Genomic DNA, 52,329 nt, shown 5'->3' on the forward strand with positions numbered 1-52,329 from the left:
CGCACATGAGGCATTAAAGAAAAAGTGCGACGAGATACTGGCAGAAGCCAGGGATACAGGAATCCTTGAGGATTATTATATTACCAACTGTGGAGATGACATTGACCTCATAATGACCCACAGGAACGGTGAAGAAAATGAGGAGGTTCACCAGACAGCATGGAACGCCTTCAGGGAAGCCACAGAGGTGGCCAGAAGCTTAAAACTTTACGGTGCAGGGCAGGACCTCCTCTCAGACACCTTCTCAGGAAACATCAAGGGTATGGGCCCTGGGTGCGCTGAAATGGAATTTAAGGAGAGACCAAGCGATCCTGTTATAATTTTCTGCTGCGACAAGACAGAACCTGGAGCCTTTAACCTTCCCCTCTTCAGAATGTTTGCAGACCCATTCAATACTGCGGGCCTTGTTATTGATCCAACACTTCACAACGGCTACGAATTCGAGGTCTTTGATGTTGTCGAACACAAGAAAGTTACAATGGCATGCCCTGACGAGATGTACGACCTCCTTGCCCTCTTGGGTTCAATCAGCCGCTACGTGATAAAGAAGATACACAGAAGGGACGACGGTGAAATAGCAGCCTCTGTGAGCACAGAAAGACTGAACCTCATGGCAGGTAAGTACATAGGAAAGGATGACCCGGTCGCAATCGTAAGGGCACAGTCAGGATTCCCTGCAGCAGGGGAAGTCGTTGAGCCCTTTGCATTCCCGCACCTTGTGGGTGGCTGGATGAGGGGATCACACAACGGGCCACTGATGCCCGTTGCCCAGAGGGATGCAACACCCGTCAGGTTCGACGGACCTCCAAGGGTCATAGGGCTGGGATTCCAGATCGCAGACTGCAAACTCGTGGGTCCAATTGACATGTTTGATGACCCTGCATTTGACCGCTCAAGGCAGCTCGCATCTGAAATTGCAGAGTACATGAGAAGACACGGGCCATTCGAACCCCACAGACTCCCATCAGATGAAATGGAGTACACATCCCTGCCGGGCGTACTTGAAAAACTCGGAGACAGATTTGAGGACATGGATTAATGGGGCTTCCACCCACATTTTATTTTTTTCTGAACACTGGATTCTGCCAGGCGTTGATCCTGTACTTCTAAATGATTGGTCTATCCTGTCATTATCCCTTCTTTGGTTTCTTCTTGTTGATTCTTCTCAGTATCTCATGGGGAATGTCAATCACCATCTCCACAGAGTCAATCACAGCACCGTCAGCTGTTGCCACCACACCCCCACTTTCCTTAAGCCTTCTGTCAACGCATGATGAGAGAATAGCACGTCCCTCCAGTCCATGGGAATTCATGAGTTCCTCGACGATCTGCCTCAGTCTGCCACTGTGGCTGACGTTCCTGTCAAAGTAGAAAAACACCTCTTTAACACCTGAATCTGATAGGAAATCCATTATGGCATTCAGGGCCCTCAGGGTTACTTCACCCATCCTGTAACTCCCTGAAACACTCATTACATCCCGCAGAAACCCATCCTGGGCAATGAAGAACCCTTCACCCCCAAGAACGCTTTCTGTACCTATGAGTACATTGTAGCCATCAATGTGGACAGTGGAACCCCTGAGGGAATCTGGACTTACCAGCCGGGAGAGTCTCCTCTTTCTGGTTTCATCTGAGAAGACGTACCTTGCAAGGTAATTTCTTTCCCTCTTCCCGAGAAGATAGTGGTTTGCAACGAAATTAAGCGCAACGCGTTTACGGTAACCCCTGTTGAGGAGGTACTTCAGGTCCTCAACGGCCATTTTAAGGGTCATCAGCCTCTTCTCTTGGCTATTATTATGAGGGCACGGTCAGAAGCATCCTCGGCCCTGTCGGAAATGTTCCCGATCTTCCGGGTGATTTCCTTCATGTCCATGAATTTTATGACACCCATCTCCTTCTCCCTGTAGGCGGAGTAGAGGTCAGTTATGATCTTCCTCTCAATTGCATCCACATCATCCTCAAGGCCCTCAATTTCATGGACCTTCCTCATGGCCTCCCCGAGGTCCCTTTCAAGGAGTTCCACGCACTCCTTAAGGGCGTGAACCGTCTTTCCTGTGACATCCATCATCCTCTGGAAGTCCTCCCTGAACCCTGAGGGAAAGGAAACCCTTCCAAGGGATATAGTGAATGCGGTTGATTCAATGACGTCAGCGACCTTGTCTATGCTCTCAACGAGCATTATACGGTCCTCCCTGTCGAATGGTAGGAAGGCCCCCTCATAGAATTCAAGTTCCATTTTCCTTCTTATCTCATCGGCCTCATGCTCACTAACCGCTATCTCCCTTGCGAGTCTGGATACACTTCTGCAGTCGCCACTGTAAAATGCCTCCATCAGCTCCTCCAGCTTAAGGTAGCATTCCATGACCTTATCAAGGTGCCTGCGCCCATACTTCTCAACTTTACCCTCTTTTATGAAAAATTTCATTTTATCTCCATCATATAATTCCGTGAAGCATTCTTAGGCCATCCAGAAGGCCGTGGGCGTAGGTTATGCACCCGAAGGATGTGATGTAATCCCCCTTCTTTAGGTAGTAGATGGAGTCGTCCCTGTAGTTCAGGGCCCTCTCAATGATGGCCCTCTCCTCCCCTTTGAATTCTATGGATTCCATTTCCATTAAATTTTTCTCAAGAAGATCAAGGTCCTTTTCTATGCGCTCCCGGCATTCCATTTAAAACACCTCATAAATATCTAATCAGGGAATTCCCGAGACCCTATGTTTTCATCTGCCTCCGGACGTACATCATCCTCTGAATCACCGTGAAGTAACCTGCAATTACGAGAATTATCATGGCAGCGTTCATATACCATAAGCCAAGGAAGTATCCGGCAAGGGATCCTCCAATGAGTATTATGAGCCGCTCAGCCCTTTCAGCAACACCCACAGTGCATTCAAGGCCCTCGGACTCGGCCCTTGCCCTCACATAACTGACCATGAGGCTGGAGTGGAGGGCCAGCATACCTGTGAGAAGCCCTGTGAACCCCCCTGCCGTTATACCAATGATGATTATGCCATCTGAGAGCCTGTCAAGGGTTGAATCCAGGAAACCACCAAATCTGGTGGGGCTGAACCTCCTCCTTGCAACAGCCCCATCAAGGACGTCTATGAATCCGCTTAATGCAAGAAGCAGGGCGCCGTTAATAATATTCCCGGTGGCATAGGATGCGGCCGAGGCACATGCAACCAGGAAACCAGTGAATGTTATATAATCTGCAGGTATTGCGATCTTCTCTGCGATAGGGTCTATGAACCTTCTGAGTGCCGGTCTGAACTGATTCAACATGAACTCATTTATATTGATTACAGATATATAAATTGGTCATGGATCTGGTGGTTCAATGATAATCCGGAAAATCAGAAGAGAAAACCCATCACAAAATGCGATTGATGAGGCTATATCTGTTATGGAGAGGGGCGGGGCAGTGATATACCCCACAGATACCATCTATGGCCTCGGTGTCAATTCACTTGACAGGGAGTCAGTGAGGAAGCTCTTCAGGATAAAGGGAAGGACCCCTGATAAACCTGTATCCATATGTGTCTCAGGGGTGTCTGAGATACCGAGGTTCTCAAAACCATCAGAGCATGCCATGGAGATAATCAGGAGGATATTGCCGGGCCCCTACACGGTTTTACTTGAGAAGAAGGATCTGGTGCCGGATATTCTCACAGGGGGATCATCAAAGGTGGGTGTAAGGGTCCCTGATGATGAGGTATGCAGAAGGATATCAGCAAAGTTTCCGGTGACAGCCACAAGCGCCAATATATCAGGTAGGCAACCATCAGCTAACCCCCATGATATAATTGGGGATCTGGAGGTTGACCTCATGCTTGATGCAGGCGAATGTGATAGCACTGAACCATCCACGGTTGTTGATCTTACAGTTGAACCACCAGCTGTTCTCAGGATAGGTAGGGGGGACCCTGAAGTTATCCACAGGATTTTCAGGTGTATAAGATGAGGACCCTTATGGAGCTCGGTGAAAACGGGAGGCTCCCCACTGGTTCATCCATTGACTCCATACTGGGAGGAGGTGTTGAGAGGGGAACCATCACACAGTTCTATGGGCCCCCAGCTTCTGGCAAAACCAACATCGCAATTAAACTTGCAGTTGAAACTTCAAAGAGAGATAGAAAGACAGTTTTTATAGATACTGAGGGTGGAATTTCTGTTGAAAGAATCAGACAGGTTTCAGGACCTTCATTCCAAAGGGTTGCAGATAATATAATAGTTTTTGAACCCTCAAGCTTCACAGAGCAGGGTGAAGCCATTCAAAGAACACTGAATGTCCTCAAAAACCATGGTGATTCAGTTGACCTCGTTGTACTTGATTCCGCGGTGGCCCTATACCGTCTAAAGGAGGGTAACGGATCTAATTTCAATGTTGATCTTGGAAGACAGCTTTTCCTTCTTCTGCAGATGGCCAGAAGATTTGACCTTGCGGTGGTTATAACCAACCAGATATATTCCCTGAGGGGAGATGATGGTGTGGAGAGGGTGAGTCCCGTTGGCGGGACCCTCCTGAGGTACTGGTCCAAAACAATTGTTGAACTTGAAATGGGTGATAGACCAGGTGAAAGGGTTGCTATACTCAGAAGGCACAGAAACAGGCCCGAAGGTTTAAGGACCAGTTTCAGGATAGTTCCTGAGGGTATTGTCTGAGCTTGAGGGATTTTAATTTTTTCAGGATGGCTCTTCTATTATTCATTCTGGCCGGGCGCCGCAGGTTAGTTTGCGTCCTTGAAGTAGTATGGGTGTTCTGAATTTTATTACAGAATCGCTGATGCTGAACAAAGTTTATTAAGTGGTTTGTTTAATATGATATAGAACACGGTAATAGTGTGGCCTATGGTTGAGGTTCAGCCTCGGGTAGATAAGAGAAGCCTTCTTCTCTTTCATTAGGATACTCTGGTGCTGATGTGATAAAATGATTTCTCCTAAAAAATATGCTAAAGCCGCAAAAGTGCCGTCAAACGGCTTTAAAACTTCAAATGAGTTTTTTAACTACGTCTTCAAGGACAAAGAAATGATATGGATGGGTCAGAACACCAACCATCTTCATGATCACTCTGAAATAGCGGAAGCCATGATTGATTGCATAAATGAGGGTAGTTACTGTAAGTATCCTCCTCCTGAGGGGTTCCCTGAACTCAAGGAACTTGTACTGAAGGATCTGGGACTGGGGGATGGCTTTGAGGCCCTCATAACCGCCGGGGGTACAGAGTCCCTGTATCTCTGTATGAATGATATTCTCAACCCTGAGGACAATGCCATAACATGTGATCCAGGGTACCTGATAATTGACAACTTTGCAAGCAGATTCGCATGTAGTGTCAAATCGGTCCCCATATACAGCAGTGAATGTGGGTATAAACTGACACCCGACCTTGTGCTTGAGAATATGGACAGCAACACCCGCCTGATTTCACTCATTGACCCCCTGAATCCACTGGGCTCATCATATACACTGGATGAGATAAAGGCATTTGCAGACATTGCAGTGGATCATGATGTTTACCTTCTGCACGATATAACCTACAGGGACTTTGCACAGGAACACCACCTTGCAGCTGATTACGCCCCTGACCATACACTTACGGTGTACAGCTTTTCCAAGATATGCGGGATGGCAGGTCTCAGGATAGGTGCAATTGTTGCAACTGAGGATATTGTTGAGTCAGTGAAGAGCATCGTTATAAATGACCTGGGTACAAATGTTGTATCCCAGGCAGGTGCAATTGCAGCCCTCAAATCAAAGGACAGGTGGGTTGACAGGATACGGGATGTGACCTTCAGGAACCAGAAAATCATAAGGGACGCTGTTGAAGAGGTTGAAGGGGCATTTCTCCCGGTTTACCCATCAAATGGAAACATGATGGCCATAGATATACATGAAACCGGTGTGAACCCAGTTGACCTTACAGACTACCTTCTTAAGAGGAAGATCTTTGTAAGGCAGGGTGCATACACCAGCAAGATATTCGGGGACAGGTACATACGTCTCAGCTTCTCCATACCAACTGAGCAGGTCGAGATATTCGCTGAGAACTTTGTGGATGTGATGGAGTTCCTGAGGCCATCATAATTTCACAATTTTCAGTTTTTTTATCGATTCTTTTTTGATTTAATCTGGCAGATAATCTGCTAACTGTAATTTTTATCCTTTAGGATCGGTTTTTGAGCTTTGATTTTGGCAAATAATTCGCTCTTCTCTTTTCAGTTTAGATTAACTCAGAGTAGGGCATATAAGAGGTTTTTTGCATTGGAAAATAAAAGAATGGAAGGTACTGGTTGACATCTATTATGGCAGGTTTTAAAAGAAGGTTGAATGAAAAGGGTGAATCATCTACTATTCTGTTTTCAGGTAATAGTATTCCCCCATCTCCTTCTGCTGCCTGTCAAGGAAACTTCCAGGCTTGTTGACACGCGGCCTTTTTGTTTCCTTATCCCTCCTGAAGGTTATCCCTGTTTCACTGAGGAATGTGTTCATAGCTTCCCTGAGTTCGGTGGGGCTTCCAGCGCGTCCCTCAACTCCAGGTTTCCCACTGAAGACCATGGCCCTGTCGGATATGTAGTCAATGAAGATTATGTCATGGTCAATTATCATGGCAGACGCATTTCTGCTTTCAATTATCCTTCTTATGGCCTTGGCTGCAAGCAGACGCTGTTCAACGTCAAGGAATGCTGTTGGTTCGTCCAGAACATAAAGTTCTGCATCCCTGGAGAGAGCAACTGCGACTGCAAGGCGCTGCAGCTCACCACCACTCAGCTCATTAACTGCCTTGTCAAGTATCTCCTCAAGATTGAATGGCCTCATTATCTCGCTTTTGAATAGGTTTGATCCATATGAAGGGGCGTTTGAATACAGAAATTCCTCCACGGTACCGGCATAATCCGATGAAAGGTACTGGGGCTTGTAGGATATCTTTATTTTCCTCTTAACCTTTCCCTCATCCGGTTTTTCAACACCTGCAAGGATCCTTGCAAAGGTTGTTTTACCTATACCGTTTGGCCCGAAGGCAGTAATAACCTCGTTGAGGTATACTGTGCCCTCTTCAACCTGAAGATTGAATGCTGGATGGGACTTTATCATCTTTGAGTACTCCACGAGGACCTCACCCTCTTCCTCGGCCCTTGGGGGTTTCACCTTGAATTCTATTTCATGATCGCGGAATCTCACGTTTTCCTCCCTGAGGAAACCCCTGATGTAGGTGTTGATCCCCACCCGGACACCGCGGCGGTTGGATACAACCCCGTATCCACCTGGCTTACCGTATAGTATGTGGACGTAGTCTGACATCGCATCAAGGGCGGCCATGTCGTGTTCTATCACCATAACGGATTTTCCTGCCTCTGCAAGGGACCTTATGACCCTTATTGCATTGAGTCTCTGCCTCACATCCAGCCATGAGGTGGGCTCATCAAAGTAATAGAAATCGGCTTCACGTAGAGCTGCAGCTGCGATTGCCACGCTCTGGAGTTCACCTCCGCTGAGGTTTGATATCTCACGACCCATTATCTCCCCAATCTCGAGGGTCTCAACTACTTCATCTGTTCTTTTTGACTCTATACTCAGAAGCAGATCCTCAACCTTTCCCTTAACGTACTTCGGGATCTTATCCACCATCTGGGGTTTGTGCACAACGGTTACCTTTCCTTCACTGAGGTTCTGGAAGTAATTCTGCAGCTGGGATCCCCTGAAGTGGTTTATAATTTCATCCCACCCTGGTGGGTCCTGGAAGTTGCCAAGGTTTGGCCTGAGTTCCCCTGACAGTATCCTTATGATTGTTGACTTTCCGATACCGTTTGGACCTATCAGCCCAATCACATCCCCCTCTGTCACGGTGGGAAGGCCGAAGAGTTCAAACATGTTCTGCCCGTACCTGTGAACCGGGTCTTCAAGGGCTTCAGGAAGATTTATAACACTTATGGCCTTGAATGGACACCTTTTTGTACATATACCACAACCGGAACACAGTTCCTCAGATATGAGGGGTTTCTTTGTTTTCTCATCAATTGTTATGGTGTCCTCATCCATTCTAACTCCAGGACAGTACTCTATGCAGACGTAGTTGCATTTCTTTGGCTGGCATCTATCATGATCGAGTATTGAGATTCTGGTCAATTCTATCACCATTGGTATGAGGATGAAAATTCAGTTTCGGTTGATTATGGTGTGGGTGGTAAATAAATTCATTCTCAGAAATTCAGGCCCCTTTGAATTATTGTTGCTGGGGGAATAAATAGTCAACACTCCAGAGGATACTGAAGCATGACACTTAAAATTCAGTCATCTCCAAACCCACCGGCCATAGACCTGACTGGGATACTGAAGTATGATGTTTAAAATAAAAATAGAAATGGCCATTTATAGTTTTTTAACGGCCAGTTCTATGTCTGATGCTTTAACAGTTTTTCTGCCGGCGTGTTTTGCTAGTTTAACAGCTTCTGCTGCTATTTCTTCGCCTTTGTCTTCCAGAATTTTTGCAAGTGTTTCCCTTGCGTCGTCGCTTATTCTCTGGGCACCGGCATTTTTTATTATTCTCCCAACTGGTGCTATGGGTAATTCGGCCATAATATCACCTCAATTCTATATTTAACCAAATACTATTTAAATTTATCGATTTTTCGGCACTATTTTCCATCCATATCATGATTCTATACTTCCCAGCCTTGCAGATTGTCACTGTAACACTGGCACCAACCTTCTGGTTGGGAGGGGCACCTCCAGTTGAGGTGTGCATGAGATGGGCACTGATGACTTTTCATTTTTTTTGCGCTGGAAACAGTTATTAGTATCAACCAATATAGACCCGGATGGTGGGAAAATGAAACAGGTCATAATAGTGAGGTCTGATCTGAAGATGGGAAAAGGTAAAATAGCAGCCCAGGCCTGTCATGCTTCTATTGGTTCATTCAAAAAAACAGATCCTGATAAAATCAGAAGATGGGAAATTGATGGTTCAAAGAAGGTTATAGTTTCAGTTAAGAGCCTTGATGAGCTTCTGGAGATATATGAATCTGTGAAGGATTCGGGGATCTCATACTATCTGGTGAGGGACGCCGGTCATACCCAGATACCTGCAGGCACCATCACATGTCTGGGCATAGGCCCGGACGACGATGAGAAGATAGATAAAATAACAGGTGACCTCAAACTTCTCTGAGGCTGAAATATGGTGATATTATGGACTGGGTTGTTAAGATAGGGGGTAGTCTATTTCCTGAACATGCTGCAGAACTCCTTAAAAGCCTTGAAGGAACAGGGGTTGCTGTTGTGTGTGGTGGTGGGGATTTTGCAGATAGAGTGAGGTACTATGACAGGGTTTCGGGATTTTCTGAAAGCGCGACCCATGATTCGGCCATACTATGCATGGATATTACTGGAAGGCTGCTTTCTGACCTATGTGAATCTGCTGTTCCGGTGAGGACACTTGGGGAGTGCAGGGAGGTAGCCGGGAGTGGTCTGACACCTGTGATCCTGCCATCTGAACTCCTGCGTTTTTCTGATCCTGTGGAACACTCATGGAGGGTGACCTCGGATTCCCTCTCACTCATAATAGCACACATGCTTGGGGCGAAACTTTTAATAGCAACAGATGTAGATGGTATATATACTGAGAGGCCACCTGCCAGAGATGCTAAACTTATAAATGAGATAAGTGCTAAAAACTTACTATCTTTTGGTGAGACATCAGTGGACGAAGCACTACCTGAACTTCTCATTAAAATGAAAACTGATTGTTATGTTGCAAACGGGAAGTTTCCCGAGAGGGTGCTGTCCATTTTAAGGGCAGGTGCTTCAGAAGTTATATGTACAGTTATAAGAGGTGATTAGATGACAAAGATGGAATGCACATCCTGTAAGCAGGAGATACCTCTGGTTGAAACCTATGTGAAATTTGAATGCCCCATGTGTGGCGAGATGATCTACAGGTGCCAGAAGTGCAGGACCTTCGGACACACCTACAGGTGCAGCTGTGGATTCGAGGGACCATAGGAAAAATATATAAATTAGTATTACTCAAGATTCTGTGTGGAGGTATTTCATGGGAGATGTAGTAGCTACCATAAAGGTTATGCCTGAAAGTCCAGAGGTTGACCTTGAGGCACTCAAGAAGGAAATTGAATCAAGGATACCCGAGGGTACTGAGCTTCACAAAATAGATGAGGAGCCCATAGCATTTGGCCTCGTTGCACTAAATGTGATGGTTGTTGTGGGCGATGCCGAGGGTGGAACCGAAGCCGCTGAGGAGAGCCTCGCGGGTATTGATGGTGTCAGCAATATAGAGGTAACCGATGTGAGAAGGTTAATGTAGCTCCCCTTTCAGGGTGATTGGGATAACAGATATCCTTTTTGCCTGCTTTCTTGGGATCATCACTGGCATATTAACGGGTCTGATTCCAGGCATCCATGTTAATACTGTGGGAGCATTCATTTTCGCATCATCAACCCACCTTCATGTATCTGAGGAATTCCTCGCTGTTTTTTTATTATCACTTTCAGTGGCACACGCCCTTCTTGAGTTCATACCATCAGCGCTTCTTGGGGTGCCCGATGAAGGAACAGCCATCTCTGTCCTCCCCTCTCACCGGATGGTGCTTGAAGGTAAGGCCGGGGAGGCCATAAGGGCGGCCACGGTTGGTGGTGTTGGAGGGATTCTCATCACAATAATCCTCCTACCATCGCTCTTCCTGATTTTACCACCACTGTACAATTTTCTCAGACCCCATATATGGTTGATTCTGATTCTGGTATCTGTTTACATGATAATAAAACTCAGCAGAAATTTCGAGGCCGTTATCTGGGCTTCGGCGCTTTTTCTCTTCTCAGGTGCGATGGGGTGGCTCATGTTTCAGACGCCCATATCACCGGGTCTTGGGCTCATGACACTTTTTACAGGTTTTTTTGGACTCAGCACCCTCTTTTACAGTTTAAATTCAGAATCAGATATTCCTGAACAGAGCAGGGTTCAGTTCACAGAGTTCAACATGAACACCCTGAGGTCGGTATCTGCAGGTGGTCTGGCATCTGTTTTACTGGGGTTTCTCCCGGGATTTGGACCGGCCCAGGGCGGGATGATAGCAGCCTCCCTCACAGGTTCAGGTGGTGAGGATGCACCTGAGGATTTCATCATGGCAATTTCAGGTCTGAACACATCAGACGCACTCTTCTCGCTCCTCACACTATACCTCATAGGGAACCCCAGAAGCGGCATTGCGGTCTACATTTCAGAAATTGTTCAGGATGTCAGCATGGCCCATCTCATGCTCTTCATATCAGCGTCTCTCCTCGCGGTCTCTGCCGCTGCAGTAGCCTCCATAAAACTGGGCGATCATCTTGCATGCGGCCTCTCAGGTATCAACTATAGAAGGGTATCGGCCTGTGTAATGCTCTTTATGGTGGCATCCATCTTCTTTTTTGCCATCATGGAGGGCGCAAGCCTCCCGTTCATTGCAGTGGCGCTCCTGACATCCACTGCCTTTGGGGTAATCCCCCACTGTGCAGGTATAAGCAAGTCCCATCTCATGGGGGTCCTTGTGCTTCCTGCGGTGGTTATTTACATGGGAATTTAAGTTTCAATTATCTAAGAATATCAGTTAAAATGAGTCTTCAACACAGGGATCAGTTAATTCTGAAGGTCCAGCATCCAGTTCACTGAATCAGCAGGATCCTCTCTGCCAGTTTTCCTGCAGCCTCAATGAACTCCTTTACTTCCACACCTGGGAATGGATCCACAATACATAGCTCAAATTTTTCATTCAGGATTTCAGGCAGTTCTCTGATGTCCTCAGAGCATATTTTGAACCTTTCCTTCCTGAAGCCATTGATCTGAAGGTTAAGGCGCGTCATCTCACACGCATCCCTCCAGATGTCATTGAAGACAACCCTATCTGCACCTGCCATCAGTGCAAATATTCCAAGGGTGCCCGGGCCGCAGGTGGCGTCCAGAACAGTCTCTGGACGAATTGATAGGATTTCCCTGGCAGCTGCTTCTATTTTCTGGTTTTTTGCACCTGCAAATTCTATGTGAAGCCTGCTCTGCCTCCGGTATATGGACATTGAACCTGCAGGAGTCTCTATGATGTCACACCTCATATCACAGCCTGCAAGAAGATCATAAACATGGGGGGTCATTGATGAATCCATAACCCCTGGTGTCACTGAGGGATCGCCCCTTATGACACCCTTAACCTCAGGCACATCAGTTATTATCATCTCCGCAGTTTTCCCAGTGATGGCAGGTGTTAGAAGAACAAGCGAATCCTCTGGCAGGAAGGGGGCCGATTTGAGGGGAAATGCAGGAGTTATGAGCGGAACACCGGCGTCCCTCAACCTGGCATTTTTTGGGATGACCCCATTCTCTATAAGGATCATGGATACCTGTGCCATTACAGAATCAAGGTGCCTTCTGCCACATTCACATTCTTCAAGTGCCGATTCAGTCACCTGTTCCATTATGGGTCTGAACTTCCTGAAACCGGGGTTTATACAGCCCTCACATGGGTCATAATACCCTTCCAGTGCATGCCTGTTATGGGCGCAAAGAACCTCCCCGCAGATAGGACACCTCGCTGACATACACTTAAATATTGTCCTCCACATATTAAAAGATGAGTAACATGAGGGACAAGAGGAAGGAGATTCTGAGGGAGATTCTCGGAGAATTCGCAGCGGATGAGGAAGCGACTCCAAGGGAAGAAAAAAGGGAAAGGCCTGCGGAATCGGAATTCAAGGTTGAAAAGGTGCTTGAAAAGCCATCACCGAAGCCCGCCCCCCGTGGTCCCGATATAAAGGATGTTGAAATCATTGAGGGCGACCTCATACCCAAATACAAGGTGTCCCTTCCAAAGTTCTCTGAGAAGGAAAGGGAACTCCTCAACGAGATCCGTGAAAAACTTGTTGAGGTTGCGGTATCCAAGGGTGAGGATTTCAGGATAGACGAATCCACCTTCATGTCGGAGGTCAAGGAATTTCTCAAGATGAAGGGGGTTCGCAATGTTGATAAGCTCGCCAAGCAGATATCCCAGGAGATGCTGGGTTACGGCGAACTTGACCCACTCATCAAGGATGATGACCTCGAGGAGATAATGGTGATCGGTGTCAACAAACCCGTCTTTGTCTACCACCGGAAGATGGGCATGATGATAACCAACGTGGTCTTCAAGAACGATGACGATATAAAGGCCATCATTGACCTCATTGCGAGGCAGGTGAACAGGCGTATAGACCAGCAGACACCCATACTGGATGCAAGGCTGCCTGACGGCTCAAGGATCAATGCAACAATACCTCCCGTATCTCCAGATGGGTCAACACTCACCATACGAAAATTCAGGAAGGACCCATTCACCGTTGTTGACCTCATCAACTTCAAGACCATGTCCTCCCATCTTGCGGCCTTCCTCTGGGTCTGCACGGATGGACTCGGGGTGAAACCATGCAACGCCATAGTTGCAGGGGGTACTGGTTCAGGTAAAACAACAACCCTCAACACGATATCGGCCTTTGTACCCCCAACCGAGCGTATCATAACAATTGAGGATACACTGGAACTTCAGCTGCCCCACACCCACGTCCTGAGGATGGAGACAAGGCCCCCCAACATAGAGGGTAAGGGTGAACTGGACATGGACACCCTGGTTAAGAACTCCCTCCGTCAGAGACCCGACAGGGTGATCGTCGGAGAGGTCAGGGGTGGAGAGGCAATAACACTCTTCACAGCCCTCAACACAGGGCACAGTGGTTTTGGAACGCTTCACGCAAACACAGCCAGGGAAACAATAACCCGTCTCATAAACCCTCCCATGAACGTGCCAAGGATAATGATACCCGCCCTTGACTTTATAATCATGCAGAACAGGATGTACCGCCCCGAAGGGGGTTCCATAAGGAGGATAACAGAGGTTGCCGAGGTCGTGGGCATGGAGGAGGGTAATGTTCAGCTCAACAGGGTCTTTGAATGGAACAGTGTAACCGATAAGGTAGAGTATGTTGGAATAGCCAGCCAGACCCTGAGGGAGATAGCTGAACTCAGGGCCATAAGCATAAATGAGATAGAGGAGGAGATCGAAAGGAGAAGACTCGTCCTTGAATACCTGGCCGATGAGAACATAAGGTCCATAGATGAGGTGGGACACTACATAAATGAGTACTACAGGGACCCGGATGCTGTCCTTGACAGCATACTCTGAGGCTGATACAATGGTCTCAATCAGGGATATATTCGATAAACTCGGGGGACTCACCCTCACATCCACGAAGAAGGTGGGTGAGGGCGTTCAGAAGCCCGTTAAAAAGATAGGTGAGATAAAGCCAAAGGCACCACCAATTGGAAAAACCGGGGGAATCCTGAAGAGGGAATCTAAGAAACCAAAACCAGGTTTTCTATCAAGAAGGGGGTCATCTAGGGTTATAAGCAGGATGAAGATGACCCCTGAAGAGATAGAGGTATTCAAGGGACTTATAGAGGCAGATAAGAGACTTGAAGAGAGTGGAGAGGACAGTGCAACCCGTGAAAGCTTTCAGAGGGCGTCCCTTGAGGAGATCCTGAAGGAGGAGGAGAAGGAGCAGCTCGACCCCAAGCTCATAATGATACTTGGTGGGGGCTCGGGGGCGGTGCTCCTTGTTGTGATGGTCGTCCTGGGCTTCGGGATCGAGATAGGTCTTGCAATGATGCTTGCTGTCCTCTTCATGGCCATAATCATCATATTTCTTCCGAACCTTCAGAAGGGCAAACGTTCAAGTGAGGCTTCCAGGGAGCTGCCCTTTGCACTTCGTCAGATGGCCACAGAACTCAAATCCGGCCTTGGACTTCATGATAGTATGCGTTCGGTTGCAATGTCCGGGTACGGGGCCCTTTCTGAGGAGTTTGCAAGGACACTTGAGGAGATCAAGTATGGTGAGACCACTGAGAGTGCCCTTATTGAGATGAGTAACCGTATAGAATCCGATGGTCTCAAGAGGGCTGTCTACCAGATAACAAGGACCCTCAACAGTGGTGGGGATCTCTCCAAGACACTCAATGTTATTGCAGATGATATTGCATATGAGATGAGGATGAAGCTCAAGGATTATTCGCAGAAGCTCAACTCCTTCACCATGATCTACATGTTCCTTGCGATTCTGGGACCCGTCATATTCCTTGTCATGCTCCTTGCAGCGTCCACTGTTATGGGGTCAGTTCTACCACCCATAGCCATTATACTGATATACCTCTTCCTCTTCCCGATGCTGGTGGGGTTCATGGCCTTCATGATCAAGAGGCTGGAGCCGAAACTTTAGATGTAGCGTGATAAGCCAGCAGTCACATCTCCCTAAGCACATGTAGAAGTTCATGGTACTTCTCATCCCCGAGAATGTGCATGAGTTTATGCTGTCTTTTTTCACCCAGAAAGTGAAGCAGCCTGTGGTATGCATCTGCACCTAGAAGGTGCAGAAGTTCATGGTATGCTTCCTCCACAGTTAGTTTAACATCAACATCAAAGCCCGACATTCTGAGGCGGTTCATGAGTTCAGCGGTCCTGGGAAGTCTTAAACTGGCTCTTCTTATTATTTCAGGTTCTCCAAAGATTTCACAGGGTGTTCCCTCGGCTATGAGTTCGCCGCTGTTTAGAACAAAGATCCTTTCAGCGAACTGGCTGAGGATTTCAACGTCGTGGGAGGATATTATAACTGTGATGCCCTCACTGCTCAGTTCAAGGAGTATCTCGATTATCCCATCGGCGGTTTCAGGGTCCAGACCTGTTGTGGGCTCGTCAAGGACCATTATTTCAGGTTTCATTGCAAGAATCCCTGCAATGGCCACCCTCTTCTTCTCACCGCCGCTCAGATGGTGGGGCGCCCTTTCTTCGTAGCCGGACATACCCACCCTTTCAAGTGACTTCCTGACCCTTTCCTCGACCTCATCTTCACTGAGTCCAAGGTTCATGGGGCCAAAGGCAACATCATCCCTCACAGTTGGGGAGAAGAGCTGATCATCGGGGTTCTGGAAAACTATACCCACCTTCTGCCTTATCCTGATAAGTTCAGATTTGCTGTAATTGATTTTCTCTCCATCGATTATTATTTCTCCGGCTGATGGCCTGAGTATTCCGTTGAGGTGCAGAAAGAGTGTTGACTTACCGGCCCCGTTGGGACCTATGACGGCAACCCGTTCACCCCTCCCTATTTCCATGTTAATGTTTCTAAGGGCTGTGGTGCCATCCGGGTAGGTGTAGCTGAGGTTCTTCACCTGAATCATTTCATCACCGGAAGCGACGTCTGGATGACGTGAAGAACCGCAAGTATCATGATATTCGCAGCCACAAACAGCACTTCCCTTCTTCCTATCTTGGAGGCTGCTGTGTACATCCTGCTTTCTGGTGTGTAACCGCGGCTAAGCATGCTGAGATACACCCTTTCCCCCTGTTCATATGCCCGAAGGAACATCATGGCAATGGTTTCACCCACCTTCCTCAGCCTCCACCGGTAGGGCACGTTTTTGTTCCAGATATCAAAGCAGCGGGTTTTCTGGGCATTCCTTATTCTTTCAAGTTCATCATAGAAGAAGAAGAGGTACCTGACTGTGAGGTTTAAGAGCATCGCAAAGTCGGAGGGGACACCGATTCTCCTTGCTGAGCCAACAAGTTCCTGCATTGACGTTGTTGAGGAGAGAAGTATCACCGCGGTCACACTCACAGTCACCTTTCCGAGAAGCAGTGCCCCGAAGATGATTCCCTGAAGGGTTATGTCAAATCCAAACGGCCCTGTCCAGATCACGTCCCCGGGCCTTATGAATGGCTGGAAGAGTGCTATGAATCCACCGAATGGGAGTATGAGAATGAGCCTTTTAATGGCATAGGATGGTGATACATTTGAGAGGAAGATCAATAAGATAAGGTAAATCTCCATGAGGATGAGTGTTGCAATACTCTGCGTGGCAACCGCAAAGACGATTATGATAAATGTTATTATGAGCTTGACACGCCCATCAAGGCTGTGTATTGAACTCTCCTTAAGGCTTTCCCTCTCTATGTTTATGAGGTCTTCCATTCAGCTTCCCCGCAAATTTAATGAGGGGTTATTTCCCCTCATCAACTTCTGTTTCCCTTCTACGGAGCAGTACTCCAACGCCATAGGCGAGGCCCAGCACAATGGCAGTGCCCAGCACCATTGCTATGGAACCACCAACCTTGCTCTCACCAAATATAGGGAGGGTGTAGTCTGGCATCGGCGATTCAACCACAGGTTCAGTTTCAGGGTTGGGCATCACCTTCTCGGCTGTGCTCTCAAGTCCATCAGGGTTTTCTGATGCAAGGAATGGTGCCAGAATTGCTATTATGAGGGCAATCAGGATGCCCCCTGCCATGAATTTTTTATCCCGGGCATTCATTTTGATGCAACCCCCTTCTTCTCACCCCATTCACTGAACTTGAAGAGATCGGGGCGGCTGTTTTCAATTGCAAGGACAACAACCACTGTTATTGCAGCTTCGATGAGACCTATGACCGCGTGGTAGAGCCCCATCATCCACAGTCCCTCCACAAGCGGGAAGGTACCCGCTATCCACATCTCTATGGCGCAGGCAATGGCGGCAAGGAATATTGAGGCCCATGATGCCACGGCGACCGCAGGAATTTCACCGGCTGATCTGAGTGCCCTGAACAGGTAGTAACCTGTGAATCCTCCAATTATACCCATGTTGAAGATATTCGCACCAAGCGCAGTTAGACCACCATCACCGAATATGAGTCCCTGAAGTATCAGTACAATTGAGAGTAAAAGGACAGCTGCCCATGGACTTGCAAAGACTATTGCAACGAGGGCCGCTCCAACCATGTGACCGCTGGTACCCCAGGGTATCGGTATGTTCATTGCCTGTATTGCGAATATTCCAGCTGCAAGAACTGCAAACAGGGGTATCTGTCTTTCTTTAAGGTCCCTTCTGGCCCACTGCATGCTGAAGTAGAGGGCTATAAGGGCTATGACCCAGTACACGACGTACTGTGGGAATGGTATGAAACCATCTGGAATATGCAAGATTCTTCGCCTCCTTATTATTTATATTAATTCCGTCATTATATCAAGGCCTTATATAATATAAAGATTGGTGTGGGTATTACAATCTCTCTGTTTAATTTATATTGTGGTAATAACACACCTGGATTTTCTGGTCTCATAAAACGGCTTTTAAATTGAGAGGACATTTTCTTGAGTATGGCGTGAAACTGAGCTCATAGCAGCTTTAATCATCGAGATCAGCTTTATTAAAAATGTCCCTGTTTTTATGTGCCACGGCCAAATACACAAAATTTATATATTGATTTCATAAAATGAAAACCATCATTATAAATCATTAATAATTGTCAGTCTACATTTAGTAATACTGGTGATGGATGTGGCACCCGAATCAAAAAAAGCCAAGAACCTTAAAGGGGATTTCTGGGACCTTAAAAATATCCAGATATCCATAGGAGAAATTATAACTGAGGAAAAACCTCAGGAGGAAGAGGCCAGGGGTCCAAAACCCCGTCCCCATGTTACCGACCTCAGGTCATGGGACATGAAGCTCCTTGAAAGATACGAACCATTCTATGCACCTTTCTGTGACATGTGCTGCCTCTGCACCTACGGTAAATGCGACCTCCTCGGTAAGAAGGGCGCATGTGGTATAGACGCAGCCACCCAGCAGGCACGCATAGTACTTCTCGCATGTCTCATAGGGACCGCCGCCCACGCGGGACACGCAAGGCACCTTGTGGACCACCTCATAGAGAAACTGGGAGAGGACTATGAAATAGACCTGGGCATGAATGTGGATATAGAGGCACCCATAACAAGGACCGTTATGGGAAGGAGGCCGCGGACCCTGGGCGACCTCAGGGAGGTTATGGACTACGCCGAGGAACAGATGTCACACCTCCTCTCAGCCTGCCACACGGGACAGGAGGGTGACAGCAGGGACTTTGAATCAAAGGCATTCCACGCTGGACTCATGGATGACCTCACGAGGGAGGTTGCGGATATCGCCCAGATAGTTGCCCTGGACCTCCCGAAGGGTGATGAGGACGCGCCACTCGTTGAACTGGGATTCGGTACGATAGACAACACCAAACCCGTGATACTCTGCATAGGCCACAACGTTCTCCCTGGGGCAGATATAGTGGACTACGTCACCGAAAGGGAACTCGAAGACGAAATTGAGGTATGCGGTATATGCTGCGCAGCAATAGATGTTACAAGGTACAGTGAGGCTGCCAAGGTCGTCGGGCCCCTCTCAAAACAGCTCAGATTCATAAGAAGTGGTGTGGCCGATGTGATAGTGGTGGACGAGCAGTGCGTGAGGACAGACGTGCTGGAGGAGGCCCTCAAAAACAGGTCAGCGGTGATTGCAACAACAGATAAGATGTGCCTGGGACTTCCTGATCTGACAGATGAGGACCCCGATAAAATCGTGAATGACCTCATAAACGGTAACATAGAGGGGGCACTGATCCTCGACCCCAATAAGGTTGGTGAGGTGGCAGTTAAAACTGCAATGAAACTGGCACCACTCAGGAAATCCCTCAAAAAATTGCCAGAGGTTGATGAGATAATTAAGATGGCATCAGAGTGCACAGATTGCGGCTGGTGCCAGAGGGTCTGCCCCAACAGCCTCCCTGTCATGGATGCAGTTAAGAGCGCAGCTGAGGGTGATCTGAGCAAACTTGAGGAGATGGCACTTGAGGAGCTCTGCTACACATGTGGACGCTGCGAACAGGAGTGTGAAAGGGACATACCCATAGTATCCATGGTGACAAAGGCCGGTGAAAGGCGCGTAAAGGACGAAAAATACAAGATAAGGGCTGGCCGTGGCCCTGCCCAGGATGTGGAGATAAGGAGGGTCGGCGCACCCATAGTCCTCGGGGACATACCCGGTGTCATAGCCTTTGTGGGATGCTCAAACTACCCTGAGGGTGGAAAGGATGTTGCCCTCATGGCAAAGGAGTTCCTTGAGAGGAACTACATCGTGGTCACAACGGGATGCGGTGCAATGTCCATAGGGGAATACAGGGACGAGGATGGAAAGACACTCTATGAAAAATACGGCGGGCAGTTCGATGCAAAGGGACTTGTTAACATGGGCTCCTGCGTATCAAACGCCCATATATCAGGTGCTGCCATAAAGATAGCCAACATATTCGCACAGAAACCACTTGAGGGGAACTTTGAGGAGATAGCGGATTACATACTTAACCGTGTAGGTGCATGTGGTGTCGCATGGGGTGCCTACTCCCAGAAGGCGGCGGCCATAGCAACCGGTGTGAACAGGTGGGGAATACCCGTCGTCCTGGGACCCCACGGATCTAAGTACCGCAGACTGTTCCTTGGAAGGGCAGATGACCAAGAGAAGTGGAAACTGAACGACCTCAGAACAGGTGAGGTCATTGATGGGGAGCCAGCTCCAGAACACCTTCTCTACGCAGCAGAGAACCGGGAGGAGGCAACGGTGATGGTGGCCAAACTCTGCATAAGGCCAACAGATACACCCAAGGGTCGTCAGATGAAACTCAGCAACTACATAGACCTCCACAAGAAATACTTCGGCACAATTCCAGATGACATCGACAGGTTCATAAGGACAGAGAAGGACATCCCCATAGTCTACAAGAGGGATATCATGAAGATACTGGAGGAGAAGAACTGGAAGCCAAGGAAGCTTCCAAAGGAACCCTCACTTCTTGAGAGGTGATCGGTGTGAATGACCGTATAATACCATGGCAGCCAACTGTTATAGCAGGGCCTAAACAGGCAATGCTCGTAACACCAGAAACCGCAGTTATGATGATAAAAAAGGCCAAGAGGCCACTTATGGTTGTGGGGCCCCTTGCAAAGCGCCAGCCAGTACTTGAACACACAGTTAAAATCATCAGGCACTGGGACCTGCCTGTGGTCTCCACTGCCGATACCTACAGGGTGCTGAAGGATGCGGGTGTGGAATCAGAACCCCACGGGATAGTGGAGATAACCAACCTTCTGAAGGACCCAGACTGGGAGGGTCTCAGGGGTGAGGGCCAGCACGACCTCGTCATATTCATAGGGTGCATCTATTACATAGCATCCCAGGGCCTATCAACACTCAAGCACTTCGCACCACATATAAGGACACTCACAATATGCAAGACATTCCACTCAAATGCAGATGCATCATTCCCCAACATGGATGATGATGAATGGTTCAGGTACCTTGAGAAGATGTATACTGACTGATGATAATGGAGGAATTCAATGTTTGAAGACATACCCGTTGATGTAAGTCCCATGCACGAGGGGGAGCGGATAAGATCAGCAAACATGTTCGTTGAACTTGCCGGGCCCAAATCCATCGGAGCCGAACTGGTCCAGGTTAAGGATAGCGTTGAGGATGGAAAGGTGGAGGTCATAGGGCCCGAGATAAGTGAGATGGAACAGGGCCAGATCTATCCATTCGCCATAAACGTGGAGATAGCAGGAAGCGAACTCGAGGAGGAACTTGAAAGCGTTATAGAGCGGAGGCTCCATGAGCTCTGCAACTACGTCCAGGGTTTCATGCACCTCAACCAGAGGGACCAGATCTGGTGCCGTGTAAGCACAGAGGCAAGGGACGCAGGATTCATGCTGGAACACCTTGGAAAGGCACTATCGGTCCTCTTCAGGGAGGAGTTCCCCATAATCGAATCCATATCAGTGACAATCATGACCGATGAGGGCGCTGTTAAAGAATTCCTTGAAACAGCCAGGGAAAAGTATGAGATAAGGGATTCAAGGGCAAGGGAACTCTCAGACGAGGACGTTGACGTATTCTACGGATGCCTCATGTGCCAGTCCTTCGCCCCAACACATGTATGTGTGGTCACACCAGACCGGACAGCCCTATGTGGTGCCATTAACTGGTTCGACTGCCGCGCAGCCTACAAGATGGACCCCGACGGCCCAATATTTGAAATTCAAAAGGGGGATGTCCTTGATCCGGAGAGGGGAGAATATGAGAATGTTAACGCTGCGGTGGCAGAGAACTCACAGGGTACAACAGAGAGGGTTTACCTCCACAGTGTGTTCGGGTATCCACACACATCATGTGGCTGCTTCGAGGCAGTTGCATTCTACATACCAGAACTGGACGGCATAGGCATCGTGAACAGGGACTTCAGGGGCGAAACACCCCTTGGAATACCATTCTCTGCAATGGCAGGGCAGTGCTCAGGCGGAAAACAGGTTGAAGGTTTCTCAGGTCTCAGCCTTGAGTACATGCGCTCACCCAAATTCCTGCAGGCAGATGGGGGATACTCAAGGATAATCTGGATGCCAAAGGAACTCAAGGAATCTGTCATTGACTTCATCCCTGAAGACCTGAGGGATAAGATAGCCACAGAGGAGGATGCGACATCAATAAAGGAACTCAGAAAGTTCCTTAAGGAGAAGGGGCACCCCGTCCTTGAAAGGGCACCCACAGAAGTTGAGGAAGCTGAAGTCGTTGAGGAAGAGGAAACCCACGCTGAGGGGGCCCCCATCACTGAGGGAATACCTGTAATGGCGTCCCCAGAGATCAGCCTTCCAGCAGCGGGTGGATTCAGGATAATCCTCAAGAATGCAAAGATCTACGCTGAGAAGGTAATAATAAAGCGTAAATAATCAACTGAGTGGTCATGTGATAATAGCAGTAAGCGGCAAGGGCGGAACAGGAAAGACCATGGTTTCAGCGTCACTTGTGAGGATACTCGCAGCTACCGGTGCGGATGTCCTCGCAATAGACGCTGACCCTGATTCAAACCTTCCAGAGGCCCTCGGGGTTTCCGTAAGCGGGACGGTTGGTGAGGTGAGGGAACAGCTTAAGAGGGACACAGCAGCGGGCAGAATCCCCCCATCAGCCAACAAGTGGGATATACTTGACTACAGGATAATGGAGTCGATAACCGAGACAGATGACTTCGATCTGCTCGTCATGGGTCGCCCGGAGGGGAGCGGATGCTACTGTGCAGTTAACACCATGTTGAGGCGGATAATCGAGAATATAGCAGAGAACTACGACTACATAGTGATAGATACCGAGGCGGGCCTTGAGCACCTCAGCAGGAGGACAACCCAGAACGTTGACGTTATGATGGTTGTAACCGACCCCTCAAAGAGGGGGATTCTAACAGCAAGAAGGATACTTGAACTATCAAGGGAACTTGAGATAAAATTCAGGAAGGTATTCCTGGTTCTTAACAGGGTCCGTGAGGGTGACCTTGAGAAACTTGAAATAGACGAGGACCTTGAGGTCATAGGCGTTATACCCGAGGATCCCCTTGTTTCCAGGTATGACATGGAGGGCAGGTCGCTATATGAGCTGCCTGAAGACTCAGCAGCATTCAGGGCCATAAAAAAGGTTGCCGGGAAAATTTTAAGTCTATAGAGGTGTGCTTATGGATAAATTAACGGAACTTCTGAAATTACTTCAGAACACGGAATCCATCGAAATAAATGAGTTCAGGATGGATGTTGACGAACTTGAACTCTACCTGATGCCTGTGGTTCAGCAGGCCATCCAGAAAACAGTTGAGGTTAGGGAGGCAGTTGAGGCACTCCCTGAGGAGGAATTTGAACCACCGGTAAGGACATACCCCGGTGAGGTTGCCCAGGTGAAACTGGGCGAGGGTACAAGGAAACCTGTTTACCTTGGCGGTCAGAAGGCCCTCTACAGATTTGAGGAACCCCAGCCAAACCCACCGGTGGTTACATTCGATGTCTTTGACATACCCATGCCGGGTCTCCCAAGGCCGATAAGGGAGCACTTCAGCGACGTCATGGAGGACCCTGGTGACTGGGCCAGGAAGGCGGTAAAGGAGTATGGTGCCAACATGGTCACAATACACCTCATCGGAACAGGACCCAAGGTAATGGACAAGTCACCAAGGGAGGCTGCAAATGACATTGAGGAGGTCCTCCAGGCCGTTGATGTCCCCCTGGTAATCGGGGGATCAGGGGACCCGGAAAAGGATCCGCTGGTTCTTGAAAAGGCTGCCGAGGCCGCCGAGGGCGAAAGGTGTCTCCTGGCATCAGCAAACCTGGACCTTGACTACAGAAAGGTTGCAAGGGCAGCCCTTGACCACAACCATGCGGTCCTATCATGGGCAATAACAGACGTCAACATGCAGAAAACCCTCAACCGTTACCTCATGAAGGAGGGCCTTAGTAGAGAGGACATAGTGATGGACCCAACAACCTGTGCACTGGGTTACGGTATAGAATTTTCAATAGATGTCATCACAAGGACAAGGCTCGCGGCCCTCAAGGGTGATGCAGACCTTCAGATGCCAATGTCCTCTGGAACAACCAACGCGTGGGGTTCAAGGGAGGCCTGGATGAAGAAGGATGAATGGGGACCCACAGACTACAGGGGCCCTCTATGGGAGATAGTAACCGGACTTACAATGATGCTCTCAGGTGTGGATATATTCATGATGCTCCACCCAACATCTGTGAGGCTTCTGCGGGAGATAGGGGAAACCTTCACAAGGGAATACATGACGACCGAAACACCTGATCTCCGGGAATGGATAACTGAACTTGAATATTGAGGAGGGGTTTAAATTGCAGGTAACTGCCATGGATGTATACCGATTACTTCCAAAAACAAACTGTGGTAAATGTGACGAGTCATCATGCATGGCCTTCGCCACAAAACTCATAGAAAAGGAACTCACACTGGATGACTGCCCGCAGCTCAGTGGGGATGAAAGACAGAAGCTCGAGGACCTCCTTGCGCCGGCTGTGAGGGAAATCACCTTCGGCCCAGAAAAAAACCCTGTGGTGGTTGGGGGTGATGAGGTCCTCTACAGGTTTGAACTCACATACTACAACCCCACAGCCCTCGTGGTTGATCTTCCAGATGACCTGCCATCAGAGGAGATCATGAAGAGGGCCAGTGATATCATGAATCTGAAATTCGAGCGTACCGGTGAGGAACTGACCCTGGATGCCATAGCGCTCAGAAACAAATCAGGAAGCCCTGAAAAATTTGCAGAGGCAGCAGGGGCCCTGGCTGAACTCAACTTCCCTGTTGTTCTATGCACATTCGATCCAGAGGCAATGAGGGCTGCCCTCGAGGTCCTGGGGGATCAGAGGCCCCTCATGTATGCGGCTACAAAGGACAACCTCCAGGAGATGGCTGATCTTTCCATTTCATACGGCTGCCCCCTGGTGCTCTTCTCACCGGGGGACCTTGAGGAGATGAAGAACCTCACAAGAAGACTGCGGGCAATGGGCCTTACTGAAATTATCCTGGACCCCGGAACATTCACAGGTGAGGGGATAGGTGACACCATAGACAACTTTGTCATGATAAGGCGCCTTGCAGTTGAGGAAAGGGATGAGGACTTCCGCTTCCCCATCATGGGCATACCAGCACTCTCAAGGCTTTCAGGAGTGGATCCGGTTGAGGATAACATAAAGGAGGCCACTGTTGCAGCCACACTCATGAACCGTTATGCCGACATTCTTATACTCGGCGGAACAGATATCTGGGAGCTTATGCCCATACTCACCCTCAGGCAGGGCCTCTACACTGATCCAAGGAAGCCACAGACTGTTGATCCAGGAATATATGAGTTTGGAGACGTTGATGAGAACTCCCCTGTGATACTCACAACCAACTTCTCACTTACCTACTACACAGTGGAGGGTGACCTCAAGGCAGGTGATGTCACGGCATATCTCCTTGTGCTTGACACAGAGGGAAGGGCTGTGGATGTCTCACTGGCCGGAGGACAGCTCACAGGAACCGCGGTGGCTGACCTTATAAAGGATACTGGTATAGAGGATAGGGTGAAGGATAAGGTTCTCATCATTCCTGGACTTGCGGCACCTGCAAGTGGTGAAATAGAAGACGATACCGGATGGAAGGTGCTTGTGGGGCCAAGGGATTCCTCAGGGATACCTGACTACCTTGAAAAACTGGCATCGGAGTAGAGGGGTGGTCCAGTGAAGATGCTGATGGTAATTGACCCTGCAAGGTGCAGTGGCTGCGATGACTGCATAAATGCATGCAAAAAGACCCATGGAGTTGCAAGGGTCAGGAAGGACGACAGGATGCCGGTATTCTGTCTTCAGTGCCACCCTGAGAAGGCCCCATGTGCAAGGATATGTCCTGTTGGCGCCATAAGGGAGGTTGATGGGGCGCTTGTGATTGATGAGGACGCATGCATACTCTGCAAGCTGTGTATGGTTGCCTGCCCTGCAGGAATGATAGTTCTTGATTCTGAAAAGAAATCAGCAGAAAAGTGTACGCTCTGTATGGATGCCGACTGTCTGCTGCCTGCATGTGTGGATGCATGTAAGGAGAATGTCCTTAAACTGGTATCTGTGGATGACCTTGCTGATCTCAGGGATCGCATGGAGTTCAGTGAGGTCCTTGAGGAGGCAATGAAGATCTACAGGGGCAAGGTTAACTAGATTTCCACGTGAAGGGTGTTTATCAACACCCTAATATATTTGTAGGACTCAGTAATGTTTTCAACTGGCCCTTTGAAGTATATGTAATATATGTAACCCTTCTTTTTGAAGATGAATGCCACTATCCTGTATTTCTTTGTTTCACCGGTTACCATGTATCCATGTTCGCTGTCCACGGTAACGGATCCCCTCGTGATGTTAAAAAGACCCCTCATGCTCAGAACGTCAATTAGGATATCTGAAAATTCTTCAGCAGTCACTCCGACGGCTTCCTTTCTCTTAACGGATATTTTAAGCCCATGTTCCTTACATGAACCTGTAATGAGTTTTTCACCATCCTTAACCTCTAGGAGGTCCCAGAAAATGGGGTACTTGAAGTTTATCTCCCCATTATCGAATCTCTCAAGGTATGGTTCCACATCGATGAGGTCTATCGCTGCGCGGGCCTTTCTTCTAACAAAAAGGTACGGATCATTGAGGGCCTCTATGAGTGATTCAAGGGCATCGGGGTCCCCTATAAGCCCCAGGGCCTCTGCCACCTTTCCGCGAACATAGCGGTTTTCGTCCCTTTTTCTGCCTGAGACCATCCTTTTGAGGTAGGGAACAGCCCTTTTTGACCCTATCTCCCCAAGAGCTTCAACAATGACGGCTCTTGTCTGCCATGAGGGATCAGAAAGTTTTTCAAGAAGGGGGTCAACTGCTGTTTCACCAAGATTCACAACTGCAAGGACAATCTGGCGCCGGACCTCCATGTCAGGGTCGTTGAGTTTATCAATAAGAACCTCAAGACACCTTTCATCACCCAGATTTCTGATGACCCGTGCAGCGGCCTTTCTCACAACCCATGACCTGTCGTTAAGCGCAGCCAGTGCCTGCCTGAGCCCCTTCTCAGGGTCCAGTTCTGCAAGGGTGATGAGTGCATTTTTTCTTATATCTTCAATGGGATCATTTAAATATCGTTCAACAGCATCAACTGCCCTTTTATCCCGGAACCTAGAAAGAGATTTCAGTGCACTGATTCTGACATCAATATCGGGGTCCTCAAGGGAACTTATAAGCGGTTCAATCGCGCTTGGATCACCTATATTTCCCAGTGCCCTGGCTGCCGCGGCCCTAACACCCCCAAGTATAGGGTAGTCCCTCTGCCATTCCTCATATCTGAGGGTATCAATCAGCGCGGGCACTGATCTCTTATCTGCCAGTTTTTCAAGGGCAAGGGCAGCGTCCAGTCTTACGGTGTAATCATCACTTTCAAGAGCCTCCATGAGACTTTGAACATCCCCCTCTTTCAGAAGCTTCTCGATGTCTAGGAATATAAAAACCCCCCCATAATGTATGCTATCCCTGATTAAAGCATACATTTGAGCATCTTTAAGATCCCGGGATAATCCCTCAGAATCTTAAGGAGTGATATTTTTGAGATGGAATTTAAATCTTTTCCCTCAAAGGATCTTATGAGTGAATCGAGTTCATCATCACTTAAACCATCAAGTACCTTCCTAAATTTAAGTGATCTCTCAAGATTTTTACCTATCCGCTCATGCCATGTGCTCTCATACTTTGAGAGGAAGCCTGAATCGGTTCTCTGTGATTCAACCGCTTCAGTAGCCACATCTGCGGCTATCATCGCACACTCCGCTGCAACGTGTATACCACCACCTGTGAGGGGATCAACCTGACCGGCCGCGTCACCAACGACAAGCAGGCCGTCTGTGTATGTCTTCCTGATGGGGCCTGCAACGGGCACAGCACCTGCGTTGAACTCCAGTTTGCTGCAGCCTGCCCTGGAGATGAACTGGTTAAGATAATGTAGCGGACTATTATCAGAGCATCTTGTTCTCCTTATGCCCACACCAACATTTGCCCGCCCATCACCCTTTGGGAAGACCCAGAGGTAACCTGATGGAGCAAAGGTACTCCCGAAGTAGAATTCCATGGTCTCATCGTCCACATCGAAACCTGCGACTTCATACTGGGCACAGGAGCACAGTTCTCCCGGTCTGAAACGTGTATCGAGCCCTGCCATACGGCCGACACCTGACTGAATGCCGTCCGCTGCAATTACAATACTTGATTCAACCTCATGGGTTCCATCGGGACCCCTGAATTTAACACCGGAGACTGATCCCTCATGGAACATCAGATCTTTCACCCGGGAACCTGCAAGCACATCCGCCCCAGAATCAGCGGCGCGCAAAGCGAGGTATTTATCAAAAATCTTTCTTTCAATGATGTAACCCTTTATAATTGGGTTTCTGGTTGTTACGCTTGCACCGTATGGCCCGTTGATTGCGGCCGCATTTATCCTTGTACATGTGAACTCGGGAAGGGGCTTTATACCTGTTGATCTGAAGAAGCTGTCGCTCACTCCCCCCGCGCACTGTACAGGGGTTCCTATCTCAGGGTTTCCTTCGAGCATGAGGACACGCAGACCATTTTTTGCTGCGTGGTATGCGGCTATGGAGCCTGCCACACGACCCCCGACAACAACAAGATCATACTTCATCCTTACACCCCATTGCGTCCACAGGGCAGACTGCAGCACAGGCAAGACACTCCAGGCACCCATCCCCCATGAGGAGGATGTCCTCCAGTTCCAGGGCACCTGATGGACAGACATTCACACAGGCACCGCAGCGCATACACCTTGATGGATCGTGTTTCAATGAATCACCCACTAGATTTATGGACACCCGGTTTAATAATATTAGTGATATGATAATGACCACCGTTAAATTAATATATGACTTTTTACTACTATCAATTACCATGCAGGGGTGCCCGAGCGGCCAAAGGGGGAGGACTTAAGATCCTCTGGCGCAGGCCTTCGAGGGTTCGAATCCCTTCCCCTGCACTAGAGTTTTAGCTGTTCTGAAATTAAAATTGTTTGCCTTAGTGGCTCAGGTGGTAGAGCGATGCCTTGGTAAGGCATAGGTCGGGGGTTCGAATCCCCCCTAAGGCTTTTTCATTGATTTTAAGGTGTTTTAATGGAGAAGAAAATTGCTCAGATTTCGGACATACATTTCGGTGAAAAGAATTTCTCCAGCAAGCTCAGGGAGAATCTTCTGGAACAGCTTCAGGATGAGAATCCTGACATAATAATTGTTTCAGGTGACCTCACCACAGAGGGCTATGCTCATGAGTATGAACTTGCGGCTGAATTTGCAGATGAACTGCGGTCAATCACATCGACATATATAATTCCAGGTAACCATGATGCAAGGAACGTTGGTCTGGTACACTTTGAGAAGATGATAGGTAAGAGGAAGTTTGTCCATCATGACTCAGAATTTGCTGTTATAGGTCTTGATTCATCTGAACCTGACATAAATGACGGTCAGATAGGGATGGATCAGCTGGAATGGCTTGCAAGGGAACTTGAGAGGGTTCCTGATCACCTATGCAAGATAGTTACATTCCACCACCATCTGCTACCCATACCAAACACAGGACGTGAGAGGAACATACTGCTGGATTCAGGCGATCTTCTCAGACTCCTCAATTCGTATGGTGTTGACTTTGTGCTCAATGGACACAAGCATGTGCCCAATGTCTGGATGATTGAAAGGATGGTTACACTGAATTCAGGCACAGCCACAACAAGGAAGTTAAGGGGCGAGACCTTCCCCTCCCATAACCAGCTGAGGATTGATGAGGATAGGATCTCTGTTGACCTTATAAACACCGAGAATGGTTCTAAAAGGGAAATGGCCAGTTATTCTGTTAAGGTTGAGGATGAAGAATACATGATATGTTCATATGTACATCCTCAAGGACCTCTTTAACCCATAGTTTCATTTTTTCATAAAAAGATTAATATACCATCACACATAATGTTCTCTAATAGGGAAAATAAATATGCATAATATGATCTTAATTTCATCATTAAGAATCTGCAGGTGGCAGCGTTGACCAAGGCATTTGATATACTTATGGCCGGGATAATCTCAGGAATAGTGGCATTCACAACCTCGAAGCTGGGAGTAGGCGGAACTGTCATGGGCGCTGTTCTTGGTTCAATGCTGTATCAGCTTCTCTCCCACTACCTCAGGGAGCCCCTCAAGAATGTTAAGACAGAGAGGGTTGAGAGCAGGGTGGTATTTGCAATACCTCTCATTATAATAGTTGTAATTGAGGCAATATATCTCCTTGGAAATTTCCAGTGGAAACCCCAGTATATATTTTACCTACTTGAGGAGGCAACTGACTGGAACCTCTTCAGGTCAATAGGGGTGGGGCTCATGGTGATGGGGATCTACCCCCTCCTGCAACCTGAGACCATAAAGAAATCATATGGACATGTCCTATTACTCATGGGATTCATTGTCCTCCTGAGGGGGCTTGTGGATGTTCAGTCACCGGTGGTAATGGTTTACAGGTCGATTTTTTATGAGTTCGACACCCTGATAACCGTGCTGGTCATAGTTACACTCCTCTACATGATCGTATCCATACTCAGGGAATCTGTTGTCATTGTAATGGAAGATGAGGTGTCTTTGGAGAATGAAAAATAAAACAAAAAATGCAACACTCAAGTCAATCATAGATGTTATACTCTATGAGAACCCATCCACACAGGATGAGATTGCAGAAAGGCTTGGAATAACAAGAAGGTATGTCACCAAACTCCTCCAGCCCTTAATAAAGGAGGGTGTTGTTAGAAGGGCCTACATTGTGGATATAAAGAAATTTGAGGAATTCCCGGAGCTTTTTGGGGAGGAGGTTACCTCCAGGGAATACGCAGGAAGCTTTTTTATCAAGGAGATACTCAGGGACATGGCACAGCATGTCTGCAAGCAGCTCAGGAAGTCATTCAGGTCCCTTGAGGAATACGATGAGGACCTTGCAAATGAGGCCCTGAAGATGGACTACATAACAAACACCATGCACGAGAAGGTGAGGTCCTCCGTTGATACAGCCATAGCAATGAATCCCTACTCAGAGTTCAGCAAGACAATGGCATTCACAGAGATTGCCTATGACCTTGAAAGGATAGGTGATCACTCTGCAATAATAGCCAACTTCGCAGTTAAGGAGTCCTATGAGGTTGACCCCGCCATGATGGAGTACCTCAGGGAGATGTTCTCAATTGCCGTTGAGATGGTGAATACAGCAATGGACGCATTCCTCAACGAGAAACTTGAACTCAAGGCAAAACTCATGTCCCTTGAGGATGATATTCACAGGGTCCAGAAGAACGCCCTTAACTGTGTGGCCACACAGATGGCTGAAACACCATTTGAGGATAAGGAACGCTCAACCTATTACATATCCCTTTCAAGGGTTGTGAAGACCTTTGAGAGAATAGCAGATATTTCAATTGAGATATTCGATACCGCAGGGGAATATTACAGGAATATACCGAGAACAACAACACCTGAGCGTTTCAGGAGGCGTGAAAGGGAGGGCATGTAATTTATTTCTTTTTCTTCTCCATGTATTCCTTTATTTTTCTCTTTCCATTCCTTACCAAGAAGTCTGTCGCCAATAAAGACACCGAATGCGTGCCATATGACTCCTATTCCCCAGAAGGCTGTTATCCAGTAGAACCACCATATGCCCGGGCTTGAAAGAAGGTTTATGAGGAAAAGGGTGAAGTTGACTATTACAAAAACAGATAGGTGTATGTAAAATCCCTTAAGTTCCTCTACTCTCTTCCGGGCTCTTTCGTGTTCATCGTCCTGCATAGTTCTGCCTCTTCAAGGGATCTGTAATCTGTCTCCAATATTCTTTTCTCCTCGCCGTCGTAGTGTATTTCTTCGACGTCGAAGAATTTTCTGAAGGCCGGTTCACGCACCTTTTCCTCGTATACGTGGGATATGAGTCCTGGGAGCCGTCCTATCATGAACACCCCGGCACCTGTGCGCCAGTCGAAACCCATATCTGAGAGTATCCCTGCGTTGGCACCGTCAACGTTCATCCTGACACCCTTACGCTCAAGGAGTATGTTCTGAACCTCAACCGCAAGCCTTGTATGGGGGCCGACACAGTCATACTCCTCTGCAAGGTCCAGTAGGCGTACAGCACGGGGATCCGCATTATGATACCTGTGCCCGAAACCAGGCACCTTCCTGTTCCTCCGCAGATGATCATCCACCAGCCTCACAGCAGCCTCAGGAATCTCATCCTCAGACTCACACCCTGAAACAGTCTCCTGAAAAAGCTTCATGGACCTCTCAATGGCCCCGGCATGATTCTTACCAAAGGCCAGAAGACCACCAGCAATACAGGCATGCACCGGAGAACCAGCAGAGGCAATCATACGGGCAGCCTGCGTACTGGGCGGAGTCACACCATGATCACAGAAAGACACCAGGACAGCCTCCAGCATCCTCGCAACATTACCAGGAGGAAGCTCACCCCGAATCAACAGGTAAACCATCTCAGAAAAAGAAACACCACCAATCAAATCCTCCTGAGAATAACCCCTGGTAACAATCCGATTAGGCTCAACCCTCGTAATGGAAGTCCTCCACTTTGGATTTTTTACCTTCAGTATGTCATTAATTATTCCTTCAGATATCATGTCTTTCCCTATCTGACTTTCAGTATTTAAATTTTAATGCATTTGGTGCACCCATATTCACTTTATGTGAATTAATTTTCTTTCCCGCTGAAATTAAGTTCACTAAATAGGTAATAAAGTACACTAAAATAGTAAATTTTAAATACTCCCGCAACAAGGTAAAGTTTGAGGTGATAAAATGGACACCAAACTGATCATAGGAATAGTCGTAGCAATCGTAATTATTGCTGGCGCAGTCCTGGCACTTGGAGGAGGCGGACAGCAGGAAAAGATCGACATTGTTGGTTCAACTTCTGTTCAGCCAGTTGCCGAAAAACTTGCAGCTGAATACATGAAGAAGCACCCAAACGTTAAGATAAACGTCCAGGGCGGAGGATCCAGTGTGGGAATCAAGAGCGCCCAGGATGGTACCGCAGACATCGGAACAAGTTCAAAGGAACTTAAACCCGATGAGAAGAAAGGTCTGACAGAGTACATGATAGGTAAGGATGGTATTGCAATAATTGTAAACAGCAAGAACACGGTCTCAGACCTCTCAAAGGACCAGGTTAAGGACATCTTCAGCGGGAAGATAACCAACTGGAAAGAGGTCGGAGGACCAGATGCAAAGATAACAGTGATAACACGTGAAGACGGTTCTGGAACCCGAAAGGCCTTCGAAGAAATTGTGATGGGTAAGGAAACCAAGATAAAGAAGGACGCCATAGTTGAAAGTTCAACCGAGGCTGTTAAGCAGGCTGTTAAGCAGGATGCAAACGCCATAGGTTTCATATCACTTGCAAACCTCGACGAAACAGTGAAGGCCCTCAAGATCGATGGTGTGGCCCCATCTGAACAGACAGTTGCAGATGGATCATACAAGATACAGAGGCCATTCCTCTTCCTGGTCAAGGGCAGCGCACAGGGAGCAGTCAAGGACTTCATTGACTGGGTCCTCAGCCCGGAAGGACAGGCAATAGTCAAATCAGAAAAGGTGGTCCCAGCAAAGGCCTAGTGGTTTTTAATTAAAACCACAATTTTTTCTTTCCGTCACCTTCAGTGAACTTTATTAACCAATAGGTGAAATCGATAACTGAAGGTGATGGAGATGGATGTAAAACCACGAAACATTCTCATACTAATCATTATCATCGCACTCGCATACTTCATGATCAAACCGGGTTCAGATTATGAGAGAATTGAAATTGCAGGCTCAACCTCTGTTCAGCCAGTTGCCGAGAAACTGGCCGAGGAATACATGAAGGACCACCCAGATGTCAGGATAAACGTCCAGGGTGGGGGTTCTGGAATGGGTATAAGGACAGTACAGCAGGGTGTTGTTGATATAGGAACAAGTTCAAAGGCCCTCAAACCCGATGAGAAGGATGGGCTTAAGGAATATGTTATAGGGAAGGATGGCATAGTTATAGCTGTCAACCACCAGAATCCTGTGGATGACCTCACAACGGAACAGCTGAGGGATATCTTCAGCGGAAAGATCCGTAACTGGAAAGAGGTTGGAGGCCCAGATGCAGAGATACATGTTATAGTGCGTGAGGAGGGTTCAGGAACCAGAAGCTCATTCAAATCACTTGTAATGAAGGATGAAAAGATAAGGTCAGATGCAATTGTCCAGGGGTCCACAGAATCCGTTAAACAGGCGATAAAGAGTGACCCCTATGCGATTGGCTTTGTTTCAATGGCCCATATGAGTTCAGATGTAAAGGCACTTGAGGTGAACGGAATAACCCCCTCTGAGACCACAGTGGCCGATGGTTCCTATCCCCTTGTTGTTCCATTTGAATTCATAACCAGGGGGGAACCTGTGGGGGTTGTGAAGGACTTCATTGACTGGGTCTTTTCACCGGAGGGACAGGCGATTGTCAGGAGCCAGAAGGTTGTCCCTGCAATAGCAAATGTCTCAGATGATACCTAGGAGGTAAAACATGATCAGCAAGACAAGGGAAAATATCATTGAGAAGGGTCTTTTTATAACTGCGATCTTCTCAATAATCGCGATACTGCTCATAATAACCTTCATATTCCGTGAGGGAATCCCGATACTCCAGGACTATGGTGTGATAAATTTCATATTTGGAATGGACTGGGCGCCCTCAGATGGTAAGTACGGCGTCTTCACGATGATAGTTGGATCCCTTTGCATCACTCTCCTCTCACTTGCAATAGCGGTTCCCCTATCAATCCTATGCGCCATATTCATGGCAGAGGTTGCTCCGGAGATCATGCGCAAAATCCTTAAACCTGTGATAGAGACCCTTGCAGCAATACCCTCCGTGGTATACGGATTCTTTGGTCTCATAGTTCTGGTACCCTACGTGAGGGCCAACATAGGGGGCACAGGTTTTGGAATGCTCACAGCAGCACTCATACTCACGGTCATGATCATGCCCACAATCATAAGTGTATCAGAGGACGCCATAAGGTCGGTGCCCCTAGAGTACAAGGAGGCATCCCTTGCACTGGGAGCAACCCACTGGCAGACCATACGCAAGGTCATTTTTCCTGCAGCGATTCCAGGTGTAATAACATCCATCATACTGGGTATGGGCCGCGCCATTGGTGAGACCCTGGCCGTTATAATGGTTGCAGGAAACGTTACACAGATACCATCATCCATCCTGGACCCTGTAAGGGCCCTCACATCCAACATAGCACTGGAAATGGGATATGCAACGGGACTCCACTACAGCGCCCTATTTGGAACAGCCATCATACTCTTTGCGCTGATAATGGTCCTGCTGGTTATTGCAAACTACTTCCACTACAAGAAAAAGATCGTGATAGGTGGAGGATACCTCTAGGAGGCTCAGAATGTCTTTCAGGATAATCTCACCAAAAACCAGTCAGAAGATAATGACAGGAGTGCTGTGGGCATCAGGCCTCGTAACAATACTCATCCTGATTGTTATAATAGGCTACATAATGCTCAAGGGCCTTCCAGCACTGACCCCCGAATTCCTGCTATCTGAACCCATTGACTCGGGAAGGGCAGGCGGGATAGCCCCGATGATCGTATCAAGCATATACGTCACCCTCATCGCGGGAATAATCGCAACTCCACTTGGTGTCGGTGCGGCTGTTTACATGGCTGAATACGCCACAGAGGAAAGGATAGTGAAGCTCATAAAGTTCGGTGCAGAGACACTGGCCTCCATACCCTCAATAGTATTCGGTCTCTTTGGCCTGGCATTCTTCGTTGTATTCCTGGGTCTCGGATGGTCAATCCTTTCAGGGGGCCTTGTACTGGCACTCATGGCCCTTCCAACAATCTTCCAGGTTTCCCAGGTGTCCATTGAGACCGTCCCACAGTCATACAGGGAGGGGAGCCTGGCACTGGGTGCCACAAAATGGGAGACCATCTACCGTGTCGTTGTACCTGCAGCACTGCCAGGTATAACCACAGGAGTTATACTTGGGATGGCAAGGGCGATATCAGAGGCGGCAGCGGTCATGTTTGTTGTTGGATCGGCGCTTGCAATGCCCATCTCCATATTTGACCCTGGAAGACCCCTACCACTCCACCTCTATATAATAGCCACAGAGGGGCTTTCACTCAAAAATGCATATGGAACCGCAGCGGTCCTCGTAATAATCGTGCTCCTCATCACGGTTCTCACGAACACTCTTGTTGATAGATACAGAAGGAAGATGATGGGAAGATAGGTGATCTTATGTACAGAATTGAAGTTGAAGACCTCAACGTTTACTTTGACGAGGCACACATCCTCAAGGATGTGAACCTGAAGATTCCAAAAAACACCGTCACGGCCCTGATAGGGCCCTCAGGTTGCGGGAAGTCCACATTCATCAGGACACTCAACAGAATGAACGATGTCATCCCGGGATTCAGACACGAGGGACATGTATACCTTGATGGCGTGGACATCTATGACCCCCAGATGGACGTTGTGGAGCTCAGGAAGAAGGTTGGCATGGTCTTTCAGAAGCCCAACCCCTTCCCAAAGTCAATATTCGAGAACGTGGCCTATGGGCTCAGGGTTCACGGCTACGATGACAGGGACTTCATAGAGGAAAGGGTGGAGGAGAGCCTCAAGGCAGCGGCACTGTGGGACGAGGTTAAGGATAAGCTTGATAAGTCCGCCCTTGGCCTCTCAGGCGGTCAGCAGCAGAGACTCTGCATCGCAAGGACCATAGCAATAGAGCCAGAGGTCATACTGATGGACGAACCATGTTCAGCCCTTGACCCCATATCCACCACCAAGATAGAGGACCTCATTCACAAGCTGAAGAGGGATTACACCATAATCATAGTCACCCATAACATGCAGCAGGCAACCAGGGTCTCAAAGTACACGGCGTTCTTCCTGCACGGTGAAATAGTTGAGAGCGGCCTTACTGAGGAGATATTCATAGAACCCCGGGATAAGAGAACCGAGGACTACATTACAGGAAGGTTTGGATGAAAAGCTTGAGTGGTGAAGTAATTGATTGGTGTTATCCTTGAAAACAAACTTTCAAAGGTGCTGAATGAGGCTGTTGAATATGGTAATGTGACATCTGAGAGGGTCAGGAACGCGGTATCCAGCTATATTAGGAAGGATGTTGAAACCGCTGAAAGGATAATAGAGGAAACATCAGGTGTTAATGAGGAGAGCTACAGGATAGAGGATGACTGTCTCAAAATAATCGGACTCCACCAGCCTGTAGCAAAGGACCTCAGGCTCGCCTCTGCAATACTCAGAACAGCAATTGAACTTGAAAGGATAAACATACTCTCAGCCTACATTGCAAGGTATGCCATTGACAGCACCGACACCGTCATACCACCCCATATTGAGTTCATGTCACAGACCATCCAGGACATGATAAATGACGCCCTAGGAGCCCTAATGAACAGGGACATACAGCTACTCAAGAGGTCAACCAAGAATTATCTCCAGCTGCAGGAATTCTATAACCAGCTCCATGATTCCCAGGGGGAGTTCATGGAGTCAGGTAACCTGGTTCTGGTTGCAAGGAACCTTCTCAGTATGGGACACCATGTTATGGGGATGGACGACAGGATAGCATACCTTATAGTGGGTAAGAGGGTTATACATCACAAGGTATTCTACAGCGTGCTCATGAAATAGTTTGGGGGGATTTAATGTGGCTGCCATTTGATAACCCTAAAAAAATGGATTACAGGGCCCTCAGGAGTTCATCACTTCCTGAGTTTTCTTATATCAGGATTTTAAGCGGTGAAAGTGAGGCCATAGTCTTCATAATGAAGGAGATGATAGTTGGGGCCTGGCACCTCAACCTCAGCACACTTGAGGAGTCGCACAGCCACAAGGCAATGGAGAAGATAGAAATAAATGATGATTCAATCATTGAGGTCTATGAGGCTGACGAGGACCTCTTCAGCACACTCATTGAACTCAACGATGAATCAAAACTTTCAATACCCCTTGAGGCAGATATAATAATCAATGAGATGTTCATGGATGTCTCCTCAAGGGATGAGCTCCTTGAAAGGTACAGGATAAGGGTTCCAAGTGATGAGTCAATTGAAAGACTTATCAGTGACTATAAATCCAAGGAGGACTTTTAGATGGAGAAGAAATATCCGCGGATACTCTTCCGCAAGAAGCTTAAGGACCTCAGAAAGGACATGGAGGAAGTTTCCCAGAAAACCCTCAAGACACACAAGACTGCAATTGACCTCCTGATGGAATACGATGATGAGAAGAAGGAGAAGGTCATCAGGAACAGTAAGATAATTGATGAAATGGTTTTTAACCTTGAAAGAAAATCAATAAGTTTAATAGCGGCTGAACAGCCAGTTGCACGTGATCTGAGATTCATAGAGGCATGCATCAAGGTTGGGAGCCACCTTAAGAGGATAGGTTACCTCTCAGCCAATATAGCAGAGGCCGCTGAGAAACTGAAGGATGAGGAGATACCCAGAAAGCCAATGGAGGACCTCAAACACATGTCTGACTTTGTTCAGATGATGCTGTCCAAGGGTATCTACGCATTCCTGGACCAGAACATGGACATGGCACGCGAGCTCAGGCACGATGATGATAAGGTGGATGACCTCTTTGACCAGACACTGGAGCATGTAACAGCAAGCATGTTTGAGGATAAGGAGGCAATATCCTACCTTGTTAACCTTCTGTTCATAGCGAGGTTCCTTGAGAGGGTTGGTGACAGGGCTGTTAGCATCGCGGATAGAACAATTTTCATGATAACCTGTGAAAAGCCATGATCAAATCCAGATGGCTGCTTCCATCCATAATCTTCTTTTTATTTTTAGCACTGGCACTTTTCCTATTTTCATGGACAGCCAACCCATTCTATCTTTTCAATTTCCTTTACATTGGCTCTCTGGTGGCTGCCGGAATTTATCTTATGGGCGCAGAGTTTCAGCACGGCAGGTCGCTGGTTCAGCTGGCTGTTGGAAGCTACATGCTCCTCTATCTTGGAATTTTAAGAGCCGAAAACATGCAGATTGAGGGCTTCTGGTACTACCTCTTCCTTGGAGTATTCCAGGGAGCTGTGATACACTATGCGATTGCAAAGATTTCTGGACCAATCCTCTTTGGAAGGGGATGGTGTGGATATGCATGCTGGACCTCAATGATACTTGACCTACTGCCATACCGGAGGTCTGGTGGCAGAAGAAGACGCTTTCTGGGCTACGTAAAATATATGCTGTTTTTAATAGCCCCTGTAACCGTTTTTCTGATTTTAAATATGGCGGATAATCCTGATACCGTGATGTTCTGGGCATTCATTGCAGGAAATGTAGCCTATTACGTTACCGGAATTGCCCTTGCAGTTGCGCTTCGTGACAACAGGGCCTTCTGTAAGTACATATGCCCTGTAAGCATTTTTCTTAAGGCATCATCCTACCTTGCAGTCCTGAGGGTTAGATTTGATGAAAATAAATGCAGAAATTGCATGAAATGCCTTGCAGAATGCCCAATGGATGTTGATATGAGGTCAAATAGCAGAAGAAGAACCAATGGAACAGACTGCATACTCTGCATGAGGTGCATCTCGATCTGCCAGGAAAAAGCCCTCCATCTGTAATCAATCGTCCCTGATGGTGGCTGTGGCTCTCCTTGCTGCCCAGCACTGTATGCAGACACCCACTGGCAGGCCGGCGGTGTGTGTATGGGCTGTCCTTATCTTAACATCCAGTGCCGTTGTTTTACCACCCATACCCATGGGGCCACTCCCTGCCTCATTTATTGAGTCAAGTATGTCTTCTTCCAGGGATGCCAGTTCTTTTACAGGGTTTCTCTCCCCCACCCTTCCAAGGAGGGCCTTCTTTGCAAGTTTCATTGCAAGGTCTGATGAGCCGCCGATTCCCACACCCACAATCACGGGTGGGCAGGGTTTTCCACCGGCTCTGAGGACGGTCTCAACAACAAAGTCCCTGACACCTTCAACACCGTCACCTGGAAGCCCCATGAGGAGCGCATTGTTGTTCTCTGATCCAAAACCCTTGGGGAATACCGTTATTTCAAGTCCATCAAGGTCCTCTGCAATTTCAACATCCACCTGTGGAATAAGATTCCCTGTATTTGTCCCGGTATTCTCCCTTGTGAGGGGGTCAACAACGTTTGGTCTGAGGGGGACCTCCTGTGTGGCCCTCTCAACCCCCGCGGCTATGCCCCCGTAGAGGTTTTCAACCTCAACGTTCCCCATCCTCACAAACACTATTGGGAGCCCTGTATCCTGACATACAGGTACCTCCATCTTCCTTGCAAGTTCAATGTTATCAAGGATGGCCTTGAGGTTCAGGAGGGCGATCTCGTCCTCCTCGTTGAGGTAGGCCTTTTTCAGTGCAAGGGTGACGTCATCGGGGATTCTGATAACGGCCTCCCTGAACAGACGGCACACTGTCTCCTCAACCATCTCCTGCCTGATCATGGAATCACCCAAAAAATAGTTTGGTCAGTATCTCATGAGATTTTTGAGACGTTTAAGTTCCCCTGTTATCTTGTCCCTCTTGGCAGCCATCATATCCTCTGAACTCTCACTGAGGGCCTTTTTGGGGCATACCATGACGCAGAGGGGCTTCTCACGATCAACACAGAGGTCACATTTCACTGCAACACCCCTCTCATTGATGGTTATGGCACCAATGGGGCAAGCGTCCCGGCAGAGACCGCATCCAATGCATTTATCCTCAAGGATGACGACTGCACCATCCACCTCAACTATGGCATCCTCCGGGCAGATGTTGAGGCAGGGGGCCCTTTCAGGTGCGCAGTGCATGCAGAATATGGGGACACCATCAATGACCCGTATGGCGTTCCTGGGGCATATCCTCTCACACTTCATGCACTCATCGCACAGTTCCGGATTTGAAACCAGTTCTCTCATGAAACTCCACCTATTCAAGCTTCTGCCGGGCCTTCCTTTTCGCTGTCAGTATGCTGAGGATATCAGTCCCTTTCTGGCCCTTGCCGATACCTGACATTCTGGATACGAACTCCTTCTGCCTTTCAAGTTTCAGTTTCTCAGTGTCAACAACACTCAGAGCCCTCCTTGAGCAGGCCTTAACGCATGCCGGCGTGTCAAGGTCAGGGCACTGGCTGCATTTCTGGGCCTTCCGATCCTCCATGACAACTGCTCCAAAGGGGCATACCAGCATGCAAAGTCCGCAGCCGATGCACCTCTCAGGGTCAACCTCGTCCTGGATGGCATCTGTTGGGCACACTGTCCTGCAGGGGGCGTCCTCGCACTGCTGGCATATGATGGGGTAGTAGAGGCCCTCAAGTTCCCTTATCATTATTCTTGAGGCGCCGTAGAGTTTCTTGCAGGCCTCCTCACAGTCCCCGCAGCCGTCACAGAGTTCCGGTTGAATGATGATCTTCTGCAATTCAATCCCCCGCTATATCCTGAGCTCCTGGCACACGCTGTCAACGTATTCCTGGATCTTTGCCTTCTGTTCCTCTGTGAGGTGCCTGAACCTTTTCTGGGCGTTCAGGTACTCTTCAACGGGTTTCCTCTGAACTGGCCTGTAGGTTACGCGGAAGTCACCATCCTCTATCTCGTAGAGTATCCAGGAACCGGTTTCAACGGCAAGTCTTCCGAGTTCCACGGTCTTTGAGGGATCGAAGCCCCACCCTGTTGTGCATGGCTGATGCAGGTGTATGTAGGCTGGACCCTCAATGTCCCTTGCCTTTCTCACCTTCTCCATGAAGTCCTCGGGGTATGATATTGATGCTGTTGCAACGTAGGGGACACCATGCGCTGCCATTATGAGGGGCATGTTTTTCTTTGGCCTGTCCTCACCGAAACTCTCCTTTCCATGTGGTGATGTGGTTGTGGATGCACCGTAGGGTGTTGAGGCACTCCTCTGTATACCTGTGTTCATGTAGGCCTCGTTGTCATAGCAGATGTATATTATATTGTGACCCCTCTCCATTGCACCGGACAGGGCCTGCATTCCAATATCTGCTGTCCCACCATCACCTGCGAACGCCACAACGTTAACGTCACTCCTGCCCCTCGCCCTGAGGGCCCTTTCAACGCCTGATGCAACTGCGGCAGCGTTTTCAAATGCAACATGGATCCATGGTATTTCCCAGGATGTTTCAGGGTAGGGGGTTGTGATAACCTCGAGGCATCCTGTTGATGAGACCGCAACGGTGTTCTTACCGAGAACCTTGAGAGCAAGTCTGACCCCCACTGTTGCACCGCATCCGGCACATCCGCGGTGTCCAGGGGCCAGGAATTCTTCTTCAGGTATTTTCATTGTGATTCCTCCTTAAGTCCGATCCAGCTGACAGTCCTTTCAGGGTTTTCTGTCTTTCTGACAATTTCCATGATGTGTTCAGGTGTTATATCCCTTCCACCGAGGCCCACAATGAACCCGTAGACCTCCTTGTCAGGTAGCAGGGCCTTTAACTCGGTGTGGAGAGCACCACCAACACTGAAAGTTATATTTTTATCCAGAACAGCAATCTTATGGGCATTGCTGACTGCCTTTTTAATCTCCTCAGCAGGGAATGGCCTGTGAACCCTCACCTTCAGGAGCCCCACAGATTTGCCTTCCTCCCTCATATCATCAATAACCTCTCTGAGGGTGCTGCAGACTGAGCCCATGGCCACCAGGATTATTTCGGCATCCTCGCAGCTGTACTCCTCAACGAATCCGTATTCTCGCCCGAACATTTCACTGAATTCCTGACAGGCCTTTGCAATAACCTTTCTTGACCTCTCCATTGCCATTTCTACCTCATAGCGGGCCTCCATGTAATAGTTTGGATCGGTGAATGTACCGAGTGACATTGGTTCGTCAGGGTCAAGTATTGCCTGTGGCTGGAATTCTGGCAGGAATGTGTCAACCTCATCCTGTGATGGGATGTCCACGGGCTCCACGGTGTGTGTCAGTATGAAACCATCCAGACAGACCATGCTTGGAAGGAGAACGTCCCTGTCCTCTGAAACCCTGTAGGACAGCAGAACTGAGTCAAGGGCTTCCTGCCCACTTTCTGCGTATATCTGCATCCATCCAGAGTCCCTTTCAGCTATCGAATCCTGGTGGTCATTCCATATGCTGAGTGGGGCTGATAGGGCACGGTTGGCATTTGCCATGACAATGGGGTTCCTGAGTCCGGCTGCAGCATATACTATCTCATGCATGAGCGCAAGGCCCTGGGATGATGTTGCTGTGAAAACCCTCACACCTGCACCTGATGCACCCACACATGCGCTCATGGCGCTGTGCTCTGACTCGACCCTTATGTACTCGGCATCGAGTTCACCATCAGCCACGAATTTTGCAAGGTACTCTGATATTGAGGTCTGGGGTGTTATCGGGTAAACAGGGATGACCTTTGGCTTTGCAAGTTTTGCTGCTTCTGCAACGGCCTGATTTGCGGATATAACCTTAAGAACCATTTAGAGTCTCTCCTATTTTTCTCTCTCCATCTTAATTGCCTTAACAGGGCATTCCTCTGCGCATATCCCGCATCCCTTACAGTAATCGTAGTCAATCTCATGCTCCTTATCTATGCAGCCTTCGGGACAGAAAAGGATGCAGTTATCACAGTCTATACATTTATCCTTATCAAGGAATGGTTTGAATGTTCTCCAGCTCCCCGTCTTGTTTTTACGGGTGCTTCCTGGTTCTCTGACGGTTGCTCCAAGTGATTCCATTATGTTCACCCTGAGTGTTTCATTTTTTCATAGGCTATCCTTGCAGCCTCTGCGTTTTTATCCCCAATCTTTCCGGGGAATGTTTCTTTGATAATCTTTATGAGTGAATCTATGCTTACAAGACCGGTTACACCTGCAAATGCCCCGAGCATTACGGTGTTAACGATTGGTCTTCCAAGGTTCTCGAGGGCAATGCCTGTGGCGTCAATGGTGTGGACCTCAGCTTTCTCTGAGGTGAAGGTACCTGCAGTATTGAGTACAACCACACCATCCTCCTTCAAGCCTGAAAATACGTCAACCACATCAACAAGTCCCTCATCGAGAACAACAACATAATCGGGATTGTAAACCTGATACCTTCTCCTGATGGGTTTATCATCAATCCTTGTGAAAGCCATAACTGGAGCGCCTCTACGCTCAACACCGAAGAATGGAAAGGCCTGTGAGTATTTACCGTCTTCAAAGGCAGCTTTAGCTAGAATCTCTGCCGCTGTAACAGCGCCCTGGCCACCGCGTCCATGAAAGCGAATTTCGATCATAGTCTACCTCCATTTCTCATTGTTAATCATTATAAATTTTTAATATATATACATGTTGGTCAATTAAAATTAATAGGGGTAATGAAATGAGAGTCCTTATAATCACAGGAAAACTTGCATCAGGGACTGTGAGGGAGGCAGTGTCAGCTTCAAGCCATGAGATTCATGTTCACGTGGTTAACACTCCCATAGCGGCCTTTTTAACACCACGCAGAATAATATCTGAAATCCATAACATTAACTTTTCGGATGGAGCACCCGACATGATAATCGTACCTGGACTCATACCCAAGGACGTAAAGGTGGTATGGGAAGAAACAGGCATACCTGCCTATAAGGGACCAACAGATGCCGCTGACCTCCCCATAGTTCTTGACATGCTTGATGAACTTGAACTCTCAACAAGGAAACCAGCCGACAGACTCATCGAGGAGGAGCAGAGGCGGAGGGCCCTCCAGTTCATAGAGGAATTTGAGAACGATGCTGAAAAGAGAAAGGAGCTGCTTGAGAGGGATGAAAACATACTCATAGCTAACCTTCCAGTGGGAAGGGACTTCCCCATGAGGGTCCTTGCAGAGGTTGCCAATGCCCCCCTCCTCCTGAAGGAAGGGAAACTCAGGGAAAGGATTGAATACTTCATAAGAAGTGGCGCGGACATGATTGACCTTGGAATGCTGGCCGGCGAGGACAACTCAGATTTGCTTCCTGAAATAATCGAGACGGCACGCTCAGCTGCCCCGAACATACCCCTCAGTGTGGATAGCCTCAACCCCCCTGAAATTGAGGCTGCAGTGGATTGCGGCGTGGACATGGTCCTGAGCCTGGACCTTGGAAACTACAGGGACGTTATACAGTCACTCAGAAAAAACAGTGTACCTGCAGTGATCCTACCAACAGACTACAGCGAGGGATGGGTCCCTGAAACGGTTGAGGAGAGGGTTGAGGCCCTGGAGAAACTCAAGGGAAAATGCAGGGGTATAGATGTAATAGCAGACCCTGTACTTGATCCGGTAAACAGCAGGAGCATAGTGGAGTCTGTGATGGCATGCAGAATGTACACAGAGAGAAACCCCGACCCTGTGTTCTTTGGTGTTGGGAACGTGACTGAACTCCTTGACGCTGACTCCACAGGGGTGAATGCACTCCTTGCTGGTTTTGGAATGGAACTGGGTGTGAGCATACTCTTCACACCAGAGGAGAGCGGAAAAGCACTTGGAAGTGTTCATGAACTCTCGGTGGCATCAAAGATGATGTTCCTGGCCAGACACAGGGGTTCTGTGCCCAAGGACCTTGGAATAAACCTTGTACTGTTCAAGGATAAGAGAAAGCCCAGCAGGATAGTTGAGGAAATCAGTGTACCCACCATTGAGGCAGAGGGGGGTATGAAGTTCGTTAGAGACAGGCGCGGCAGCTTCAAGATCATGGTTGAGGATGGCAGGATAAAGGCGGTACTCTATGATAAAACAGAGCCGGTAATTGCCTTCACATCAGATAGCGCCAAAAGGTTATATGAGGAGATTATAAATAGAAAACTTGTAAGCAGGCTTGAACATGCAGCCTACCTTGGAGCAGAATTACAGAAGGCAGAAATAGCTCTGAGGACAGGCAAGGGTTATGTTCAGGATTTTGAACTCTTTGAGAGGTCAGCGCTATTTGAAAATGGTCAGCCTTAATTAAATTGATTCATGGCTTGTTTTTACACATAAGGGAGAGTTTAGATGCAGTGCACCAGATGTGGATCAGAAAGGGTCATAATAAACAGGAAATACTCTGGACAGATGCTCTGCAGTGAATGCTTCATAGAGACCACCAGAAAGAAGGTGATGAGGGATATAAGAAAATATGGGCTTATAGAAAGGGGTGACAGGGTCCTTGTGGGTCTTTCAGGCGGAAAGGACAGCATCATGGTCACTGACATCCTCGATGAACTCAGGAACAGAAACATAATAGAACTTGAGGCTGTAACCATCGATGAGGGCATATCAGGTTACAGGGAGCATGGAGTAAGGATTGCAAGGAGGTTCTGCGCCGAAAGAGATATACCCCACAGGGTTGTCACGCTGAAGGATTATGCGGGCATAACACTGGATGAAATCATGAAAAACCCCTCAAGGGGAGCATGCACATACTGTGGAGTTTTCAGACGCTGGATACTCAACAGGGAGGCCAGAAAGAGCGGGGCAACAAAGATAGCAACAGGCCACAACCTGGACGATGAGTGCCAGGCCATAGTCATGAATTACCTGGAGGGGAACCTTGAAAACCTCACAAGGATAGGCCCCATGACATCCACGGCAGGCGGGAAGTTCATACCAAAGATCAAACCCCTCAGGGAGATACCTGAAAGGGAGGTTGGAGTGTACGTCCTTGCAAGGGGCCTTGATGTCCACCTTGCAGGCTGCCCCTATGCATCAGGCTCATTCAGGAGGGAAATAGGCGACTTCCTCAAGCAGATATCTGTGAAACGCCCCACCATAATGTACTCCACCCTCAGGGGCTTTGATAAAATAAAGGAGGCCCTTATAAGGGATATGGATGGTGGCAGGAAATCAGGGACGTGTGCACGCTGTGGTGAGCCGTCATCGGGCAGGTTATGTAAGGCATGCACATTCATAAACGAATTAGGGGTGAATGAAGATGAAGTTCACAGTGATTACAGATGAAGGAAAAAGGATAATGGAATCTGAAGAAAAAAAGAAGATTAAGGACATCCTCCAGGAACTCCAGATCCCACTGGAGACAGCCGTTGTTAAAAGGAACAGCGAGATAGTTATAGAGGAAGAGGAAATATCTGATGGGGATATTATTGAGATAATACGGGTAATCTACGGGGGTTAGGTGGGGTAGTGGATGAAGGTATACTATGAATGCGCTCCATGTTTCCTGAGGCAGGCAAGGGAGGCCCTTGACCTTGCAACGGATGACGAGGAACTCAAACTCCAGGTGATGGTTAAGGTACTTGAACTCCTGAATGAAAGATTCAGGAAGGGCCAGGTATCAAATGAACTCGGAACAGCAATGCACAGGCTCATAAAGGAGATGACAGGCTCGGAGGACCCCTACCTCATGGAGAAGAGGCGGTGCAACGAGATAGCATCCAGGTTCCTGCCACTTGCTGAGGAGTATCTAGAGAAACACGGCGACCTGGAAAGCCATGTTAAGGTTGCAATAACAGGTAACATAATAGACTTCGGGGCCCTGGGACTCGACTTCAACCATGATCAGGGTATTGAGGAGTCACTGAAGGCCCCCCTCAGGATAAACCATGTGCCCTTACTTGAGAAAAAACTTGAGGATACCTCAGAGGTCCTGTATCTCCTGGATAACACCGGTGAGATACTCTTTGACAGGCCCCTAATTGAAAAGATTGGAGAGTACGGGGTTGATGTGAAGGTTGCAGTTAAGGGAAAGCCCATCCTCAACGACGCATGCATGGAGGATGCAATTGAAGCGGGCCTCCATGAGGTGGCTGAGATCGTAACAACGGGCACAGACTCCGTTGGAATGGTTCAAAGTGATGTATCGGAAGATTTCATGAGGATCTTCGAGGAGGCTGAGGTTGTTATAGCCAAGGGGATGGGTAACTATGAGGGCCTTACAGAGATAGATGCTCAGGGAGACGTTTTCTGCCTTCTAAATGCAAAGTGTCATGCAATCGCAAGGGATCTGGGTGTTGAAAAAGGGGATAACGTGGCTGTGAAACTCTGAACTGTATGTTTCTAGTGGTCTGATATTAGTGGATGTAATTAACTCTTATCTGCTAAATATGCTGGTGGTAGGATGGATGTGATTAAGAAATGGGCCATTTTGGGTGTTCTGCTGGGTTTGATGGTTATACTTCTCATGTACTCAACCCAGCCGCACAACACCCAAGTGAAAAATGAGACCCAGGATAAGGAGTTCAGGTGGTATAACAGTCCCCAGGAGGCCATAGATGAGGCATCAAAGCAGAATAAGAGGGTTATCCTCATATTCTCAGCATCATGGTGTCCATCCTGCAGGAAACTTGAAGAAGAAACCCTACAGAACCAGGATGTTTTAGGGAAGATTTCAGAGAACTACATTGCAGCAAAGATTGACGTTGATTCCAACCCATCGGCAGCATCAAGTTATGGTATCTATGTTATTCCAACCACCATCATACTGGATTCCTCGGGAAATGAGATAGGAAGAAGAGAGGGATACATGGCCCCTGAGGAGTTCATCTCATATCTGGGGTAAAGCCATGCATGAATACATCCTGTCATTTGCTGCAGGGATATTTTCAGCCCTATCCCCATGCATAATCCCTGTTGTACCCATCCTGTTCTCTGAGGCAATTATGGGGGATAAAAGACAGATTGCATTTTTTTCAGTTGGGTTTGCCTCGGTGTTTCTCTCTGTGATACTGCTAACAGCCGTATTCACAGCGGCCGTGAATTACTACCTCCTCTATCTGCGCATACCCGCATCCCTTGTGATAATAGTCATGGGCGTCTGGCTTCTATCTGAGAAACCCCTCCTTTCATTCAGGGTTCCAGTCACCGAAAATCACCTTCTTCTGGGGTTCCTCACGGCCCTTGCCTGGTCACCATGCTACAGCCCCTACCTGGTAACTGTTATATCATACTCCGCCTTGGAAACAGGGAGGGTTATCCTTAACCTGCTCATCTACACCGGAGGTTTATCAGCGGTACTCATTGCCCTTGTTTTAATGGCAGAGCAGCCGTTTAAAAGGCTCGCGGAAAGGACAGGGGATCTGAGAAAATTTGGAGGTTTCATGGTAATAGCTGCAGGTATCTACATGCTTTACCAGTTGATTGGATGAAAAACTGCACACTTATAATATACAGAAATCTTGAGGTGATGGTCATGAGGGTCGGATTCATAGGTTTTGGGGAAGTTGCATACACCCTCGCCTCGCGGCTCAGGGATGAGGGTGTTGATGTTGTAACCTCCCTTGAGGGCAGGAGCACCAGGACGGTGAAACTTGCAGAAAAAGCAGGGGTCCTTGATGTGCCACAGGAAGAGGTATATTCAGCGGATATTGTCATATCGGCTGTTACTCCTTCAGTGGCTATTGAGGCGGCAAAGAAGGCAGGGGAACATGTAAGGGGGGTGTACGTTGATATAAACAACATCGCACCCCAGACAGTAAGGAAGGCCGGCTCCTTCATAAAAAATGGCAGATTCGCTGACGCCGCCATAATGGGGAGCGTCCGGAGGAAGGGCGCCGCTGTGCTTATAATAGCTGCAGGTGAAGGCGCTGAGGATTTCATGAAACTTAACAGGTATGGCTTGAATATTGAGGTCCGCGGCCAGAGGCCGGGGGATGCATCGGCAATCAAGATGCTCAGAAGCAGCTACACGAAGGGTGTTTCAGCGCTTCTCTGGGAGACACTCCTTTCAGCACACATGATGGGTCTTGAGGAGGACGTCATGGAGGTGCTTGAGTACACTGAGGGCAAGGATTTCAGGGAATCCACGGTTTCGAGGTTGAGGAGTTCCATAATCCATGCAGGAAGGAGATATGAGGAGATGAGGGAGGTTCAGAGCATGCTTGAGGAGGTTATTGAACCCGCGATGCCATCATGCATCATGAGGGTATTTGAAAGGCTCAATGAAATTGATGCCCCACCCGATGCTGATTACAGTGACCTCCTCAGGCTGGTGGCAGGGAAATATCAGCCACCACGTGACGATGAAGATATAAACAGGTAGAAATATAATATCCACTGGTGGGGAAATGAACTCAGACCTTGAAAGTGAATGTGCCGCAAACCTCATGGAACTTGTGGGAAAAAGGGTTGTTGACGTGGAATTCAGGGCCCATGATGATAAATGCTGGAGAATATACATAACCACTGATTCTGGAAGGATAGTGATGACATTCTGCAGGGACTGGAAATGCCCTGTTGTTGAGAAGAGAGATAAAGTTAAAGATCTTCCAGATTCAAGGAAGGCTAATTGATTTTCACAAGGACTCTGAAGCCCTTCTTCCTTTTTCTTACCTTCGCGTGGAACGGTATTATATGTGAATCTATTATGAGTCGAAGATAGGTTGCCATCTGGGCTGAAAGATGAAGAGGACTCCTTATCTTGACACCATTCCTTATCTGGCAGGATAAAATATCGTTCTGGTCAACGTAGATGTGGGCATCCATTCCGTCCCTTATGCTCCTGACCTCATGCTTTCTCAGACTCAGCCCTGCCTCAAAGGATGATGGGGCGTTCACTTCAGGCCTGCCCCTGAGGAACATTTCATTTGCCCTTACTGAACTCATACCCTCAGTGACCTTCTCTGAGACAAACCAGGCCCTATCAATCAGGTTACCCACCCGCTGATCCGGTGGAATCCACCCCTTCTCGGTGTAGTGTTCAATGAGGTCCCTTACCTCCTCCCTCCTCACATTCATCTCTATTGAACTCATGGCAAGTCTCGTCAGCACGGGACCATACCCTGCCTTTCGGAAGGCGGCCCATATCTGGCCTTCCCTGTAGTATTTCCTGTTTTTCACGATGGAGTTGACGGCGTCTGCATTGAGGTAGGCTATTTTCATCAGTTCCCCGCGGGATAAATTGTTCATTCTTTCCATTATGGCAGCAAGGTTTCTCCTGCCGGGTACATTGCCCTTTTCTATTTCCCTTTCAAGAATTCTAATGGTTGATTCTGGCAGAACCCTCTGGACACTGGGGGGTATCTCCATATTGTTATCAATTATTTCCTGCCGTATCTCCCTTCCGGAAATTTTTGAGCCATCAACGGTAAGTTCCGGGATTATATGGAACTTCATTTTCCGTCTGTACTTGCTGTAGAGGAATTCATTAACCGCAAACCACCGTATTACGTTCCTGTTTGGGAGTTCACGGGGTATACCACTGAACACACCCCTTGATGCAAATTCCCTCGCCTTTTTGATTATGAGGTCAGGTGAGACATTTGCAGCATCAACATAGTCAACCACACCATCCTCTATCATCATGGCTATCCTTATTGGTACCGTATATGCAAGGGTCAGGCGGTAGTGGAGTCCCTCAATAGGAACAACTCTGTCAGCCCCTGCTTCAAGGGCCATTTCCTTCCTTGCTTCGTATGGAACAAAAAAGGGGGCGTGGTTTGCACTGAAATCCCTGTTCAGGTAAATTACAACCTCATCACCTGTTTCATCTGCTATTTCGCGACCCTTCTCTATGAGTCTCACATGGCCGAGGTGTACTGGATCAAAATCAGCGCTTATGCCAATCATTGCTCATCAGTCCATGATTTTTAGCTGTATTCACTGTATTTTATATCTGTGGATGCTGTGGTCTCTGAAAACTTCAACTCAGCCAGCCAGCGTGATCTGCATTCGCATTCATAGGGGGGTACCAGAGTCTGATCCAGGTTTGCTCTTATTATGAACTTCTTAAGGTCCCTGTTGCATTTTTTGCAGTTGTAGGGCCCTCTGGATGTCCCGAAACCGGATGTATCCATTATGGCAGGTACTGAAACCTTTTCTCTTGTCCTGTTGATTATTTCAATGAGACTCCATATCCATGGGGGTCTGTATGAGCCATTTCTCCAGAGATCCTCCATAAGGGTCCCCCTGTGCACTGTTGATGGGCAGAAAGATAGGCGGTCAACACCGACCTTTTCAGCATAAATGGCGGTGGAAACGGCTTCCTCCACAGCCCTTTTTTCTGAGACCAGAATCGGTTTTACGAGGATGTATGCCTTTGATCTG

Annotated in this window: 63 protein-coding genes and 2 tRNA genes (2 of these 65 running past the window's edge); 40 read left to right on the forward strand and 25 right to left on the reverse strand. The window is 48.1% G+C overall.

Annotated elements, in window-relative coordinates; translation table 11 throughout:
- Positions 1-1,039: the 3' portion of a fructose-1,6-bisphosphate aldolase/phosphatase gene (gene fbp, locus OXN82_RS00260; RefSeq protein ID WP_321211510.1), read on the forward strand. Its footprint begins 59 nt before the window's first position; 1,039 of the gene's 1,098 nt are visible here — the last part of the coding sequence; its start codon lies beyond the left edge, outside the window; its stop codon occupies positions 1,037-1,039.
- A 91-nt stretch (positions 1,040-1,130) separates the two neighbouring features.
- On the opposite strand, the gene OXN82_RS00265 is transcribed toward fbp, so the two are convergent.
- The 4 genes from OXN82_RS00265 to pgsA are packed head-to-tail and all read right to left on the reverse strand — an operon-like array spanning position 1,131 to position 3,282.
- A complete protein-coding gene (locus OXN82_RS00265) occupies positions 1,131-1,772 on the reverse strand; it encodes a DUF434 domain-containing protein (protein WP_321211511.1) in 642 nt (213 codons plus the stop codon).
- The gene (locus OXN82_RS00270) at positions 1,772-2,425 is read right to left on the reverse strand and encodes a TIGR00153 family protein (RefSeq protein ID WP_321211512.1); all 654 of its coding nucleotides are present in this window, start codon (positions 2,423-2,425) and stop codon (positions 1,772-1,774) included. Before OXN82_RS00270 ends, OXN82_RS00265 begins: the two co-directional genes overlap by 1 nt.
- A gap of 10 nt (positions 2,426-2,435) precedes the next feature.
- Positions 2,436-2,669, reverse strand: a complete 234-nt coding sequence (locus tag OXN82_RS00275; RefSeq protein WP_013295103.1) for a DUF357 domain-containing protein — start codon at positions 2,667-2,669, stop codon at positions 2,436-2,438.
- 43 nt (positions 2,670-2,712) lie between these two features.
- Positions 2,713-3,282 (reverse strand): archaetidylinositol phosphate synthase, encoded by a 570-nt coding sequence (pgsA, locus tag OXN82_RS00280; protein WP_321211513.1) that lies wholly within the window; start codon positions 3,280-3,282, stop codon positions 2,713-2,715.
- 55 nt (positions 3,283-3,337) lie between these two features.
- Here pgsA and OXN82_RS00285 point away from each other — a divergent pair, with 55 nt between their 5' ends.
- The 3 genes from OXN82_RS00285 (at position 3,338) to OXN82_RS00295 (ending at position 6,085) form a co-directional block, all read left to right on the forward strand.
- Entirely contained in the window at positions 3,338-3,961 is a 624-nt protein-coding gene (locus OXN82_RS00285; RefSeq protein ID WP_321211514.1) for an L-threonylcarbamoyladenylate synthase, read from the forward strand.
- Positions 3,958-4,662, forward strand: coding sequence for a DNA repair and recombination protein RadB (gene radB, locus OXN82_RS00290; protein WP_321211515.1), 705 nt, complete (start codon positions 3,958-3,960; stop codon positions 4,660-4,662). The genes OXN82_RS00285 and radB overlap by 4 nt, the downstream gene beginning before the upstream one ends.
- Positions 4,663-4,927: 265 nt before the next feature.
- Complete coding sequence (locus OXN82_RS00295; protein WP_321211516.1) at positions 4,928-6,085, forward strand: pyridoxal phosphate-dependent aminotransferase; 1,158 nt, start codon at positions 4,928-4,930, stop codon at positions 6,083-6,085.
- Between the two features lie 264 nt (positions 6,086-6,349).
- Here the strand turns inward: OXN82_RS00295 and OXN82_RS00300 are convergent, their stop codons facing one another.
- Both OXN82_RS00300 and hmtA2 read right to left on the reverse strand, forming a co-directional pair.
- A complete protein-coding gene (locus OXN82_RS00300) occupies positions 6,350-8,125 on the reverse strand; it encodes a ribosome biogenesis/translation initiation ATPase RLI (protein ID WP_321211517.1) in 1,776 nt (591 codons plus the stop codon).
- Between the two features lie 243 nt (positions 8,126-8,368).
- Positions 8,369-8,575: a histone HmtA2 gene (hmtA2, locus tag OXN82_RS00305; protein ID WP_013295109.1), complete on the reverse strand. Its 207-nt coding sequence runs from the start codon at positions 8,573-8,575 to the stop codon at positions 8,369-8,371.
- A gap of 253 nt (positions 8,576-8,828) precedes the next feature.
- Here hmtA2 and pth2 point away from each other — a divergent pair, with 253 nt between their 5' ends.
- The 5 genes from pth2 to OXN82_RS00330 are packed head-to-tail and all read left to right on the forward strand — an operon-like array spanning position 8,829 to position 11,577.
- On the forward strand, positions 8,829-9,167 hold the full coding sequence (gene pth2 / locus OXN82_RS00310; protein WP_147671192.1) for an aminoacyl-tRNA hydrolase: 339 nt from the start codon (positions 8,829-8,831) through the stop codon (positions 9,165-9,167).
- A gap of 20 nt (positions 9,168-9,187) precedes the next feature.
- The gene (locus OXN82_RS00315; protein ID WP_321211518.1) at positions 9,188-9,838 is read left to right on the forward strand and encodes a delta 1-pyrroline-5-carboxylate synthetase; all 651 of its coding nucleotides are present in this window, start codon (positions 9,188-9,190) and stop codon (positions 9,836-9,838) included.
- Complete coding sequence (locus OXN82_RS00320; protein ID WP_013295112.1) at positions 9,839-10,000, forward strand: zinc finger domain-containing protein; 162 nt, start codon at positions 9,839-9,841, stop codon at positions 9,998-10,000.
- Positions 10,001-10,049: 49 nt separating this feature from the next.
- Positions 10,050-10,319 carry an elongation factor 1-beta gene (locus OXN82_RS00325; RefSeq protein WP_300488162.1) on the forward strand — a complete coding sequence of 90 codons (270 nt, stop codon included), beginning with the start codon at positions 10,050-10,052 and terminating at the stop codon, positions 10,317-10,319.
- Between the two features lie 22 nt (positions 10,320-10,341).
- Positions 10,342-11,577: a tripartite tricarboxylate transporter permease gene (locus OXN82_RS00330; RefSeq protein WP_321212119.1), complete on the forward strand. Its 1,236-nt coding sequence runs from the start codon at positions 10,342-10,344 to the stop codon at positions 11,575-11,577.
- A 79-nt stretch (positions 11,578-11,656) separates the two neighbouring features.
- Here the strand turns inward: OXN82_RS00330 and OXN82_RS00335 are convergent, their stop codons facing one another.
- Entirely contained in the window at positions 11,657-12,583 is a 927-nt protein-coding gene (locus tag OXN82_RS00335) for a class I SAM-dependent methyltransferase (RefSeq protein WP_321211519.1), read from the reverse strand.
- A gap of 41 nt (positions 12,584-12,624) precedes the next feature.
- On the opposite strand from OXN82_RS00335, the gene OXN82_RS00340 reads away from it, so the two are divergent.
- Both OXN82_RS00340 and OXN82_RS00345 read left to right on the forward strand, forming a co-directional pair.
- Complete coding sequence (locus OXN82_RS00340; protein WP_321211520.1) at positions 12,625-14,196, forward strand: ATPase, T2SS/T4P/T4SS family; 1,572 nt, start codon at positions 12,625-12,627, stop codon at positions 14,194-14,196.
- A complete protein-coding gene (locus OXN82_RS00345; protein ID WP_321211521.1) occupies positions 14,171-15,286 on the forward strand; it encodes a type II secretion system F family protein in 1,116 nt (371 codons plus the stop codon). The genes OXN82_RS00340 and OXN82_RS00345 overlap by 26 nt, the downstream gene beginning before the upstream one ends.
- A 22-nt stretch (positions 15,287-15,308) precedes the next feature.
- Here the strand turns inward: OXN82_RS00345 and OXN82_RS00350 are convergent, their stop codons facing one another.
- From OXN82_RS00350 to cbiM, 4 genes are read right to left on the reverse strand one after another with little or no spacing between them, the layout of a single operon-like run.
- Positions 15,309-16,244 (reverse strand): ATP-binding cassette domain-containing protein, encoded by a 936-nt coding sequence (locus tag OXN82_RS00350; RefSeq protein WP_321211522.1) that lies wholly within the window; start codon positions 16,242-16,244, stop codon positions 15,309-15,311.
- On the reverse strand, positions 16,241-17,035 hold the full coding sequence (cbiQ, locus tag OXN82_RS00355; protein WP_321211523.1) for a cobalt ECF transporter T component CbiQ: 795 nt from the start codon (positions 17,033-17,035) through the stop codon (positions 16,241-16,243). The genes OXN82_RS00350 and cbiQ overlap by 4 nt, the downstream gene beginning before the upstream one ends.
- A 28-nt stretch (positions 17,036-17,063) precedes the next feature.
- Positions 17,064-17,375: a PDGLE domain-containing protein gene (locus tag OXN82_RS00360; protein ID WP_321211524.1), complete on the reverse strand. Its 312-nt coding sequence runs from the start codon at positions 17,373-17,375 to the stop codon at positions 17,064-17,066.
- On the reverse strand, positions 17,372-18,022 hold the full coding sequence (gene cbiM, locus OXN82_RS00365) for a cobalt transporter CbiM (protein WP_321211525.1): 651 nt from the start codon (positions 18,020-18,022) through the stop codon (positions 17,372-17,374). The genes OXN82_RS00360 and cbiM overlap by 4 nt, the downstream gene beginning before the upstream one ends.
- 352 nt (positions 18,023-18,374) lie before the next feature.
- Between cbiM and cdhA the strand changes: the two genes are divergently transcribed.
- Genes cdhA through OXN82_RS00400 form a run of 7 tightly spaced genes read left to right on the forward strand, consistent with a single transcriptional unit; the run spans position 18,375 to position 26,434 of the window.
- Positions 18,375-20,714: a CO dehydrogenase/acetyl-CoA synthase complex subunit alpha gene (gene cdhA / locus OXN82_RS00370; RefSeq protein ID WP_321211526.1), complete on the forward strand. Its 2,340-nt coding sequence runs from the start codon at positions 18,375-18,377 to the stop codon at positions 20,712-20,714.
- The gene (cdhB, locus tag OXN82_RS00375) at positions 20,711-21,232 is read left to right on the forward strand and encodes a CO dehydrogenase/acetyl-CoA synthase complex subunit epsilon (RefSeq protein WP_321211527.1); all 522 of its coding nucleotides are present in this window, start codon (positions 20,711-20,713) and stop codon (positions 21,230-21,232) included. Before cdhA ends, cdhB begins: the two co-directional genes overlap by 4 nt.
- Positions 21,233-21,250: 18 nt before the next feature.
- Positions 21,251-22,633, forward strand: coding sequence for a CO dehydrogenase/CO-methylating acetyl-CoA synthase complex subunit beta (cdhC, locus tag OXN82_RS00380; protein WP_321211528.1), 1,383 nt, complete (start codon positions 21,251-21,253; stop codon positions 22,631-22,633).
- A 16-nt stretch (positions 22,634-22,649) separates the two neighbouring features.
- Positions 22,650-23,396 (forward strand): AAA family ATPase, encoded by a 747-nt coding sequence (locus OXN82_RS00385; protein WP_321211529.1) that lies wholly within the window; start codon positions 22,650-22,652, stop codon positions 23,394-23,396.
- A gap of 10 nt (positions 23,397-23,406) precedes the next feature.
- Positions 23,407-24,561, forward strand: coding sequence for a CO dehydrogenase/acetyl-CoA synthase subunit delta (gene cdhD / locus OXN82_RS00390; RefSeq protein ID WP_147671178.1), 1,155 nt, complete (start codon positions 23,407-23,409; stop codon positions 24,559-24,561).
- A 13-nt stretch (positions 24,562-24,574) separates the two neighbouring features.
- A complete protein-coding gene (gene acsC / locus OXN82_RS00395; RefSeq protein ID WP_321211530.1) occupies positions 24,575-25,951 on the forward strand; it encodes an acetyl-CoA decarbonylase/synthase complex subunit gamma in 1,377 nt (458 codons plus the stop codon).
- Between the two features lie 18 nt (positions 25,952-25,969).
- Positions 25,970-26,434, forward strand: coding sequence for a 4Fe-4S dicluster domain-containing protein (locus tag OXN82_RS00400; RefSeq protein WP_321212120.1), 465 nt, complete (start codon positions 25,970-25,972; stop codon positions 26,432-26,434).
- Here OXN82_RS00400 and OXN82_RS00405 read toward each other — a convergent pair.
- The 3 genes from OXN82_RS00405 to OXN82_RS00415 are packed head-to-tail and all read right to left on the reverse strand — an operon-like array spanning position 26,431 to position 29,100.
- Positions 26,431-27,795, reverse strand: a complete 1,365-nt coding sequence (locus tag OXN82_RS00405) for a HEAT repeat domain-containing protein (RefSeq protein ID WP_321211531.1) — start codon at positions 27,793-27,795, stop codon at positions 26,431-26,433. The two genes, OXN82_RS00400 and OXN82_RS00405, sit on opposite strands and share 4 nt — an antisense overlap.
- Positions 27,783-28,940 carry an NAD(P)/FAD-dependent oxidoreductase gene (locus OXN82_RS00410; protein WP_321211532.1) on the reverse strand — a complete coding sequence of 386 codons (1,158 nt, stop codon included), beginning with the start codon at positions 28,938-28,940 and terminating at the stop codon, positions 27,783-27,785. The genes OXN82_RS00405 and OXN82_RS00410 overlap by 13 nt, the downstream gene beginning before the upstream one ends.
- Positions 28,930-29,100, reverse strand: coding sequence for a 4Fe-4S binding protein (locus OXN82_RS00415; RefSeq protein WP_321211533.1), 171 nt, complete (start codon positions 29,098-29,100; stop codon positions 28,930-28,932). The genes OXN82_RS00410 and OXN82_RS00415 overlap by 11 nt, the downstream gene beginning before the upstream one ends.
- 105 nt (positions 29,101-29,205) lie before the next feature.
- Here OXN82_RS00415 and OXN82_RS00420 point away from each other — a divergent pair.
- From OXN82_RS00420 to OXN82_RS00440, 5 genes are all read left to right on the forward strand, one after another.
- Positions 29,206-29,288, forward strand: a tRNA-Leu gene (locus tag OXN82_RS00420).
- A gap of 35 nt (positions 29,289-29,323) precedes the next feature.
- Positions 29,324-29,396: transfer RNA gene (locus OXN82_RS00425), tRNA-Thr, on the forward strand.
- Positions 29,397-29,421: 25 nt separating this feature from the next.
- Positions 29,422-30,219, forward strand: a complete 798-nt coding sequence (locus OXN82_RS00430; RefSeq protein WP_321211534.1) for a metallophosphoesterase — start codon at positions 29,422-29,424, stop codon at positions 30,217-30,219.
- A gap of 114 nt (positions 30,220-30,333) precedes the next feature.
- A complete protein-coding gene (locus OXN82_RS00435; protein ID WP_321211535.1) occupies positions 30,334-30,948 on the forward strand; it encodes a hypothetical protein in 615 nt (204 codons plus the stop codon).
- The gene (locus tag OXN82_RS00440) at positions 30,938-31,849 is read left to right on the forward strand and encodes a phosphate signaling complex PhoU family protein (protein ID WP_300488222.1); all 912 of its coding nucleotides are present in this window, start codon (positions 30,938-30,940) and stop codon (positions 31,847-31,849) included. Before OXN82_RS00435 ends, OXN82_RS00440 begins: the two co-directional genes overlap by 11 nt.
- On the opposite strand, the gene OXN82_RS00445 is transcribed toward OXN82_RS00440, so the two are convergent.
- Entirely contained in the window at positions 31,783-32,121 is a 339-nt protein-coding gene (locus OXN82_RS00445; protein WP_321211536.1) for a 2TM domain-containing protein, read from the reverse strand. The genes OXN82_RS00440 and OXN82_RS00445 overlap by 67 nt on opposite strands.
- Positions 32,082-32,960 carry a citryl-CoA lyase gene (locus tag OXN82_RS00450; protein WP_321211537.1) on the reverse strand — a complete coding sequence of 293 codons (879 nt, stop codon included), beginning with the start codon at positions 32,958-32,960 and terminating at the stop codon, positions 32,082-32,084. The genes OXN82_RS00445 and OXN82_RS00450 overlap by 40 nt, the downstream gene beginning before the upstream one ends.
- A gap of 178 nt (positions 32,961-33,138) precedes the next feature.
- Here OXN82_RS00450 and OXN82_RS00455 point away from each other — a divergent pair, with 178 nt between their 5' ends.
- From OXN82_RS00455 to OXN82_RS00495, 9 genes are all read left to right on the forward strand, one after another.
- Positions 33,139-33,954 carry a phosphate ABC transporter substrate-binding protein gene (locus OXN82_RS00455; protein ID WP_321211538.1) on the forward strand — a complete coding sequence of 272 codons (816 nt, stop codon included), beginning with the start codon at positions 33,139-33,141 and terminating at the stop codon, positions 33,952-33,954.
- A 93-nt stretch (positions 33,955-34,047) separates the two neighbouring features.
- The gene (locus tag OXN82_RS00460) at positions 34,048-34,875 is read left to right on the forward strand and encodes a phosphate ABC transporter substrate-binding protein (RefSeq protein ID WP_321211539.1); all 828 of its coding nucleotides are present in this window, start codon (positions 34,048-34,050) and stop codon (positions 34,873-34,875) included.
- Between the two features lie 10 nt (positions 34,876-34,885).
- The gene (pstC, locus tag OXN82_RS00465) at positions 34,886-35,761 is read left to right on the forward strand and encodes a phosphate ABC transporter permease subunit PstC (RefSeq protein WP_321211540.1); all 876 of its coding nucleotides are present in this window, start codon (positions 34,886-34,888) and stop codon (positions 35,759-35,761) included.
- A 10-nt stretch (positions 35,762-35,771) separates the two neighbouring features.
- Positions 35,772-36,623, forward strand: coding sequence for a phosphate ABC transporter permease PstA (pstA, locus tag OXN82_RS00470; RefSeq protein WP_237780473.1), 852 nt, complete (start codon positions 35,772-35,774; stop codon positions 36,621-36,623).
- 8 nt (positions 36,624-36,631) lie between these two features.
- Positions 36,632-37,384, forward strand: coding sequence for a phosphate ABC transporter ATP-binding protein PstB (gene pstB / locus OXN82_RS00475; RefSeq protein ID WP_013295139.1), 753 nt, complete (start codon positions 36,632-36,634; stop codon positions 37,382-37,384).
- Between the two features lie 21 nt (positions 37,385-37,405).
- On the forward strand, positions 37,406-38,053 hold the full coding sequence (locus tag OXN82_RS00480) for a phosphate signaling complex PhoU family protein (RefSeq protein ID WP_321211541.1): 648 nt from the start codon (positions 37,406-37,408) through the stop codon (positions 38,051-38,053).
- A 44-nt stretch (positions 38,054-38,097) separates the two neighbouring features.
- Positions 38,098-38,514 carry a DUF2226 domain-containing protein gene (locus OXN82_RS00485; protein WP_237780470.1) on the forward strand — a complete coding sequence of 139 codons (417 nt, stop codon included), beginning with the start codon at positions 38,098-38,100 and terminating at the stop codon, positions 38,512-38,514.
- Positions 38,515-39,174, forward strand: a complete 660-nt coding sequence (phoU, locus tag OXN82_RS00490; protein WP_237780469.1) for a phosphate signaling complex protein PhoU — start codon at positions 38,515-38,517, stop codon at positions 39,172-39,174.
- A 122-nt stretch (positions 39,175-39,296) separates the two neighbouring features.
- Positions 39,297-40,001, forward strand: a complete 705-nt coding sequence (locus tag OXN82_RS00495) for a 4Fe-4S binding protein (protein WP_321211542.1) — start codon at positions 39,297-39,299, stop codon at positions 39,999-40,001.
- On the opposite strand, the gene OXN82_RS00500 is transcribed toward OXN82_RS00495, so the two are convergent.
- The 7 genes from OXN82_RS00500 to porC are packed head-to-tail and all read right to left on the reverse strand — an operon-like array spanning position 40,002 to position 44,626.
- Positions 40,002-40,847: a fumarate hydratase gene (locus OXN82_RS00500; RefSeq protein ID WP_321211543.1), complete on the reverse strand. Its 846-nt coding sequence runs from the start codon at positions 40,845-40,847 to the stop codon at positions 40,002-40,004. It lies immediately after the preceding gene.
- A 24-nt stretch (positions 40,848-40,871) separates the two neighbouring features.
- Positions 40,872-41,303 carry a 4Fe-4S dicluster domain-containing protein gene (locus OXN82_RS00505; protein WP_321211544.1) on the reverse strand — a complete coding sequence of 144 codons (432 nt, stop codon included), beginning with the start codon at positions 41,301-41,303 and terminating at the stop codon, positions 40,872-40,874.
- Between the two features lie 10 nt (positions 41,304-41,313).
- On the reverse strand, positions 41,314-41,802 hold the full coding sequence (locus tag OXN82_RS00510) for a 4Fe-4S dicluster domain-containing protein (RefSeq protein ID WP_013295145.1): 489 nt from the start codon (positions 41,800-41,802) through the stop codon (positions 41,314-41,316).
- A gap of 12 nt (positions 41,803-41,814) precedes the next feature.
- Positions 41,815-42,681 carry a pyruvate synthase subunit PorB gene (gene porB, locus OXN82_RS00515; protein WP_321211545.1) on the reverse strand — a complete coding sequence of 289 codons (867 nt, stop codon included), beginning with the start codon at positions 42,679-42,681 and terminating at the stop codon, positions 41,815-41,817.
- Positions 42,678-43,829, reverse strand: a complete 1,152-nt coding sequence (porA, locus tag OXN82_RS00520) for a pyruvate synthase subunit PorA (protein ID WP_321211546.1) — start codon at positions 43,827-43,829, stop codon at positions 42,678-42,680. Before porA ends, porB begins: the two co-directional genes overlap by 4 nt.
- Before the next feature lie 12 nt (positions 43,830-43,841).
- A complete protein-coding gene (porD, locus tag OXN82_RS00525) occupies positions 43,842-44,087 on the reverse strand; it encodes a pyruvate synthase subunit PorD (RefSeq protein ID WP_147671161.1) in 246 nt (81 codons plus the stop codon).
- A gap of 5 nt (positions 44,088-44,092) precedes the next feature.
- Complete coding sequence (gene porC / locus OXN82_RS00530) at positions 44,093-44,626, reverse strand: pyruvate synthase subunit PorC (protein WP_321211547.1); 534 nt, start codon at positions 44,624-44,626, stop codon at positions 44,093-44,095.
- Positions 44,627-44,712: 86 nt separating this feature from the next.
- Between porC and OXN82_RS00535 the strand changes: the two genes are divergently transcribed.
- From OXN82_RS00535 to OXN82_RS00570, 8 genes are all read left to right on the forward strand, one after another.
- The gene (locus OXN82_RS00535; RefSeq protein WP_321211548.1) at positions 44,713-46,299 is read left to right on the forward strand and encodes a dihydropteroate synthase-like protein; all 1,587 of its coding nucleotides are present in this window, start codon (positions 44,713-44,715) and stop codon (positions 46,297-46,299) included.
- Between the two features lie 45 nt (positions 46,300-46,344).
- The gene (locus OXN82_RS00540) at positions 46,345-47,289 is read left to right on the forward strand and encodes a TIGR00269 family protein (RefSeq protein ID WP_321211549.1); all 945 of its coding nucleotides are present in this window, start codon (positions 46,345-46,347) and stop codon (positions 47,287-47,289) included.
- Positions 47,264-47,464 carry a MoaD/ThiS family protein gene (locus OXN82_RS00545; RefSeq protein WP_321211550.1) on the forward strand — a complete coding sequence of 67 codons (201 nt, stop codon included), beginning with the start codon at positions 47,264-47,266 and terminating at the stop codon, positions 47,462-47,464. Before OXN82_RS00540 ends, OXN82_RS00545 begins: the two co-directional genes overlap by 26 nt.
- Before the next feature lie 12 nt (positions 47,465-47,476).
- Positions 47,477-48,334 (forward strand): DUF89 domain-containing protein, encoded by an 858-nt coding sequence (locus tag OXN82_RS00550; protein WP_321211551.1) that lies wholly within the window; start codon positions 47,477-47,479, stop codon positions 48,332-48,334.
- Between the two features lie 72 nt (positions 48,335-48,406).
- Positions 48,407-48,847 (forward strand): thioredoxin family protein, encoded by a 441-nt coding sequence (locus OXN82_RS00555; protein WP_321211552.1) that lies wholly within the window; start codon positions 48,407-48,409, stop codon positions 48,845-48,847.
- 4 nt (positions 48,848-48,851) lie between these two features.
- A complete protein-coding gene (locus OXN82_RS00560) occupies positions 48,852-49,433 on the forward strand; it encodes a cytochrome c biogenesis CcdA family protein (protein WP_321211553.1) in 582 nt (193 codons plus the stop codon).
- Between the two features lie 44 nt (positions 49,434-49,477).
- A complete protein-coding gene (locus OXN82_RS00565; RefSeq protein WP_321211554.1) occupies positions 49,478-50,326 on the forward strand; it encodes an NAD(P)-dependent oxidoreductase in 849 nt (282 codons plus the stop codon).
- A gap of 25 nt (positions 50,327-50,351) precedes the next feature.
- Positions 50,352-50,576, forward strand: a complete 225-nt coding sequence (locus OXN82_RS00570) for a hypothetical protein (RefSeq protein WP_321211555.1) — start codon at positions 50,352-50,354, stop codon at positions 50,574-50,576.
- On the opposite strand, the gene OXN82_RS00575 is transcribed toward OXN82_RS00570, so the two are convergent.
- On the reverse strand, positions 50,569-51,852 hold the full coding sequence (locus OXN82_RS00575; protein ID WP_321211556.1) for an adenylyltransferase/cytidyltransferase family protein: 1,284 nt from the start codon (positions 51,850-51,852) through the stop codon (positions 50,569-50,571). The genes OXN82_RS00570 and OXN82_RS00575 overlap by 8 nt on opposite strands.
- Positions 51,853-51,872: 20 nt before the next feature.
- Positions 51,873-52,329, reverse strand: partial view of an archaeosine biosynthesis radical SAM protein RaSEA gene (locus tag OXN82_RS00580; RefSeq protein ID WP_013295159.1) — the final stretch only. It continues 611 nt past the right edge of the window; the window shows 457 of its 1,068 coding nt (coding positions 612-1,068); its start codon lies beyond the right edge, outside the window; its stop codon occupies positions 51,873-51,875.

The organism is Methanothermobacter sp. DP, from assembly GCF_026692625.1.
Lineage (GTDB): Archaea > Methanobacteriota > Methanobacteria > Methanobacteriales > Methanothermobacteraceae > Methanothermobacter > Methanothermobacter marburgensis.

Bases quoted from the DNA above. Each gene is read 5' to 3' on its own strand.
- OXN82_RS00500 (WP_321211543.1), bottom strand. From the start codon at position 40,847: ATGATCAGGCAGGAGATGGTTGAGGAGACAGTGTGCCGTCTGTTCAGG.
- OXN82_RS00450 (WP_321211537.1), bottom strand. From the start codon at position 32,960: ATGATATCTGAAGGAATAATTAATGACATACTGAAGGTAAAAAATCCA.
- OXN82_RS00430 (WP_321211534.1), top strand. From the start codon at position 29,422: ATGGAGAAGAAAATTGCTCAGATTTCGGACATACATTTCGGTGAAAAG.
- OXN82_RS00545 (WP_321211550.1), top strand. From the start codon at position 47,264: ATGAAGTTCACAGTGATTACAGATGAAGGAAAAAGGATAATGGAATCT.
- OXN82_RS00550 (WP_321211551.1), top strand. From the start codon at position 47,477: ATGAAGGTATACTATGAATGCGCTCCATGTTTCCTGAGGCAGGCAAGG.
- OXN82_RS00400 (WP_321212120.1), top strand. From the start codon at position 25,970: ATGCTGATGGTAATTGACCCTGCAAGGTGCAGTGGCTGCGATGACTGC.
- OXN82_RS00535 (WP_321211548.1), top strand. From the start codon at position 44,713: ATGAGAGTCCTTATAATCACAGGAAAACTTGCATCAGGGACTGTGAGG.
- OXN82_RS00270 (WP_321211512.1), bottom strand. From the start codon at position 2,425: ATGAAATTTTTCATAAAAGAGGGTAAAGTTGAGAAGTATGGGCGCAGG.
- OXN82_RS00540 (WP_321211549.1), top strand. From the start codon at position 46,345: ATGCAGTGCACCAGATGTGGATCAGAAAGGGTCATAATAAACAGGAAA.
- OXN82_RS00335 (WP_321211519.1), bottom strand. From the start codon at position 12,583: ATGTCAGCGAGGTGTCCTATCTGCGGGGAGGTTCTTTGCGCCCATAAC.
- OXN82_RS00315 (WP_321211518.1), top strand. From the start codon at position 9,188: ATGGACTGGGTTGTTAAGATAGGGGGTAGTCTATTTCCTGAACATGCT.
- OXN82_RS00345 (WP_321211521.1), top strand. From the start codon at position 14,171: ATGCTGTCCTTGACAGCATACTCTGAGGCTGATACAATGGTCTCAATC.
- porA (WP_321211546.1), bottom strand. From the start codon at position 43,829: ATGGTTCTTAAGGTTATATCCGCAAATCAGGCCGTTGCAGAAGCAGCA.
- porD (WP_147671161.1), bottom strand. From the start codon at position 44,087: ATGGAATCACTTGGAGCAACCGTCAGAGAACCAGGAAGCACCCGTAAA.
- pth2 (WP_147671192.1), top strand. From the start codon at position 8,829: ATGAAACAGGTCATAATAGTGAGGTCTGATCTGAAGATGGGAAAAGGT.
- cdhD (WP_147671178.1), top strand. From the start codon at position 23,407: ATGGATAAATTAACGGAACTTCTGAAATTACTTCAGAACACGGAATCC.
- OXN82_RS00570 (WP_321211555.1), top strand. From the start codon at position 50,352: ATGAACTCAGACCTTGAAAGTGAATGTGCCGCAAACCTCATGGAACTT.
- cdhC (WP_321211528.1), top strand. From the start codon at position 21,251: ATGTTTGAAGACATACCCGTTGATGTAAGTCCCATGCACGAGGGGGAG.
- OXN82_RS00445 (WP_321211536.1), bottom strand. From the start codon at position 32,121: ATGCAGGACGATGAACACGAAAGAGCCCGGAAGAGAGTAGAGGAACTT.
- OXN82_RS00565 (WP_321211554.1), top strand. From the start codon at position 49,478: ATGAGGGTCGGATTCATAGGTTTTGGGGAAGTTGCATACACCCTCGCC.
- OXN82_RS00265 (WP_321211511.1), bottom strand. From the start codon at position 1,772: ATGACCCTTAAAATGGCCGTTGAGGACCTGAAGTACCTCCTCAACAGG.
- OXN82_RS00460 (WP_321211539.1), top strand. From the start codon at position 34,048: ATGGATGTAAAACCACGAAACATTCTCATACTAATCATTATCATCGCA.
- pstB (WP_013295139.1), top strand. From the start codon at position 36,632: ATGTACAGAATTGAAGTTGAAGACCTCAACGTTTACTTTGACGAGGCA.
- OXN82_RS00285 (WP_321211514.1), top strand. From the start codon at position 3,338: ATGATAATCCGGAAAATCAGAAGAGAAAACCCATCACAAAATGCGATT.
- OXN82_RS00350 (WP_321211522.1), bottom strand. From the start codon at position 16,244: ATGATTCAGGTGAAGAACCTCAGCTACACCTACCCGGATGGCACCACA.
- pstA (WP_237780473.1), top strand. From the start codon at position 35,772: ATGTCTTTCAGGATAATCTCACCAAAAACCAGTCAGAAGATAATGACA.
- OXN82_RS00275 (WP_013295103.1), bottom strand. From the start codon at position 2,669: ATGGAATGCCGGGAGCGCATAGAAAAGGACCTTGATCTTCTTGAGAAA.
- OXN82_RS00325 (WP_300488162.1), top strand. From the start codon at position 10,050: ATGGGAGATGTAGTAGCTACCATAAAGGTTATGCCTGAAAGTCCAGAG.
- OXN82_RS00505 (WP_321211544.1), bottom strand. From the start codon at position 41,303: ATGAGAGAACTGGTTTCAAATCCGGAACTGTGCGATGAGTGCATGAAG.
- OXN82_RS00360 (WP_321211524.1), bottom strand. From the start codon at position 17,375: ATGAATGCCCGGGATAAAAAATTCATGGCAGGGGGCATCCTGATTGCC.
- pstC (WP_321211540.1), top strand. From the start codon at position 34,886: ATGATCAGCAAGACAAGGGAAAATATCATTGAGAAGGGTCTTTTTATA.
- OXN82_RS00340 (WP_321211520.1), top strand. From the start codon at position 12,625: ATGAGGGACAAGAGGAAGGAGATTCTGAGGGAGATTCTCGGAGAATTC.
- OXN82_RS00320 (WP_013295112.1), top strand. From the start codon at position 9,839: ATGACAAAGATGGAATGCACATCCTGTAAGCAGGAGATACCTCTGGTT.
- porB (WP_321211545.1), bottom strand. From the start codon at position 42,681: ATGAAAATACCTGAAGAAGAATTCCTGGCCCCTGGACACCGCGGATGT.
- OXN82_RS00440 (WP_300488222.1), top strand. From the start codon at position 30,938: ATGAAAAATAAAACAAAAAATGCAACACTCAAGTCAATCATAGATGTT.
- phoU (WP_237780469.1), top strand. From the start codon at position 38,515: ATGGAGAAGAAATATCCGCGGATACTCTTCCGCAAGAAGCTTAAGGAC.
- pgsA (WP_321211513.1), bottom strand. From the start codon at position 3,282: ATGTTGAATCAGTTCAGACCGGCACTCAGAAGGTTCATAGACCCTATC.
- radB (WP_321211515.1), top strand. From the start codon at position 3,958: ATGAGGACCCTTATGGAGCTCGGTGAAAACGGGAGGCTCCCCACTGGT.
- cdhA (WP_321211526.1), top strand. From the start codon at position 18,375: ATGGATGTGGCACCCGAATCAAAAAAAGCCAAGAACCTTAAAGGGGAT.
- OXN82_RS00485 (WP_237780470.1), top strand. From the start codon at position 38,098: ATGGATTACAGGGCCCTCAGGAGTTCATCACTTCCTGAGTTTTCTTAT.
- OXN82_RS00555 (WP_321211552.1), top strand. From the start codon at position 48,407: ATGGATGTGATTAAGAAATGGGCCATTTTGGGTGTTCTGCTGGGTTTG.
- OXN82_RS00295 (WP_321211516.1), top strand. From the start codon at position 4,928: ATGATTTCTCCTAAAAAATATGCTAAAGCCGCAAAAGTGCCGTCAAAC.
- OXN82_RS00405 (WP_321211531.1), bottom strand. From the start codon at position 27,795: ATGTATGCTTTAATCAGGGATAGCATACATTATGGGGGGGTTTTTATA.
- OXN82_RS00455 (WP_321211538.1), top strand. From the start codon at position 33,139: ATGGACACCAAACTGATCATAGGAATAGTCGTAGCAATCGTAATTATT.
- hmtA2 (WP_013295109.1), bottom strand. From the start codon at position 8,575: ATGGCCGAATTACCCATAGCACCAGTTGGGAGAATAATAAAAAATGCC.
- porC (WP_321211547.1), bottom strand. From the start codon at position 44,626: ATGATCGAAATTCGCTTTCATGGACGCGGTGGCCAGGGCGCTGTTACA.
- OXN82_RS00560 (WP_321211553.1), top strand. From the start codon at position 48,852: ATGCATGAATACATCCTGTCATTTGCTGCAGGGATATTTTCAGCCCTA.
- OXN82_RS00575 (WP_321211556.1), bottom strand. From the start codon at position 51,852: ATGATTGGCATAAGCGCTGATTTTGATCCAGTACACCTCGGCCATGTG.
- cbiQ (WP_321211523.1), bottom strand. From the start codon at position 17,035: ATGGAAGACCTCATAAACATAGAGAGGGAAAGCCTTAAGGAGAGTTCA.
- OXN82_RS00410 (WP_321211532.1), bottom strand. From the start codon at position 28,940: ATGAAGTATGATCTTGTTGTTGTCGGGGGTCGTGTGGCAGGCTCCATA.